The 57671-nt window shown below is 74.8% G+C and carries 9 protein-coding genes and 1 pseudogene (1 of these 10 running past the window's edge); 3 read left to right on the top strand and 7 right to left on the bottom strand.

The window, feature by feature from the left end:
* The 5 genes in view from ACGF0D_RS00050 to ACGF0D_RS00030 are tightly spaced (at most 48 nt apart) and all read right to left on the bottom strand, a layout consistent with a single transcriptional unit that may run on beyond the window.
* Positions 1 to 9659: the 5' portion of a type I polyketide synthase gene (locus ACGF0D_RS00050; RefSeq protein ID WP_392913160.1), read on the bottom strand. The gene continues 24373 nt to the left of window position 1, outside the view; only the first 9659 of its 34032 coding nucleotides appear in the window; the start codon lies at positions 9657 to 9659; its stop codon lies beyond the left edge, outside the window.
* Between the two features lie 29 nt (positions 9660 to 9688).
* A complete protein-coding gene (locus ACGF0D_RS00045; protein WP_392913511.1) occupies positions 9689 to 29719 on the bottom strand; it encodes a type I polyketide synthase in 20031 nt (6676 codons plus the stop codon).
* A 14-nt stretch (positions 29720 to 29733) separates the two neighbouring features.
* The gene (locus ACGF0D_RS00040; protein ID WP_392913158.1) at positions 29734 to 34638 is read right to left on the bottom strand and encodes a type I polyketide synthase; all 4905 of its coding nucleotides are present in this window, start codon (positions 34636 to 34638) and stop codon (positions 29734 to 29736) included.
* A gap of 48 nt (positions 34639 to 34686) precedes the next feature.
* A complete protein-coding gene (locus ACGF0D_RS00035; protein WP_392913156.1) occupies positions 34687 to 44235 on the bottom strand; it encodes a type I polyketide synthase in 9549 nt (3182 codons plus the stop codon).
* 47 nt (positions 44236 to 44282) lie between these two features.
* The gene (locus tag ACGF0D_RS00030; protein ID WP_392913154.1) at positions 44283 to 52841 is read right to left on the bottom strand and encodes a type I polyketide synthase; all 8559 of its coding nucleotides are present in this window, start codon (positions 52839 to 52841) and stop codon (positions 44283 to 44285) included.
* A gap of 709 nt (positions 52842 to 53550) precedes the next feature.
* Here ACGF0D_RS00030 and ACGF0D_RS00025 point away from each other — a divergent pair.
* The 3 genes from ACGF0D_RS00025 to ACGF0D_RS00015 all read left to right on the top strand — a co-directional run bounded on the left by ACGF0D_RS00025 (position 53551) and on the right by ACGF0D_RS00015 (position 56445).
* Positions 53551 to 54474, top strand: a complete 924-nt coding sequence (locus ACGF0D_RS00025; RefSeq protein ID WP_392913152.1) for an MBL fold metallo-hydrolase — start codon at positions 53551 to 53553, stop codon at positions 54472 to 54474.
* A 235-nt stretch (positions 54475 to 54709) separates the two neighbouring features.
* Positions 54710 to 55804, top strand: a complete 1095-nt coding sequence (locus ACGF0D_RS00020; RefSeq protein WP_392913150.1) for a sensor histidine kinase — start codon at positions 54710 to 54712, stop codon at positions 55802 to 55804.
* Positions 55801 to 56445, top strand: coding sequence for a response regulator (locus tag ACGF0D_RS00015; protein WP_392872734.1), 645 nt, complete (start codon positions 55801 to 55803; stop codon positions 56443 to 56445). Before ACGF0D_RS00020 ends, ACGF0D_RS00015 begins: the two co-directional genes overlap by 4 nt.
* 14 nt (positions 56446 to 56459) lie before the next feature.
* Here the strand turns inward: ACGF0D_RS00015 and ACGF0D_RS00010 are convergent, their stop codons facing one another.
* Both ACGF0D_RS00010 and ACGF0D_RS00005 read right to left on the bottom strand, forming a co-directional pair.
* A complete protein-coding gene (locus tag ACGF0D_RS00010; protein WP_392913148.1) occupies positions 56460 to 57362 on the bottom strand; it encodes a UbiA prenyltransferase family protein in 903 nt (300 codons plus the stop codon).
* A 92-nt stretch (positions 57363 to 57454) separates the two neighbouring features.
* Positions 57455 to 57671, bottom strand: a pseudogene (locus ACGF0D_RS00005) (2-oxoacid:ferredoxin oxidoreductase subunit beta); the annotation flags it as partial.

The raw sequence follows: 57671 nt of genomic DNA, 5'->3' as shown, positions 1-57671 counted from the left end.
ACGGCGGTCAGCGAGTCAAAGCCCAGCTCACGGAAGGCCCGGACGGCGTCCACCGCGTCGGCGGACGGGTAGCCCAGCGCCGTGGCGGCGTTGCCGCGGACCAGGTCCAGCAGCGAACGGTGCTGCTCCTCGGTCGACAGGGTGCTCAACTGGCCCACCAGCGTGGCGGCGGAGCCGCTGCTGACGTCCACCTTGCGGCGGCGCGGGGTACGGACGAGTCCGCGCAGCAGCGGCGGGACGTCGCCGGTGCCGACCGCCGTGACGGGGTCGAGGTGCATCGGGACGACCAGGGCGCGCTCCAGGGTGAGCGCGCCGTCGAACAGGGCCAGGCCCTCCTGGGCGCGCAGCGGGGCGACGCCCGCGCGAGCAAGGCGACGGACGTCGGCCTCGCTCAGGGCGGCGGACATGCCGCCGTCCTCGGCCCACAGGCCCCACGCGAGCGAGGTGGCGGGCAGGCCGTCGGCCCGGCGCTGCTCGGCGAGCGCGTCCAGGAACGCGTTCGCGGCGGCATAGTTGCCCTGGCCGGCGGCACCGAAAACGCCGGAGGCGGAGGAGAACAGGACGAACGCCGACAGGTCCATCCCTGCCGTCAGCTCGTGCAGGATCACCGCCGCGTCGACCTTCGGACGCAGCACCGCCGACAGCCGCTCCGGCGTCAGCGACGACACCAGGCCGTCATCCAGGACACCGGCGGTGTGGACCACCGCCGACAGTTCCCGGCCTTCCAGCAGCGCCGCGACAGCGTCGCGGTCGGACACGTCGCACGCGACGACATCCACCTCGACGCCCAACCCGGCCAGCTCATCACGCAGTTCGGAAGCGCCAGGCGCGCCCAGGCCGCGACGGCTGGTCAGCACCAGACTCCGCACACCGTGCGCCGTGACCAGGTGCCGGGCCACCAACGAGCCCAGACCACCCGTACCACCGGTCACCAGGACCGAGCCCTCACCCAGCGACAGGCTGCTCTCCGAGGAGGCGGAAACGCGCACCAGGCGAGGCGCGAACGCCACACCCCCACGCACCGCCACCTGCGGCTCACCGGACTCCACAACGCCCGACGGCAGTTCGGCGCCCACCTCCAGGTCCACCAGCACCAGCCGGTCCGGGTTCTCCGACTGCGCCGAGCGCACCAGACCCCAGACCACCGACTCCGCCAGACCCGCAACACCCGACGCCGCATCCACAGCAACGGCACCACGCGTCACCACGACCAGCTTCGAAGCGGCGAACCGCTCCTCCGCCAGCCAGCCCCGCACCAGCTCCAGGGCCCACACACCGGCGGCGTGCGTGGCCTCGGCCACGTCACCGCCGCCCGCCTGCGGTGCCTCGACGACCACGACCTCCGGGACCTCGTCCGCGGCCAGCTCGGCCGGCGACGAAACCATCCGAACGTCCGCACCCGACCCGGCCCCGAGCGCGATCTGCGCCCAGTCCATGCCGAACAGCGACTCGCCGCCACGGCTGCCCGCCGCCGTCAGCTGCCCGGCGACCACCGGCCGCAGCACCAGCGACTCCACCGAACCGACCGGACGGCCCTCGGCGTCCGCGAGCGTCAGCGACACCGCGTCCGTACCGGCGGACACCAGCCGCACCCGCAGCGCACCCGCGCCCGAGGCGACCAGCGACACACCCGACCACGCGAACGGCAACCGGCCCGCTCCCGCGTCCTCCACCAGGCCACCGAGCCCGACCGCGTGCAACGCCGCGTCCAGCAGCGCCGGGTGCAGACCGAAACCGGCCGCCTCCCCCGCCACCGCCTCCGGCAGCGCCACCTCGGCGAACACCTCGCCGTCGCGACGCCACGCCGAGCGCAGACCCTGGAACACCGGGCCGTAACCGAACCCGACGCCCTCCATCGCCCCGTAGAAGCCGTCCAGCTCCACCGCCTCGGCACCCGCCGGCGGCCACTCCACCAGACCCGCACCCTCAGCAGCCGACGCACCCTCCGCCAGCACACCCGAGACATGACGGGTCCAGAGGCCGTCCTCACCGGCGCCCTCGACCCGCGAGTGGACCGTCACCGAGCGACGACCCCCGCCGTCGGGCGCACCGACCCAGACCTGGACCTGCACACCGCCCGACTCCGGAAGCACCAGCGGCGCCTCCAGCGTCAACTCCTCCACCAGCGAGCAACCCACCTGGTCACCCGCCCGCACGGCAAGCTCCACGTACGCCGTGCCCGGAACGATCACCGAACCCAGCACCGCATGGTCGGCCAGCCACGGGTGCGACTCCACCGACAGACGACCCGTGAACAGGAAGCCCTCCGCATCGGCCAGCGACACGCCGGCCCCCAGCAGCGGGTGATCGGCCGCACCCAGGCCCAGCGAGGCGACCTCGCCCAGCCAGCCCGAAGCCACCGCCGGCCAGTAGCGCTCACGCTGGAACGCGTACGTCGGCAGCTCGACCCGGTGGTTGCCGGAGTCGAAGTAGGAGGTCAGGTCGAGCTCGGCGCCGTTGACGTGCGCCACGGCGAGGGCGGTGACGACGGTCTGCGTCTCCGCGCGGTCGCGGCGCAGGGCGGAGGCGAACTCGCCGCCGCTGACGCACTCCTGGGCCATCGCGGTGAGGACACCGTCCGGGCCCAGCTCCAGGTACGTGGTCACGCCCTCGGCTTCGAGGGCGCTCATGCCGTCGGCGAAGCGAACCGCCTGGCGGACGTGCCGCACCCAGTACTCGGGCGAGCACAGCTCCTCAGCAATGGCCAGGGCACCGGTCACGTTGGAGACCACGGCGATCTGCGGCGCCGCGTAGGTCAGACCCTCTGCGACGGCCCGGAACTCCGCCAGCATGCCGTCCATCAGCGGGGAGTGGAACGCGTGCGAAACGCTCAGCCGCTTGGTCTTCTCGAACTGCCCGGCGATCGCCAGCACTTCGGACTCGTCCCCGGAAATCACCACGGAGGAAGGCCCGTTGATGGCGGCGATGCTGACGTTGCCCGTGAGCAGCGGCAGGATCTCGGCCTCGGTGGCCTTGACCGCCACCATCGCGCCACCCTCGGGCAGCGCCTGCATCAGCCGGCCACGAGCCGCGACCAGCGTGACGGCGTCGTCCAGCGACAGGACGCCCGCGACGTGCGCAGCCGCCAGCTCGCCCACCGAGTGCCCGACCAGGACGTCCGGACGGACACCCCAGCTCTCGAAGAGACGGAACAGCGAAACCTCGACGGCGAACAGCGCCACCTGGGTGAACTCCGTGCGGGCGAGAACGTCAGCGTCCTCGCCGAACACGGCGTCGCGCAGCGGCAGTTCCACCCGGGCGCAGACGGCGTCGAAGGCGTCGGCGAACACCGGGAAGGCGTCGTACAGCTCACGCCCCATGCCCGGACGCTGGCTGCCCTGTCCCGTGAACAGGAACGCCAGCTTGCCGCCCGAGGCGACGCCCCGGACGAGTCCGGTCCGGTCAGCGTGCTCGGCGAGCGCGCCGAGGCCGTCGAGCAGGGCCGTCCGGCTGTCGCCGAGCAGGACGGCGCGGTGCTCGTGGTGGGTACGGGTGGCCGCGAGCGAGTACCCGAGGTCGGTGGCCGGGGCGTCCGGCCGGGTCTCCAGGTGGGCGCGGAGGCGTCCGGCCTGGGCGGCGAGGGCGTCCGGGGTGCGGCCCGACAGGGCCCAGAGCACCGGCGCGTCGCCGTGCGTCGCCGGCGCGGCCTGCGGGTCGGTGTCCGCCGGCTCGTCGGCGGCCTGTTCGAGGATGACGTGGGCGTTGGTGCCGCTCATGCCGAAGGAGGAGACGCCGGCCCGGCGCGGGTGCGCCGTCTCGGGCCAGTTCCGCGTCTCCGTCAGCAGCTCGACGGCGCCCGCCGACCAGTCCACGTGGGGGGTGGGCTCGTCGACGTGCAGGGTGCGCGGCAGCACACCGTGCCGCATCGCCATCACCATCTTGATGACGCCGCCGACACCCGAAGCCGACTGGGTGTGGCCGATGTTGGACTTGAGGGAGCCGAGCCACAGCGGCTCGCCGCTGCGCTCCTGACCGTAGGTGGCGAGCAGGGCCTGGGCCTCGATCGGGTCGCCCAGTCGGGTGCCGGTGCCGTGCGCCTCGACGGCGTCGACCTCGTCGGCCGTCAGTCCGGCGCCGGCCAGCGCGGCGCGGATGACCCGCTGCTGGGCGGGGCCGTTGGGGGCGGTGAGGCCGTTGCTGGCACCGTCCTGGTTGATCGCCGAACCGCGCACGACCGCCAGCACCTGGTGGCCGTTGCGGCGGGCGTCGGAGAGGCGCTCCAGCAGGAGCATGCCCGCGCCCTCGCCCCAGCCGGTGCCGTCGGCCGAGGCCGCGAAGGCCTTGCAGCGGCCGTCGGCGGCCAGGCCGCGCTGCTTGCTGAACTCGACGAAGGTGCCGGGGGTGGCCATCACGACGACGCCGCCGGCCAGCGCCATGGTGCACTCGCCGTTGCGCAGGGCCTGGGCGGCCAGGTGCAGGGCGACCAGCGAGGAGGAGCAGGCCGTGTCGACGGTGACCGCCGGGCCCTCAAGACCGAAGGTGTAGGCCAGGCGGCCGGAGACCACGCTGGCGGCGGTGCCGGTGGCGAGGTGTCCCTCGCTGGACTCCTGGCCGGCCAGCAGGGCGGCGTAGTCCTGGCTGTTGGTGCCGGCGAAGACGCCGGTGGCCGTGCCGCGCACCGAGCCGGGGGTGATGCCGGCGCGCTCGAAGGCCTCCCAGGAGGTCTCCAGCAGCAGGCGCTGCTGCGGGTCCATGGCGAGCGCCTCGCGCGGCGAGATGCCGAAGAACGCCGGGTCGAACTCGCTCGCGCCGTGCAGGAAGCCGCCGCAGCGCGCGTAGGAGGTCTCCCGCTCTCCGCCGAGGGCGCTGCCCACGGCGCCGAGGTCCCAGCCGCGGTCGGTCGGGAAGTCCCCGACGGCGTCGGAGCCGTCGAGCACGAGCTGCCACAGGCCCTCGGGCGAGGTGACGCCGCCGGGGTAGCGGCAGGCCATGCCGATGATGGCGATGGGCTCGTCGTCGGCCGCCTGCGGCACGGCGGGGGCCTGTGCCCCGGTGTCGGTGCCGAGCAGTTCGGCGCCGAGGTGGGCGCCGAGGGCGGCGGCGGTCGGGTGGTCGAAGACCAGGGTGGCCGGCAGGGTCAGTCCGGTGGCCGTGTTGAGGCGGTTGCGCAGCTCGACGGCGGTCAGCGAGTCGAAGCCGAGGTCCTTGAACGCCCGGCCGGGGTCGATGGCCTCCGCGCCGCTGTGTCCGAGGACGGCGGCGACGGCGTCGCGCACCAGCTCCTCCAGGACGCGCCCGCGGTCCAGCGGGGAGAGGCCGGCGACCCGTGCGGCCCAGGGGGAGGCGGCTTCGGCCGGGCCCTCCTGCGGGGCGGCCGTGGTGGCCAGGCCGCGGACCTCGGGGAGGTCGGCGATCAGCGGGCGGTTGCGGCCGGCGGTGAAGACCGGGGCGAAGCGCGCCCAGTCGACGTCGGCGACGGTCAGCGCGGTCTCGTCGTGGTCGAGCGCCTGCGCCAGGGCGGCGATCGCCAGTTCGGGGGCCATCACGGGCAGGCCGCGGCGGCGCAGCTGCTCCTCCGCGTCGTCCTCGGCGGCCATGCCGCCGTCGGCCCAGGGGCCCCAGGCGACGGCGGTGGCGGCCAGGCCGCGGGCACGGCGCTGCTCGGCGAGCGCGTCGAGGTAGGCGTTGGCGGCCGCGTAGGCGGCCTGCCCGCCGCTGCCCCAGATGCCGGAGATCGAGGAGAAGAGGACGAAGGCGTCCAGCTCGGTGTCGCCGAGCAGCTCGTCCAGGTGGGCGGCGCCGCCCGCCTTGGCGGCGAGGACGTCGGCGAACTCCTCCGGCCGCGCGTCCGGGAGCAGCGCGAGGTGGTTGACGCCCGCGGTGTGGACGACGGCGGTGAACTCGTGCTCGGCGAGCAGCGCTTCGACGGCCGTACGGTCGGCGACGTCACACGCGGCGACGGTCACCTCGACACCCGACGCGACCAGCTCCTCGCGCAGTTCGGCCGCACCCGGGGCCTCCAGACCCCGACGGCTGGTCAGCACCAGGTGCCCGGCACCGTTGTCCGCCAACCAGCGCGCCACCCGCGCACCCAGCGCACCCGTACCGCCCGTGACCAGCACCGTGCCACGCGGCGACCACGAACCCGCCGCCTCACCCGAGCGACCGGCCCGCACCAGACGACGCACGAACACGCCCGAGGCGCGCACCGCGACCTGATCCTCACCGTCCACACCCGCCAGCACCGACACCAACCGGGCCTGCGCCCGGGCATCGAGCACCTCGGGCAGGTCGACCAGACCACCCCAACGCTCCGGCGCCTCCAGCGCCACCACCCGGCCCAGACCCCAGACCTGCGCCTGCACCGCACTGCTCACCCGGTCGGCACGACCGACCGACACCGCACCCCGCGACGCCAACCACAACGGCGCCCCCACACCCGCGTCACCCAGCGCCTGCACCAGCGCGAGGCTGTCGGCCAGGCCGGCGGTCAGCACGGGGTGCTCGGGGTGCGAGCCGGTCCCGAGGGCCAGCAGCGACAGGACGCCGGTCAGTGCGGCCGGGTCCTCGACGGCAGCGCGCAGCCGCTCGGCCAGCGCGGCCCGGTCGAGCGCGCCGGACGGTACGGGCAGCCTCAGGACGTGGGTGCCGTATCTCTCCAGGGCCTCCGCGACGGCGGTGGTCCAGCCGTCCTCGCCGCCGCCCTCCGGGTGGACGAGCAGCCAGGTGCCGGAGAGTTCGGCGGTCGGCAGGTCGGTGAGCGGGTTCCACGCGGCGCGGTAGCGCCAGCCGTCCACGGTGGAGCGGGCGCGGCGCTGCCGGTGCCAGTGCGACAGGACGGGCAGGGCGGGCGCGAGCGCGTCGGCGGAGGCGTCCAGCTCCGCTTGGTCCAGGTCCAGGGCGGTGGCGAGCGAGCGCAGGTCCTGCTGCTCGACGGCCTCCCAGAACCGGGCGTCGAGCTGCTCGGCGTCGTTGTCGCGGGCCGCCGCGTCGGCGGTCGGGACGGCGGTGCGGCCGGTCTCCAGCCAGAACCACTCGTGCTGGAAGGCGTAGGTCGGCAGGTCGACCCGCCGGGTGTCCGGTCCGGTGAGCAGGGCCTGCCAGTCGACGGGGACACCGTGCGCGTAGGCGGTGGCGAGCGCGGTCAGCGCGGTCCGGGCCTCGGGCCGGCCGGCCCGCAGCGCGGGAACGCGGACGCCGTGCTCGCCCAGCGCGGACAGCACGCCGTCGGGGCCGAGCTCGACGAAGACGCTGACGCCCTGGGCCTCCAGGGCCCGCATGCCGTCGGCGAAGCGGACGGCCTCGCGGACGTGGCGCACCCAGTACTCGGGTGAGCACAGCTCCTCGGCGGTGGCGAGGGCGCCGGTGACGTTGGAGACCACCGGGATGCGCGGGGCGCTGTACGTCAGGCCCTCCGCGATCCGCCGGAAGTCCGCCAACATCCCGTCCATCAAGGGCGAGTGGAAGGCGTGCGAGACGTTGAGACGCTTGGTCTTCTCGAACTGCCCGGCGATCGCCAGCACTTCGGACTCGTCGCCCGAAATCACCACGGAGGAAGGACCGTTGACGGCCGCGATGCTCACCTGAGCGGTCAGCAGCGGCAGCACCTCGGCCTCGGTGGCCTTCACCGCCACCATCGCGCCGCCCTCGGGCAGGGCCTGCATCAGCCGGCCACGAGCGGCCACCAGGGCCACCGCATCGTCCAGCGACAGCACCCCGGCGACGTGCGCGGCGACCAGCTCGCCGATCGAGTGGCCGACCAGGAAGTCCGGACGGACCCCCCAGCTCTCGTACAGCCGGAACAGCGCGGTCTCCACCGCGAACAGCGCCGGCTGCGTGAACTCGGTCCGGGCCAGGACCGCAGCGTCCTCCCCGAACACCGCTTCCTTCAGCGGCAGTTCGACCCGCGCACACACCGCGTCGAAGGCCTCGGCGAACACCGGGAAGGCGTCGTACAGCTCGCGCCCCATGCCGAGTCGCTGGCTGCCCTGGCCGGTGAACAGGAAGGCCGTCCGGGCCTCGTCCGCCGTGCCGCGCGCCGCGGCCGGCTCGTCCGCGCCCTCGGCGAAGGCCGCCAGTGCGCGCTCGGCCGCCTCCGGCCCGTCGACCAGCAGCACCGCGCGGTGCTCCAGGGAGGCCCGGGAGGCGGCCAACGAGGCGGCCACGGAGGCCGGGTGGGCGTCGGGGTGGGCGCCGACCCAGTCGCGCAGGCGCCCGGCCTGGGCGCGCAGCGCCTTCTCGGTGCGGGCGGACAGGACCCACGGGACGGGCACGCCGGCGGGAAGCGCGCCGGGGCCCGCGACGGGGGCCGGCTCGTCGCCGTCGGCGACCGGCGCGGCCTGCTCGATGATGGCGTGCGCGTTGGTGCCGCTGACGCCGAAGGCGGAGACGCCGGCCCGGCGCGGGTGGCCGGTCTCCGGCCAGTCCCTGGCCTCGGTGAGCAGTTCGACGGAGCCCGCGGCCCAGTCGACCTTCGGCGAGGGTTCGTCCACGTGCAGGGTCTGCGGGAGCACCCCGGCGCGGATCGCCATGACCATCTTCATGACGCCGGCGACACCGGCGGCGGCCTGGGTGTGGCCGAGGTTGGACTTCAGCGAGCCCAGCCACAGCGGCTGCCCCTCCGGCCGGTCCTGGCCGTAGGTGGCGAGCAGCGCCTGGGCCTCGATCGGGTCGCCGAGCACCGTGCCGGTGCCGTGCGCCTCGACAGCGTCGACCTGGTCGCCGGAGAGGCGGGCGTTGGCGAGGGCCTGGCGGATGACGCGCTGCTGGGCGGGGCCGTTGGGGGCGGTGAGGCCGTTGCTGGCACCGTCCTGGTTGACGGCGGTGCCGCGGACGACGGCCAGCACCGGGTGCCCGAGACGGCGGGCGTCGGAGAGGCGCTCCAGCAGGATCATGCCGACGCCCTCGGACCAGCCGGTACCGTCCGCCGCCGCGGCGAAGGACTTGCAGCGGCCGTCGGCGGACAGGCCCCGCTGGCGGCTGAACTCGATGAAGGTGTCCGGGGTGGCCATCACCGTGACGCCGCCGGCCAGGGCGAGCGTGCACTCGCCGCCGCGCAGGGCCTGGACCGCCAGGTGCAGGGCGACCAGCGAGGAGGAGCAGGCGGTGTCCACGGTGACCGCCGGTCCCTCGAGCCCGAAGGAGTAGGCCAGCCGGCCGGAGACCACACTGCCCGCGTTGCCGGTCAGCAGGTGGCCCTCCAGCCCCTCCGGCACGGCGCGCAGCGAGGACGCGTAGCCCGAGGAGGCCGCGCCGACGAACACGCCGGCCTGGCTGCCCTTCAGCCCGGCCGGGTCGATGCCGGCCCGCTCGAAGGCCTCCCAGGACGTCTCCAGCAGCAGCCGCTGCTGCGGGTCCATGGCGAGGGCCTCGCGCGGCGAGATGCCGAAGAAGTCCGCGTCGAAGCGCCCCGCGTCGGCGAGGAAGCCGCCCTCGCGGGAGTAGGTCGTCCCGTAGTTCGCCGGGTCCGGGTGGTACACGCCCTCGGTGTCCCAGCCGCGGTCCTCGGGGAAGACGGAGATCGCGTCGCCGCCGTCGGCGACCAGCTGCCACAGCTCCTCGGGGGTGCGCACCCCGCCGGGGAAGCGGCAGCTCATCGCGACGATCGCGATCGGCTCCCGGGACGCGGCCTGGAGTTGCCGGTTCTGCTGCCGGAGTCGCTCGGTCTCCTTCAGCGACGCACGAAGCGCCTCAAGCATCTTGTCGTTGGACGAGGCCATCATGTGCTCCACACTTCTCGCAAAAATCGTCAGGAATCGGAATCGGTGTTCTCGAACGCCATCTGGATCAGGCTGTCGACGTCCATCTCGTCGATGGATGCCGCGCTCTCCTCTCCGTCCGAGCCGTCCGATTCCTGGACGTCGTCGTGCAAACCGGCGATATCCAGCAGGATGTCCAGCACTCCGGCCTCCCGGAGTCGGGACAGCGGGACCGTGGCCAGCGCCTGGCGGATCCGCGCCTCCCCGCCTTCGGGGCCGGCCGCGTCACCGCCCGCCGGGAACAGTTCCGCGGTGAGGTGGTCCGCGAGCGCCCTCGGTGTGGGGTGGTCGAAGACCAGGGTGGCCGGCAGTCGCCGACCGGTGGCCGCGGTGAGCCGGTTGCGCAGCTCGACCGCGGTGAGGGAGTCGAACCCGAGGTCCTTGAACGAGCGGTCGGCCCTGACCTCGGCCGCCGAGGCGTGCCCGAGGGCCTCCGCCACGGTGCCGCGGACCAGGTCGAGCAGCGCCTGCCGCCGCTCCCCGTCGGTCGACCCGGCCAGCCGGGCCCGCAGTTCGGCCGCCGCGTCGGTGCCCTCGGACGCCCCGCCGTCGGCCTCGCCGGCCGCGAGGGCCAGCCGGACCTCCGGCAGGTCGCCGATCAGCGGGCTGCGGCGCAGCGCCGTGTAGCCGGGGGCGAAGCGCTCCCAGTCGACGTCGGCCACGGTGACCGACGGCTCGCCGCCGATCGCGCGGGCCAGCGCCTCGGTCGCCAACTCCTGGGTCATGCCGTTCAGTCCGCGGCGGCGCAGCTGCTCCTCCGCGTCGGCCTCGGTGGCCATCCCGGAGCCCGCCCAGGGGCCCCAGGCGATCGCCGTGGCGGCCAGGCCGCGCGAGCGGCGCCGCTCGGCCAGGGCGTCCAGGTAGGCGTTGGCGGCCGAGTAGCCGGCCTGCCCGCCGCTGCCCCAGACGCCGGCGATGGAGGAGAAGAGGACGAAGGCGTCCAGTTCGGTGTCGCCCAGCAGTTCGTCCAGGTGCGCCGCACCGGACACCTTGGCGGCCACCACCGCGGCGAAGTCCGCCGGCGCCGTCTCGGCGAGCGGCGCGGACGCGGTGGCGCCGGCGGCGTGGACGACGGCGGTGAAGGCGTGTTCGGCGAGCAGTGCCTCGACGGCCGTACGGTCGCTCACGTCGCAGGCGGCGACGGTGGCCCGGGCGCCGAGCGCGGTCAGTTCGTCGCGCAGTTCCACCGCGCCCGGGGCGTCCAGGCCGCGGCGGCTGGTGAGCACCACGTGCTCGGCGCCGTTGGCGACCAGCCAGCGGGCGACGTGCGCGCCCAGCGCGCCCGTGCCGCCGGTGACCAGGACGGTGCCGCGCGGTGCCCAGCCCGGGCCCTCGGCCCGGTCGGCCCGGACGAGTCGGCGCACGAACACGCCGTTCGCGCGTACCGCGAGCTGGTCCTCGTCGTCGAGGCCGGCCAGCACCGACAGCAGTCGGCCCTGGGCCCGCTCGTCCAGCACCTCGGGCAGGTCGACCAGACCACCCCAACGCTCCGGGTGCTCCAGCGCGACGACCCGGCCCAGACCCCACACCTGCGCCTGCGCCACGTCACGCAGCGCATCCGCACGACCAGTCGACACCGCACCGTTGGTCGCCAGCCACAACGGCGCACCGACACCGGCGTCACCGAGAGCCTGCACCAGCGTCAGCGCGACACCCGCGTCCGACACCACACCCAGCACACCCGCCACCGGGGCGCCGGCAGCCGCAGTCACCGCAGCCGCCAGCTCCGCACGCGACAGCCCGGCCGAACCCACCAACCGCACCGACACACCACGACCCGACAACGCCCCCGCACACGCCACCACCGACGCGGCCGAAACGTCCTCCGCCACCACCAGCCACGCACCGGACGGAACAGTCGCGGTGGCCTCCGGCAGGGGCTTCCACTCGACCCGGTAGCGCCAGCCGTCGACGGTGGACTCCGCCGTCCGGCGACGACGCCACTCGGACAGCACCGGCAGCACCGTGCCGAGCGAGGAGCGCAGGTCGTCGTCCCCGGAGTCCAGGGCGTCGGCCAGGGAGTGCACGTCCTCCTGCTCGACGGCGTCCCAGAACCAGCCGTCGGCCTGCTGGGTCGCACCGCCCGTACCGCCCGTACCGGCCGGCCCGGCCTCCGGCGCCGAAGAGCTCTGCAGCCAGTAGCTCTGCCGGTCGAACGCGTACGTGGGCAGCTCCACCCGCCGAGCACCGGTGTCCCGGCCCCGGACGGCCGTCCAGTCGACGGCGGCACCCCTCACATGCGCCAGGGCCGCCGCACCGACCACCGTCCGGGCCTCCGCGCGCCCGGCGCGCAGAGCCGGGGTGAACACGCCCTGCTCGACGCACTCCTGGCCCATCGCCGAGAGCACACCGTCCGGGCCCAGCTCCAGGTACGTGGTCACGCCCTGGGTCTCCAGGGTCCGCATGCCGTCGGCGAAGCGGACCGCCTGGCGCACGTGGCGCACCCAGTACTCGGGCGAGCACAGCTCCTCGGCGCTCGCCGGGGCACCCGTCACGTTCGACACGACCGGGATGCGCGGCGCCGCATAGGACAGGCCCTCCGCCACGCGACGGAAGTCGTCCAACATCCCGTCCATCAGCGGCGAGTGGAACGCGTGCGAGACGCTCAGCCGCTTGGTCTTCTCGAACTGCCCGGCGATCGCGAGGACTTCATCCTCGCCACCCGAAACCACCACGGACGTCGGGCCGTTGATCGCCGCGATGCTCACGTTCTCGGTGAGCAGCGGCAGGACGTCCGCCTCGGCGGCCTTCACCGCCACCATCGCGCCACCCTCCGGCAGCGCCTGCATCAGCCGACCGCGGGCCGCGACCAGCGCCACCGCGTCGTCCAGCGACAGCACCCCGGCGACGTGCGCGGCCGCCAGCTCGCCGATCGAGTGGCCCACCAGGAAGTCCGGACGGACCCCCCAGCTCTCGAACAGACGGAACAGCGCGGTCTCCACCGCGAACAGCGCCACCTGCGTGAACTCCGTACGGGCGAGAACCGCAGCGTCCTCCCCGAACACCGCCTCCTTCAGCGACAGTTCGACCCGGTCGCAGACCGCGTCGAACGCCTCGGCGAACACCGGGTAGGCCTCGTACAGCTCCCGGCCCATGCCAGGCCGCTGGCTGCCCTGACCGGTGAACAGGAAGGCCAGCTTCCCGCCCTCGGACATGCCCTCCACCACGCGGGCGGAACTCCGCCCGGCGGCCAGGGCGGTCAGACCGTCCAGGAACTCCGTACGGTCCCGGCCGATCACGACGGCCCGGTGCTCGAAGGTGCTGCGCCCGGCCGTCAGGGAGTGGGCGATGTCGGCGGCCCGCAGGTCGTCGTGCTCCTCCCAGTGGGCCAGCAGTCGCTGCGCCTGGTCGGCCAGGGCCTGCTCGCTGCGCGCCGACAGCACCCACGGCAGGACTGCGTCCGCCGCCTGCACGGGCTCCACCGGCTCGGCCGGGGTGCGGCCGGGCACGTCGGCCTGCTCGATGATCGTGTGGGCGTTGGTCCCGCTGATGCCGAAGGAGGAGACGGCCGCGCGACGCGGACGCCCGGTCTCCGGCCAGTCCCGGGCCTCGGTCAGCAGTTCCACCGCGCCCGCCGACCAGTCGACCTTCGGCGAACGTTCGGTCACGTGCAGGGTCTTGGGCAGCACGCCGGCCCGGAGGGCCATCACCGTCTTGATGACGCCCGCCACGCCGGCCGCCGCCTGGGCGTGGCCGATGTTGGACTTCAGCGAGCCCAGCCAGAGCGGGCGGTCGCCGCCGCGCTCCTGGCCGTAGGTGGCGAGCAGGGCCTGGGCCTCGATCGGGTCGCCCAGCGCGGTCCCGGTGCCGTGCGCCTCGACCGCGTCGATCTCGGCGGCCGACAGCCCGGCGTTGGCCAGGGCCTGGCGGATGACCCGCTGCTGCGCGGGGCCGTTGGGGGCGGTGAGCCCGTTGCTGGCGCCGTCCTGGTTGATCGCGCTGCCACGCACCACCGCGAGCACCGGGTGCCCGTTGCGCTCGGCGTCCGACAGCCGTTCCAGCAGCAGCACGCCCGCGCCCTCGGCCCAGCCGGTGCCGTCGGCGTCCGCCGAGAAGGCCTTGCAGCGGCCGTCCGAGGCGAGACCGCCCTGGCGGCCCATCTCCAGGAACATGCTCGGGCCGGCCATCACCGTCACGCCGCCCGCGAGGGCCATCGTGCACTCGCCGCTGCGCAGCGCCTGGGCGGCCCAGTGCAGCGCGACCAGCGAGGAGGAGCAGGCCGTGTCGACGGTGACCGCCGGGCCTTCAAGACCGAAGGTGTAGGCGAGTCGGCCGGAGGCCACCGAGGTGGCGTTGCCGGTCAGCAGGTGGCCCTGGAGGCCCGCCTGGTCGACGCCCTGCCCGGTCGCGTAGCCGTGCGAGGAGGCGCCGACGAAGACGCCCGTCGGGCTGCCCTTCATCGAGGACGGGTCGATGCCCGCGCGCTCGAAGGCCTCCCAGGAGGTCTCCAGCAGCAGACGCTGCTGCGGGTCCATCGCGAGGGCCTCACGCGGCGAGATCCCGAAGAACGCGGCGTCGAAGCGGTCAGCGTCGTACAGGAACCCGCCCTCGCGGGCCTGCTGGGTGCCGCTCTCGACGGCGGCCAGGGCGCTCAGGTCCCAGCCGCGGTCGGTCGGCAGCGCGCCGACCGCGTCGGTGCCGGTGGCGACCAGCTGCCACAGCTCCTCGGGGGTGCGGACACCGCCCGGGAACCGGCAGGCCATGGCGACGATCGCGATCGGGTCCTCGTCCGCGCCCGCCGTCCGGACGGCCACCGCGACGGGCTTCGCCGCCGGCCGGGCGCCGAGGAGCTCGCCCAGCAGGTGGTCCGCGAGCGCGGCGGGGTTCGGGTGGTCGAAGACCAGGGTGGCGGGCAGCCGCAGGCCGGTGGCCGTGTTGAGGCGGTTGCGCAGCTCGACCGAGGTCAGCGAGTCGAAGCCGAGGTCCTTGAACGCGCGGTCGGCGACGACGGCCTCCGCCGTGCCGTGTCCGAGGACGGCCGCCACCTGCGTCCGGACCAGGTCCAGCAGCAGGGCCTGCCGCTCGGCGCCGTCCAGGCCGTCCAGGCGCACCGCGAGCGACGAGCCCGCGGCGGCCGTGCCGCCGGCCACGGCCCGCCGGACCGTGGCCCGGACCAGGCCGCGCAGGTACGCGGGAGGCGGAGTCGTCCTCGCCTGGGCCCGCAGCGCGGGCAGGTCGAGGCGGACCGGCAGCACGGCCGGTTCGACACCGGCGCGGGCCGCGTCGAAGAGCGCCAGGCCCTCCTCCGCGCCCAGCGGCGGCACCCCGCCCCTGCTCATCCGGCGCACCTCGGCGTCGTCGAGCCGGCCGAGCATGCCGCCCTCGTGGGCCCAGGGGCCCCAGGCCATCGAGGTCGCGGGCAGGCCCAGCGCCGCGCGGTGCTGCGCCAGCGCGTCCAGGAAGACGTTCGCCGCGGCGTAGTTGCCCTGGCCGCCCGTGCCGAACAGCGCGGAGACGGAGGAGAAGAGGACGAAGTCGGTGAGGTCCTGACCGAGGGTGAGCTCGTGCAGGTGCCAGGCCGCGTCCACCTTCGGACGCAGGACCGCGTCCAGCCGCTCCGGGGTCAGCGAGGACACCAGACCGTCATCCAGGACGCCCGCCGTGTGGACCACCGCCGACAGCGACCGGCCCTCCAGCAGCGCCGCGACAGCGCCGCGGTCGGTCACGTCGCACGCGACGATCTCCGCCTCGGCACCCAACCCGGCCAGCTCGTCCCGCAGTTCGGCCGCACCCGGCGCGCCCAGACCGCGACGGCTGGTCAGCACCAGACTCCGCACCCCGTGCACCGTGACCAGGTGCCGGGCCACCAGCGAGCCCAGACCACCCGTACCACCCGTGACCAGCACCGTGCCCGTGGCGGGCGAGGGCACCGTCAGGACGACCTTGCCGACATGCCGCGCCTGACCCAGGAAGCGGAACGCCTCCGGCGCCCGGCGCACATCCCACGCAACCGTGGGCAGCGGCACCAACGCCCCCTGCCCGAACAGCTCCACCAGATGCGCCAGCATCACACCGATCTGCTCCGGACCGGCCTCGATCAGATCGAACGCCTGGTAGCGCACGCCCTCGTGGTCGGCCGCGACCACCTGCGGGTCCCGCTTGTCGGTCTTGCCCATCTCCAGGAAGCGCCCGCCGCGCGGCAGCAGCCGCAGCGAGGCGTCGACGAACTCGCCCGACAGGGAGTCCAGCACGACATCCATGCCGGCGCCGTCGGTGGCCGCCAGGAACGCGCCCTCGAAGTCCATGGTCCGGGAGTTGGCGATGTGCGCGTCGTCCAGACCCGAGGCCCGCAGGGTCTCCCACTTGCCCGGGCTCGCCGTACCGAACACCTCGGCACCCAGGTGCCGCGCCAGCTGCACCGCCGCCATCCCGACACCACCGGCGGCGGCATGCACCAGCACCCGCTCACCCGCCCGCAGACCACCCAGATCCACCAACGCGTAGTACGCCGTCAGGAACACCATCGGGACGGAGGCGGCCTGGACGTACGACCAGCCCTCGGGGATGTGGGTGAGCATGCGGTGGTCCGTCACGGCCACCGGTCCGAAGCAGCCGGTCAGCAGGCCCATCACCCGGTCGCCCGGGGCCAGGCCGGTCACGTCGGCACCGACCTCCAGGACGACGCCCGCACCCTCGCTGCCCATCCGGGCCGCGCTGTCGGGGTACATGCCCAGCGGGATCAGGACGTCGCGGAAGTTGAGGCCGGCCGCGCGGACCGCGACCCGGACCTCGTGGGCGGCCAGCGGCGCCGTGGCGTCGTCGGCCGGCCGGAGCACCAGGTGCTCCAGGGTGCCGCGCTCGATCGCGTCCAGCCGCCAGGCCGGGGCGCCCGCGGGCACCGCCAGCGCGTCACCGGTGGCCCCGCGGGCGAGCCTCGGAGCCAGCACCGCGCCTTCGCGCAGGACGAGTTGGGGCTCGCCGGCGGCCAGGGCGGCGCCCAGAGTCGCGAGCGACTCCGCCGCACCGTCCACGTCCACCAGCACCAGCCGGCCCGGGTTCTCCGTCTGCGCCGAACGCACCAGACCCCACACCGCCGCCACCGCCAGGTCCGGGCTCTCCCCCGCACCCACCGCCACCGCACCACGCGTCACCACCACCAGCCGCGAAGCGGCGAACCGCTCCTCCGCCAGCCAGCCACGCACCAGCTCCAGCACCCGCGCCACCACCGACCGGGCCGCCACCGCGCCCCCGCCGTCAACGCCACCATCGGCAGCGCCGTCCACGACCGCGACCACGACCTCGGGCACCACGGCACCCTCGTCCACCGCCGCCGCCAGCGCGGCCACATCCGCCACCTGCCGCACGCCGTCCAGCACCGGCAGATCGGTCGCGCCGAGCACGGCCCAACCACTCGTCTCCGGCGTACCGGTGACGGTGACCGGGGTCCACTCCAGGCGGAACAGCGAGTCCCGGAAGGCGTCGTTCGCCTCGGCGATGGCGTCGGCCGAGACCGGCCGCGCCACCAGCGACTCCACCGTGGCGACCGGCCGCCCGGCGGCGTCCGCCACCGTGATGGCCGTACCGTCCGCACCGGCCGGGGCCAGGTGCACCCGGACGCTCGACGCACCGGTCGCGTGGAGCGAGACGCCGGTCCACGAGAACGGCAGCCGCCCCTCGGTGTCGTCCGCGTGCCGCAGGAAGGATCCGTGCAGCGCGGCGTCCAGCACCGCCGGGTGCAGGCCGAAGGCCGACCCGTCCCCAGCCGGCTCGCCGGGCAGCGACACCTCCGCGAACACCTCCTCGCCGCGCACCCAGGCGGACCGCAGGCCCTGGAAGACCGCACCGTAGGCGAAGCCGCGCGCGGCGAACCGCTCGTAGAGGTCGCCCAGTTCGGCCCGCTCGGCACCCTGCGGCGGCCACTCCGTCAGCTCGACGCCGGCGGTCGGCTCCTGCGCCGACAGCGTGCCGGTCGCGTTCCTGGTCCACGGCTGCTCGTCGGAGGCGTCCCCGGCACGCGAGTGCACGGCCAACTGCCGCCGCCCGGAATCGTCCTGGGCCTCCACCGTGAGCTGGAGGACGACACCGCCCCGGGCGGGAAGCACCAGCGGCGCCTCCAGCGTCAGCTCGTCCAGCCGGCCGCAGCCGAGCTGGTCACCGGCGTGCAGGGCGAGCTCGACGAACGCCGTGCCCGGCAGCAGGACCGTGCCCATGATGGCGTGGTCCGCCAGCCACGGGTGGGTCGCCAGCGAGAGACGGCTGGTGAACAGGTAGCCGTCGGAGTCGGCCAGGGCGACGGCGGCACCGAGCAGCGGGTGCCCGGCCGAGACCAGCCCGGCCGAGGTGACGTCCGCCCGGGCGCCGGTCGGCGCCTGCGGCCAGTAGCGCTGGCGTTGGAAGGCGTACGTCGGCAGCTCGACCCGGTGGGCACCCGCGTCGGCGAGCACACCGTGCCAGTCCACGGCGACACCGTGGACGTGAGCGGTCGCGAGGGCCGTCAGCGCGGTCTGCGCCTCCGGGCGCTCGGCACGCAGCGCCGGGGTGAACACGCCCTGCTCGACGCACTCCTGGCCCATGGCCGAGAGCACACCGTCGGGGCCCAGCTCCAGGTACGTGGTCACGCCCTCGGCTTCGAGGGCGCGCATACCGTCGGCGAAGCGGACCGCCTGGCGCACGTGCTGGACCCAGTACTCGGGCGAGCACAGCTCGGCGGTGGCGAGCGCGCCGGTCACGTTGGAGACCACGGCGATCTGCGGCGCCGCGTAGGTCAGACCCTTCGCCACCCGGCGGAAGTCGTCCAGCATGCCGTCCATCAGCGGCGAGTGGAAGGCGTGCGAGACGTTGAGACGCTTGGTCTTCTCGAACTGCCCGGCGATCGCCAGCACTTCGGTCTCGTCACCGGAAATCACCACCGAGGAAGGACCGTTGACGGCGGCGATGCTGACGTTGTCCGTGAGCAGCGGCAGGATCTCGGCCTCGGTGGCCTTGACCGCGACCATCGCGCCACCCTCCGGCAGCGCCTGCATCAGCCGGCCGCGCGCCGCGACCAGGGTGACGGCGTCGTCCAGCGACAGCACACCGGCCACGTGGGCGGCCGCGATCTCACCGATCGAGTGGCCCACCAGGAAGTCCGGACGAACCCCCCAGCTCTCCACCAGCCGGAACAGCGCGGTCTCGATCGCGAAGAGCGCGACCTGGGTGAACTCGGTACGGGCGAGAACGGATGCGTCCTCCCCGAACACCGCTTCCTTCAGCGGCAGTTCGACCCGAGCGCAGACGGCGTCGAAGGCGTCCGCGAACACCGGGAAGGCCTCGTACAGCTCCCGGCCCATGCCCGGCCGCTGGCTCCCCTGTCCCGTGAACAGGAACGCCGTCCGCCCGGCACCCGCCGTGCCCGTGATCAGCCCGGCGGCCGTTCCGCCCTCGGCCAGCGCCGCCAGACCGCCCCGGAACGAGGCGAGGTCCTCCGCGACCACCACGGCCCGGTGGGCCAGGCCGGCCCGCGTCGTACCGAGCGCGTGGGCGAGGTCGCCGAGGTCCGACTCCTGGTCCAGGTGGGCGTCGGCGTGCTCCAGCAGCCGGGACGCCTGGTCGCGCAGGGCCCGCTCCGTGGCACCGGACAGCAGCAGCGGTCGCACGGCCGGTCCGGCCGGCCGCTCGACCTCGGTCCCGGCCACGACCGGCTCGACCGCCGGGGCCTGCTCGATGACCGTGTGGGCGTTGGTCCCGCTGATGCCGAAGGACGACACCGCCGCCCGGCGCGGGCGACCGGTCTCCGGCCACGGCCGGGCCTCGGTCAGCAGCCGGACCTCACCGGAGGCCCAGTCGATGTGCGGGGACGGCTCGTCCACGTGCAGGGTCTGCGGCAGCACACCCTCCCGCATCGCCATCACCATCTTGATGAGGCCTGCCACACCGGCGGCGGCCTGGGTGTGGCCCAGGTTGGACTTCACCGAGCCCAGCCACAGCGGGTCCCCGCTGCGCTCCTGCCCGTACGTCGCCAGCAGGGCCTGGGCCTCGATCGGGTCGCCGAGGGTGGTTCCGGTGCCGTGCGCCTCGACGGCGTCGACCTCGGCGGCCGACAGTCGGGCATCGGCCAGCGCCTCGCGGATCACCCGCTGCTGCGACGGCCCGTTCGGGGCGGTCAGCCCGTTGCTGGCACCGTCCTGGTTGACGGCGCTGCCGCGCACGACGGCCAGCACCTGGTGGCCGTTGCGCTGGGCGTCGGAGAGGCGCTCCAGCACCAGCATGCCGACGCCCTCGCCCCAGCCGGTGCCGTCGGCCGAGGCCGCGAAGGCCTTGCACAGGCCGTCGGCGGCCAGGCCGCGCTGGCGGCTGAACTCGATGAAGGCGGTCGGGGTGGCCATCACGGTGGCACCGCCGGCCAGGGCGAGCGAGCACTCGCCGCTGCGCAGCGACTGCGCGGCCAGGTGGAGCGCGACCAGTGAGGCCGAGCAGGCGGTATCCACCGTCACCGCCGGGCCCTCAAGACCGAAGGTGTAGGCGATGCGGCCCGACACGACGCTACCGGCGTTGCCGGTGCCGATGTACCCCTCGACGCTCTGCGGGTCCTGGAGCAGCAGCGCCGCGTAGTCCTGGCCGTTGGAGCCGATGAAGACGCCGGTCCGGCTGCCGCGCACCGAGGCCGGGTCGAGGCCGGCCCGCTCGAAGGCCTCCCAGGAGGTCTCCAGCAGGACGCGCTGCTGCGGGTCCATCGCCAGCGCCTCGCGCGGGCTGATGCCGAAGAAGTCGGCGTCGAACTCGGTAGCGCCGGAGAGGAATCCGGCCCGCAGGGCGTAGTGGGTGCCGGGCTGCTCGGGGTCCGGGTCGTAGAGCGCGTCGAGGTCCCAGCCGCGGTCGGTCGGGAAGGCGGTCATGCCGTCCCTGCCGTCCGTCACCAACTGCCAGAGGTCCTCCGGGGATTCGACCCCGCCGGGGAAGCGGCAGGCCATGGCGACGATCGCGATGGGCTCGTCCGCGGCGCCGGTACGGACCGCCGGCAGCGGCGCCGCGGCGCCGGTGCCGAGCAGTTCGTCGCCGAGGTGACGGGCGAGGGCCTGCGGGGTCGGGTGGTCGAAGACCAGGGTCGCGGGCAGCTTCAGGCCGGTCGCCGCGGCGAGCCGGTTGCGCAGCTCCACCGAGGTGAGCGAGCCGAAGCCGAGGTCGCGGAAGGCGCGGTCCGCACCGACCGCGTCCGGGCCGTCGTGGCCGAGGACGGTGGCGGCCTCGGCGCGGACCAGGTCGATCAGCACCCGGGCCCGCTCCGCCTCGCCGAGGCCCGCCAGACGGGCGGCGAAGGAGGAGTCGTCCGCCGGGGCGGTCGCCGTGGACAGCGCCCGGCGCACCTCGGGCAGGCCGGACAGCAGGGCGCCGGTCGGGGCGGCCGCGGCGTAGCGCTCCCAGTCGACGTCGAGCACGACCCGGACGGCGGCCGGCCGGGCGACCGCCCGGGCCAGCGCCTCGACGGCGCGCTCGGGGGCCAGCGGCGCGATACCGGCGGTACGCAGGCGCTGCTCGACGGCACCGCCGTCGGCGGCCATGCCGGAGCCCGCCCAGGGGCCCCAGGCGATGGAGGTGGCGGGCAGGCCGGCGGCCCGGCGCTGCTCGGCGAGCGCGTCCAGGTAGGCGTTGGCCGCCGCGTAGTTGCCCTGACCGGCGGACCCGAGGGCGCCGGCGACGGAGGAGAAGAGGACGAAGGCGTCCAGGTCCAGCCCGGCCGTCAGCTCGTGCAGAAGGCAAGCCGACTCGGCCTTGGCCCGCAGCACCGCCGCGAACCGCTCCGGCGTCAGCGACTCCACCACACCGTCGTCCAGCACACCGGCCGTGTGCACCACGGCCGACACCGGGAACTCCGCCAACAGCTCCGAGACCGCCGCACGGTCGCTGACGTCACAGGCCACCACGCTCGCCTGTACGCCCAACCCGGCCAGCTCGTCCCGCAGTTCGACGGCCCCGGGGGCCTCCAGCCCGCGCCGGCTCGTCAGCACCACATGACCGGCACCGTTCACCGCCAGCCAGCGGGCCACGTGCCCACCCAGCGCACCGGTACCACCGGTGACCAGCACGGTGCCCGACGGACGCCAGGCCTCACCCGCCACACCCGCAGCCGACACCCGCGCCAGACGACGCACGAACACACCACTCGCCCGCACCGCGACCTGGTCCTCGCCGCCGACACCCGCCAGCACCGACACCAGCCGCTCAGCGCCACGCCGGTCCAACACCTCCGGCAGGTCCACCAGACCGCCCCAGCGACCCGGCAGCTCCAGGCCCGCACTGCGCCCCAGACCCCAGACCATCGCCTGGGCGGCCGAACGCAGCCGGTCACCCGTCCCGTCGACCGTGACCGCCCCGGAGGTCGCCGCCCACAGCGGCGCTTCGAGGCCGGCGTCGCCCAGGGCCTGGAGCAGGCCGAGGGTGCCACCGAGTCCACGGGTCGCCCCGGGAACGGCCTCGTCCTCGTCGGCGAGCGCCAGCAGCGAGAACACGCCGTCGAGACCGCTGTCGGCCTCGGTGCGCAGAAGCTCCGCCAGCGCCTGCCGGTCAGTGTCCTCGCCGGACAGCGTGACGTGCCGTACGTCGAGACCGTGCTCCGTCAGCGCCGCGACCGAGTCCGCGACCAGGCTCCCGTTCACGCAGTCGGCCGGGGAAACGACGAGCCAGCGGCCGGACACCGCACCGGCGGACCGGTCGGCGGTGCGCTCCCAGCCGATGCCGTAGCTCAGCCGGTCGTCGACCAGGGGCTCGGGCAGCCGGGGCCAGTACAGCTCGCGCTGGAAGGCGTAGGTCGGGAGCGCGGCCGCCACCGACGGCGCCGGGTCGAGCAGCGCCGTCCAGTCGGGCGTCCGGCCGGCGACGTACAGCTCGGTGAGCGCGGCCAGGGCGGTCGCGGTCTCCGGGCGCTCGGCGCGCAGAGCGGGTGCGAACACGCCCTGCTCGACGCACTCCTGGCCCATGGCCGAGAGCACACCGTCGGGGCCCAGCTCGACAAAGGTGGTGACACCCTCGGACTCGAGGACCCGCATGCCGTCGGCGAAGCGGACGGCCTCGCGGACGTGCCGCACCCAGTACTCGGGCGAGCACAGCTCCTCGGCCGTCGCGACGGAGCCGGTGACGTTGGAGACCACCGGAATCGTCGGCTCGACGTAGCTCAGGCCCTCCGCGATCCGCCGGAAGTCGTCCAGCATGCCGTCCATCAGCGGGGAGTGGAAGGCGTGCGAGACGTTGAGACGCTTGGTCTTCTCGAACTGCCCGGCGATCGCCAGCACTTCGGACTCGTCGCCCGAAATCACCACGGAGGAAGGCCCGTTGACGGCCGCGATGCTCACCTGGGCGGTCAGCAGCGGCAGGATCTCGGCCTCGGTGGCCTTGACCGCGACCATCGCGCCGCCCTCGGGCAGCGCCTGCATCAGCCGGCCACGCGCCGCGACCAGCGCCACCGCGTCGTCCAGCGACAGCACACCCGCGACGTGCGCGGCCGCGATCTCTCCGATCGAGTGGCCCACCAGGAAGTCCGGACGCACACCCCAGCTCTCCACCAGCCGGAACAGCGCGGTCTCCACCGCGAACAGCGCCAGCTGGGTGAACTCCGTACGGGCCAGGACGTCCGCGTCCTCGCCGAACACGGCCTCCCGCAGCGGAAGTTCGACCCGCGCGCACACGGCGTCGAAGGCGTCCGCGAACACCGGGTACGCCTCGTACAGCTCACGTCCCATCCCCGGACGCTGGCTCCCCTGCCCAGTGAACAGGAACGCCGTCCGCCCGGCACCCGCCGTGCCCGTGACCAGCCCGGCGGCCGTACCGCCCTCGGCCAGCGCCCGCAGGGCGGATCCGAGCGCGTCGCGGCTGTCCGCCACCACGGCGGCGCGGTGCTCGAAGGCGGTCCGCCCGGTGGACAGCGCCCGCGCGGTGTCGGTCAGGCTCAGCCCGGGGTCGGCGTCCAGGTGGTCGAGCAGTCGGCGGGCCTGGGCGCGCAGCGCGGCACCGGTCCGGGCGGACAGCACGACGGGCACCGTCCGGCCGTCCTCGCCGGAGTCCTCGTGCACCGCCTGTCCGGCGTCCGGCAGGCCGGCCGGGGCCTGTTCGACGATCACGTGCGCGTTGGTCCCGCTGACGCCGAAGGCGGACACGCCGAACCGTCGGGGCCGGCCGGGCTCCGGCCAGGGCCGCGCCTCGGTCAGCAGCTCGACGGCGCCGGAGGTCCAGTCGACCTCGGGGGTCGGTTCGTCGACGTGCAGGGTGCGCGGCAGCACGCCCTCCCGCATCGCCATGACCATCTTGATGAGGCCCGCGACACCGGCGGCGGCCTGGGTGTGGCCCAGGTTGGACTTCACCGAGCCCAGCCACAGCGGCTCCCCGGTGCGCTCCTGCCCGTACGTCGCCAGCAGGGCCTGCGCCTCGATCGGGTCGCCCAGCACCGTGCCCGTGCCGTGTGCCTCGACGGCGTCGACCTCGGCGGCCGACAGCCCGGCGCCGGCCAGCGCCGCGCGGATCACCCGCTGCTGCGACGGCCCGTTGGGGGCGGTCAGCCCGTTGCTGGCACCGTCCTGGTTGACGGCACTGCCGCGCACGACGGCCAGCACCTGGTGGCCGTTGCGCTGGGCGTCGGAGAGGCGCTCCAGCACCAGCATGCCGACGCCCTCGCCCCAGCCCGTCCCGTCGGCCGAGGCCGCGAAGGCCTTGCAGCGGCCGTCCTCGGCGAGGCCGCGCTGGCGGCTGAACTCCACGAAGGCGGCCGGCGTCGACATGACGGCCACGCCGCCGGCCAGGGCGAGCGAGCACTCGCCGTTGCGCAGCGACTGCGCGGCCAGGTGGAGCGCGACCAGTGAGGAGGAGCAGGCGGTGTCCACCGTCACCGCCGGGCCCTCGAGACCGAAGGAGTAGGAGAGCCGGCCGGACAGCACGCTTCCGGCGTTGCCGGTCATCAGGTAGCCCTCCAGGTCCTCGTCGGACTGCTGGAGGAGGGTCACGTAGTCGTTGCTGTTGGTGCCGACGAAGACGCCGGTCCGGCTGCCGCGCAGGGACTGCGGGTCGAGGCCGGCCCGCTCGAAGGCCTCCCAGGAGGTCTCCAGCAGCAGCCGCTGCTGCGGGTCCATGGCGAGCGCCTCGCGCGGCGGGATGCCGAAGAACGCGGCGTCGAACTCGCCCGCCTCGTGCAGGAATCCGCCCTCGCGGGCGTAGAAGGTGCCCTTGCGGTCCGGGTCCGGGTGGTAGAGCGCGTCGAGGTCCCAGCCACGGCCGGTGGGCAGGCCGGTGACGACGTCGCCCTCGGCGGCGATCAGCCGCCACAGGGCCTCGGGGCTGTCCACGCCGCCGGGGAAGCGGCAGGACATGGCCACGATCGCGATCGGGTCCTCGTCCGCCGCCGTCGCGGGGAGCTGCCCGGCCGTGCCGGACTCGGCGGTGTCGGACTCGGCGGTGTCGGGGAGGAGTTCGTCGGTGAGCCGGTCGGCGAGCGCCGCCGGGGTCGGGTGGTCGTAGACCAGGCTGGCGGGCAGCTTGAGGCCGGTGGCGGCGCTCAGGCGGTTGCGCAGCTCGACGGCGGTCAGCGAGTCGAAGCCCAGCTCCTTGAAGGCCCTGGTCTCGCCGACGGCGTCGGCGCCCGCGTGGCCGAGCACGGCCGCGACGTGTTCCCGGACCAGTTCCAGGGTCGCCGTCCGGGCCTCGGGCCGGGAGAGCCCGCGCATCCGGTGCGGGGCCGAGGCGTCCTCGCCCCCGGCGGCGGTCGCGGTGCCCCGGGCCGGGGTGGCCGGGGCGGCCTCCGGAAGGTCCGCGAGCAGCGGGCTGGGCCGGGTCGCGGTGAAGCCGGGGACGAAGCGCTCCCAGTCGACGTCGACCACCGAGACCGCGCCGTGGCCCTGCGCCAGGCAGCGCTCCAGCGCGGCGAGTGCCTGCGCCGGCGGCATAGCCGGGACTCCGGTGCGGGCCAGCCGGGCCCGCACGGCCGCGTCGTCGGTGGCCATGCCGCCGCCGTCCCAGGCGCCCCAGGCGATGGAGGTGGCGGGCAGGCCGGCGGCCCGGCGCTGCTCGGCGAGCGCGTCCAGGTAGGCGTTGGCCGCCGCGTAGTTGCCCTGACCGGGGGCGCCGAAGGTCCCGGCGGTGGAGGAGAAGAGGACGAAGGCGTCCAGGTCCAGCCCGGCCGTCAACTCGTGCAGAAGGCGCGCCGACTCGGCCTTGGCCCGCAGCACCGCCGCGAACCGCTCCGGCGTCAGCGACTCCACCACACCGTCGTCCAGCACACCCGCCGTGTGCACCACGGCCGACACCGGGAACTCCGCCAACAGCTCCGAGACCGCCGCACGGTCGCTCACATCACAGGCCACCACGCTCACCTGAGCGCACAACCCGGCCAGCTCGTCCCGCAGTTCAACAGCCCCGGGGGCGTCCAGCCCGCGCCGGCTCGTCAACACCAGGTGCTGAGCACCGTTCACCGCCAGCCAACGAGCCACATGCCCACCCAGCGCACCGGTACCACCGGTGACCAGCACGGTGCCCGACGGACGCCAGGCCTCACCCGCCACACCCGCAGCCGACACCCGCGCCAGACGACGCACGAACACACCACTCGCCCGGACCGCGACCTGGTCCTCGCCGCCGACACCCGCCAGCACCGACACCAGCCGCTCACCGGCACGCCGATCCACCACCTCGGGCAGGTCCACCAGACCGCCCCAGCGACCCGGCAGCTCCAGGCCCGCACTGCGCCCCAGACCCCAGACCATCGCCTGGGCCGGGTCGGCCGGCCGGTCGCCGTGCCCGGCGCAGACCGCACCCCGGGTAACCGTCCAGAGCCGGGCGGCGGTCAGCTCGGCGTCGGCCGTCGCCTGCAGCAGCGTCGCGGTCGCGGCGGTCCCCAGCGGCACCACCGTCTGCTCGGGGTGGGTGCCCTCGGCGAGGGCGAGCAGCGACAGGACCAGCTCCGCCGCCGGAGCGTCCGCCGAGGCGGCGCGCAGCAGTTCGGCCAGGTCGGCGCGGCTCGCGGCCGGGTCGGCCACCAGGGTGCGGACGTCCGTGCCGTGGTCGGCGAGCGCCCGGAGCACCCCGGTGACGACCGGGTCCTGCTCGTGCCCGGCCGGAACGACGGCCAGGCAGCCCGCTACCGGGGCGGCCGGGGCGAGCTGGTCGAGAGGGCGCCAGGTGGCGCGGTAGAACCAGCCGTCGAGCAGGGACTGCTTCCGGCGCTCCGAGCGCCAGTTCGACAGCGCGGGCAGGACGGAGTCCAGAGAAGCGCCGGCGTCGACGGCGAGCGTCCGCGCCACGGCTGCCACGTCCCCGGCCTCGACGCTCTGCCAGAAGTCGGTGTCCGCCGGGTCCGCCGCCGGCGCTGCGGGGGCGACGGTGCGGCGGCGCGGCCAGAAGCGCTGCCGGTCGAACGGGTAGGTCGGCAGCTCGACGGTCCGGCCGCCGGTCAGCGCCGTCCAGTCGAGGCCGTGACCGGCGACGAACGCGGTGGCCGGCGCGGCCAGGGCGGTCGCGGTCTCCGGGCGCTCGGCGCGCAGAGCGGGCGCGAACACGCCCTGCTCGACGCACTCCTGGCCCATGGCCGACAGCACACCGTCGGGGCCCAGCTCGACAAAGGTGGTGACACCCTCGGACTCGAGGGCCCGCATGCCGTCGAGGAAGCGGACGGCCTCGCGGACGTGCCGCACCCAGTACTCGGGCGAGCACAGCTCCTCGGCCGTCGCGACGGAGCCGGTGACGTTGGAGACCACCGGAATCGTCGGCTCGGCGTAGCTCAGGCCCTCGGCGACGGCCCGGAACTCCGCCAGCATGCCGTCCATCAGCGGGGAGTGGAACGCGTGGCTGACGTGCAGCCGCTTGGTCTTCTCGAACTGCCCGGCGATGGCGAGGACTTCATCCTCGTCGCCGGAAATCACCACGGAGGCAGGTCCGTTGACGGCCGCGATGCTCACCTGAGCGGTCAGCAGCGGCAACACCTCGGCCTCGGAGGCCTTGACCGCGACCATCGCGCCACCCTCGGGCAGCGCCTGCATCAGCCGACCACGCGCCGCGACCAGCGCCACCGCGTCGTCCAGCGACAGCACACCCGCGACGTGCGCGGCCGCGATCTCTCCGATCGAGTGGCCCACCAGGAAGTCCGGACGCACACCCCAGCTCTCGAAGAGCCGGAACAGCGAAACCTCGACGGCGAACAGCGCGAGCTGCGTGAACTCCGTACGGGCGAGAACCGCAGCGTCTTCCCCGAACACCGCCTCCTTCAGGGGCAGTTCGACCCGCTCGCAGACCGCGTCGAAGGCGTCCGCGAACACCGGGTACGCCTCGTACAGCTCACGCCCCATCCCAGGACGCTGGCTCCCCTGCCCCGTGAACAGGAACGCCAGCTTCCCGCCGCGCACCGCGCCCTGGACGAGGTTCGGCGCGGACCCCCCGCGGGCCAGCGCCTCCAGCCCCGCGTCCAGAGCGGCCCGGTCGTCCGCCAGCACCACCGCACGCTGCTCGAAGGCCGTCCGAGCGGCCAACGAGCTTGCCACGTCCGGGAGTTCTACCTCCAGGCCGCGGGCGAGGAAGGTCCGGAGCCGGCCCGCCTGCTCGCGCAGGCCGCGGGCGTCCTTCGCGGTGAGCACGAACGGCCGCACGCCGCCGTCCGTCCGGGGCTCCTGCCCGGTCTCCTCGGTGTCCGCGGCGTCCTCGGCCGGGGCCTGCTCGATGATGACGTGCGCGTTGGTCCCGCTGATGCCGAAGGACGACACCGCCGCCCGGCGCGGACGACCGGTCTGCGGCCACGGTCGGCTCTCGGTCAGCAGCTCGACGGCGCCGGAGGCCCAGTCGACGTGCGGCGACGGCTCGTCCACGTGCAGGGTCTTCGGCAGGACGCCGGCCCGGATCGCGTGGACCATCTTGATGATGCTCGCGGCGCCGGCGGCGGCCTGGGTGTGGCCGATGTTGGACTTCACCGAGCCGAGCCAGAGCGGCTCGCCGCCCTCCCCGCGCTCCTGCCCGTAGGTGGCGAGCAGCGCCTGGGCCTCGATCGGGTCGCCCAGCGCCGTGCCGGTGCCGTGGGCGTCGACCGCGTCGATCTGGTGGGCCGCGAGGTTGGCCACGGCCAGGGCCTGGCGGATCACCCGTCGCTGGGACGGGCCGTTCGGGGCGGTCAGGCCGTTGCTGGCACCGTCCTGGTTGACGGCGGAGCCGCGCACCACCGCGAGCACCGGGTGTCCGTTGCGGCGGGCGTCCGACAGCTTCTCCAGCAGCAGCACGCCGACGCCCTCGCCGGCGCCGAAGCCGTCGGCGGCGGCCGCGAAGGCCTTGCAGCGGCCGTCCGCCGCCAGCCCGCGCTGGCGGCTGAACTCGACCAGCATCTGCGCGGTGGACATCACCGCGACGCCGCCGGCCAGGGCCATGGTGCACTCGCCGCCGCGCAGGGCCTGGGCGGCGAGGTGCAGGGCGACCAGCGAGGAGGAGCAGGCGGTGTCGACGGTGACGGCCGGGCCCTCAAGCCCGAAGGCGTACGAGAGCCGGCCGGAGGCGACGCTCGCGGTGTTGCCGGTGCCGACGTAGCCCTCGACGTCCTCGCCGGACTCCTGCAGCACGGTGGCGTAGTCGTGGAAGGTCATGCCGACGAAGACGCCGGTCCGGCTGCCGCGCAGCGACCGCGGGTCGATGCCGGCCCGCTCGAAGGCCTCCCAGGAGGTCTCCAGCAGCAGGCGCTGCTGCGGGTCCATGGCGAGCGCCTCACGCGGGTTGATCCCGAAGAACGCCGGGTCGAACTCGCCCGCGCCGTCGAGGAATCCGCCGTCCACCACGTAGCTGGTGCCGGGGTGATCCGGGTCGGGGTGGTGGAGGGCGTCGAGGTCCCAGCCGCGGTCGGCGGGGATCCGGGCGACGGCGTCCCGCCCGTCGCGGACCAGCTCCCACAGGTCGTCGGGGCCGCGGACGTCGCCGGGGTAGCGGCAGCCCAGGGCGACGATCGCGATCGGCTCGTCGGCCGCGGACTCCAGCTCGTGCAGGCGGCGGCGCGTCGACTGGAGGTCGGCGGTCGCCTTCCTGAGGTAGCCGAGCAGCTTGTCCTGAGCGTCCATCGTGGGCGTACCCTCCGGGTTGTGCGGTCCTGCGGCGCGGTTCACGGCGTCTTCGGTCGTCACGACATCCCCAGCTCGTTGTCGAGGAGCGCGAAGAGTTCGTCGGCCGTGGCGGTGGCCGTGTCCAGCACGTTCGTTTCGGCGTCCGCCTCGGTCTCGGCGAAGCGGGCGGTCCAGCGGGAGAGCATCCGCTGGAGTCGGGCGGTCACCGCGTCGGCGGTCTCCCGGTCGGCGGCGAGGTCGCCGAGTTCGGCGTCCAGGCGTTCGAGGTCGGCGAGCGCCGCGGTCTCCCGGTCCGGCTGGGTGCCGAGGAGTTCGGTCAGCAGGTGGTCGGCCAGCACGGCCGGCGTCGGGTGGTCGAAGACCAGGGTGGCGGGGAGCTTGACGCCGATCGCGGCGGTCAGGCGGTTGCGCATCTCGACGGCGGTGAGGGAGTCGAAGCCGAGGTCCCGGAAGGCCCGGGTCGGGTCGACGGCCTCGGCGGAGGCGTGCCCCAGGACGCCGGCGGTGCGGGTGCGGACCAGGTCGAGCAGCGCCCCGGACCGGTCGGCGGCGGGCAGCGCCGCCAGCCGCGCGGCGAAGGAGGCCGGGTCGGCGCCGTCGGTGTTCGCCGACTCGGCCGGACGCCGGTCGAGCATCCGGGCGACCTCGGGCACCTCGCTGATCAGCGGCCGGACGTGGCCGGCTCCGAACGCCGGGACGAAGCGGTCCCAGGCGATGTCGGCGACGGCGAGGAACACCTCCCGGGCGTCCAGGGCCTGCTGGAGCACGGTGACCGCCAGTTCGGGGACCAGCTCGCCGCTGCCGCGCCGGCGCAGCGAAGACTCGACCGCGCCCTCGGCCATGCCGCCGCCGGCCCAGTGGCCCCAGGCCAGCGAGGTGGCGGGCAGCCCGTCGGCCCGGCGCTGCTCGGCGAGCGCGTCCAGGAAGGCGTTGCCGGGGGCGTAGTTGCCCTGGCCGGCGAGGCCGAAGGTGCCGGCGAACGAGGAGAACAGGACGAAGGCCGAGAGGTCCAGCCCGCGGGTCAGCTCGTCCAGGTTGCGGGCGGCGGTGACCTTGACGGCGAGCGCGCGGGCGACCTGGTCGACGGTGAGCGCGTCGAGCAGGTTGTCGTCGACGATCGCGGCCGTGTGGACCACCGCCGTGAGCGGGGCGCGCTCCGGGATCCCGGCGAGCAGCCGGGCCAGGTCGTCGCGGTCCGCGACGTCGCAGGCCACCGCCTCGGCGCGGGTGCCGAGGGCGGCGAGCTCCTCGACCAGCTCGGCCGCGCCCGGGGCCTCGGCGCCCCGGCGGCTGACCAGCAGCAGGTCCCGGGCGCCGTTGGCGGCCAGCCAGCGGGCGACGTGCCCGCCGAGCGCGCCGGTGCCGCCGGTGACCAGCACGGTGCCCTCGGGGCGCCAGGCCTCGGTGACCGCCGACGGGTCGAACGGCGCGGGCAGCAGCCGGCGGCCGAAGACGCCCTCCGGGCGGACCGCCAGCTGGTCCTCGGCGCCGGCGCCGGTGAGCGCCCCTGCCAGCCGGGCCGCCAGGGCGGCGTCACCCTCGGGGTCGGCCGGGACGTCGACCAGACCGCCCCAGCGCTGCGGGTGCTCCTGGGCCACCACCCGGCCGAAGCCCCAGACCAGGGCCTGCGCGGGGTTCGCCAGCCGCTCCTGCGGGCCGGTGGCGACGGCGCCCGCGGTGAGCAGCCGCAGCGGCGCGTCCACGTCCGCGTCACCGAGTGCCTGGACCAGGGCGAGGTTGCCCGCCAGGCCCGCCGGGACCACCGGGTGGTCCGGCAGCGGCCGCTCGTCCAGGGCGAGCAGCGACAGTACGCCGGAGACCTCCGGCGCACCGGCGAGCGCCGCGCGCAGCCGCTCCGCGACGGCCGCCCGGTCCGCACCGGCCGGCAGGGCGCAGCGGAGCAGGGCGGCACCCGATCCGGTCAGCGCGGCGAGCACCGACTCGGCCCGCGGACCGGCCGGCTCGGGGACGGCCACCAGCCAGGTGCCGGACAGGCGCCCGTCGGGAACGCCGTCCAGCTGCCGCCAGGCGGCCCGGTAGCGCCAGGAGTCGACCACCGAGCGCTCCTGCTCGGCGCGGTGCCAGGAGGTCAGCAGCGGCAGCAGCGTCCGGAGGGACTCCTCGGCCTCGTCCCCGGTGAGCCCCAGGGCGCCGGCCAGCCCGGCGGCGTCCGCGTCGTCGACGGCCGTCCAGAAGCGCTGCTCGCCGGGGGTGCCCGCGCGGAACGGTTCGTCCTCCTGGTCCGGGACGAGCCAGTAGCGGTCGCGCTGGAAGGGGTAGGTGGGCAGGTCGACGCGGCGGGCGCCCTGGAACCGGGCGGTCCAGTCGACGGTGGCGCCGTTGGACCAGGCCTCGGCGAGCGCGGTCAGGAAGCGCTCCCGGCCGCCGTGGTCGCGGCGCAGGGTGCCCTGGACCGTGGCCTCGGCATTGGCGGCGTCGATGGACTCCTGGATGCCGACGGTCAGCACCGGGTGGGCGCTCACCTCGACGAACTGCGAGTGGCCCGAGGCCAGCAGGGCCTCGATGATGTTGCCGAACTCCACCGTCTGGCGCAGGTTGCGGTACCAGTAACCGCCGTCCAGCGCCGCCGAGTCGATCAACTCACCTGTCACGGTGGAGTGGAACGGAACCTCCGGAACGCGCGGGGCGACCGGGGCCAGCAGCTCCGCGAGACGGGCCTCGATGCGCTCGACGTGCGCCGAGTGCGAGGCGTAGTCCACCGCGATCCGACGCGCCCGGACCTCCTGCCCGGTGCAGTGCTCCATCAGCTCGTCCAGGGCACCGGCGTCACCGGAAACCACCACCGAGCTCGGGCCGTTGACCGCAGCGATCGAGATTCCCTCACGGCCCTCCAGGAGTTCACGCACCTGCTCGGCGGACAGCGGGACGGACACCATCCCGCCCAGGCCCGACAGCTCGATGATCGCCTGGCTGCGCAGCGCCACCACCAGCGCCGCGTCCTCCAGGGAGAGGGCACCCGACACCGCAGCGGCGGCGATCTCGCCCTGCGAGTGCCCCACCACCGCCGACGGCTCCACACCGTACGAACGCCACAGCTCGGCGAGCGAGACCATCACGGCGAACAGCACCGGCTGGACCACGTCCACCCGCTCCATCCAGCCGCCGTCCTCACCCGCGACGACCTCCAGCAGCTCCCAATCCACGTACAGGGACAGCGCCTTGGCACACTCCTCCATCCGGGAACGGAACACCGGCTCATCCGCCAGCAACCCCTGCGCCATGCCCAGCCACTGCGAACCCTGCCCCGGGAACACGAACACCGGCCCACCGGTCGCCCGGGCCGTGCCCTGGACCAGCTGAGCCACCTGCTCACCGTCGGCGAGTGCGGCGAGACCGGCGAACAGGTCCGCCTTCCCCGCGCCGACGACCACCGCGCGGTGCTCGAACACCGAACGGGCCGTCGCCAGGGTGTAGCCGACATCCGCCGGCCGCTCGCCCCCGGCCACCGCCAGCAGCAGTCGGGCCTGCTCCCGCAGCGCCGCCTCGCTGCGGGCCGAGAGCGGCCACGGCACCACACCGCCGGCCCCCGCCGCCTCGTCGGCCTCCGCGGGTTCCGCCGCGGGCTCCTCCTCCAGCACCACGTGGGCGTTGGTCCCGCTGACCCCGAAGGACGAGACGGCGGCCCGACGCGGGCGCTCGCCCGCCGGCCAGTCCCGGGCCTCGGTCAGCAGCTCGACCGCGCCGGAGGCCCAGTCCACGTGCGGCGACGGCTGGTCGACGTGCAGGGTGCGCGGCAGCACGCCGTGCCGCATCGCCATCACCATCTTGATGACGCCCGCCACACCGGCGGCGGCCTGGGTGTGGCCGATGTTGGACTTCACCGAGCCCAGCCAGAGCGGGTCCCCGGTGCGCTCCTGGCCGTAGGTGGCGAGCAGCGCCTGGGCCTCGATCGGGTCGCCGAGGACCGTGCCGGTGCCGTGCGCCTCGACCACGTCCACCTGGTCCGCCGTCAGGCGGGCGGCGGCCAGCGCGGCGCGGATGACGCGCTGCTGGGCGGGGCCGTTGGGGGCGGTGAGGCCGTTGCTGGCACCGTCCTGGTTGATCGCCGAGCCGCGCACGACCGCCAGCACCTGGTGGCCGTTGCGGCGGGCGTCCGACAGCTTCTCCAGCAGCAGCACGCCCGCGCCCTCGCCCCAGCCGGTGCCGTCGGCCGCGGCGGCGAACGGCTTGCAGCGGCCGTTCTCGGCCAGCGCCCGCTGGCGGCTGAACTCGACGAAGGGCAGCGGGGTGGCCATCACGGTGACGCCGCCCGCGAGCGCCATGGTGCACTCGCCGGCCCGCAGCGCGCGCACGGCAAGGTGCAGGGCGACCAGGGAGGCGGAGCAGGCGGTGTCGACGGACACGGCCGGGCCCTCAAGTCCGAGGGTGTAGGAGATGCGGCCGGAGACGACGCTGGCGGCGTTGCCGGTGGCGAGGTAGCCCTCGACGTCCTCGGGCAGCTTGCGCGCGCCCTTGGCGTACTCCTGGCCGTTGGTGCCGACGTAGACGCCGACCCGGGTGCCGCGCACCGAGGACGGGGCGATGCCCGCGCGCTCGAAGGCCTCCCAGGAGGTCTCCAGCAGCAGCCGCTGCTGCGGGTCCATGGCGAGGGCCTCGCGCGGGGAGATGCCGAAGAAGCCCGCGTCGAACCCGCCCGCGGCGTCCAGGAACGCGCCCTCGCGGACGTGGCTGGTGCCGGGGTGGTCCGGGTCCGGGTGGTAGAGCGCGTCGAGGTCCCAGCCGCGGTCGGCCGGGAAGCCGGCGATGGCGTCCCGTTCGTCCGCGACCAGACCCCACAGCTGCTCGGGGGTGTCGATCCCGCCCGCGTAGCGGCAGCTCATGGCGACGATCGCGATGGGCTCGGACTCCCGCTCGTCCGCCTCGCGCAGGCGCTCGTGGGCCTCGCTCAGCTCGACCGTGACCCGCTTGAGGTACTCGCGGAGCTTGTCTTCATTCGCCATCGGGAAGTCCACCTGCCGGAGTCGTCTGGAGTGCGCGTGCGTTGCTGGTCATGAGGCCCCGAACTTCCGGTCGATGAAGTCGAAGATCTCGTCGTCGGAGGCGGCGTCGAGCTGGTCGGCGACCGTCTCCGGCTCGTCGGCCCCCAGGGCGCCGGTCCAGGTGGAGAGCAGTGTCCTGAGCCGGTTCCCGACGGCGTCCCGGTCGGCTTCGTCGGGCAGGACGGCGAGCAGTCCGCCCTCCGTCGCCGCCGCCAACGCGGCTTCCAGCCGGTCGAGTTCGGCGAGGACGGCCGGGGCTTGCGGGGCCGCGTCCGGGACCAGCCGGACGCGCAGGTACTCCGCCAGGGCGGCGGGAGTGGGGTGGTCGAAGACCAGGGAGGCGGGCAGCCGCAGCCCGGTCGCGACGTCCAGCCGGTTGCGCAGCTCGACGGCGGCGAGCGAGGTGAAGCCCAGCTCCTTGAAGGCCCGGTCGGGGTGGACGGCGGCGGTGCCGCGGTGGCCCAGGACCTCGGCCACCGACTCGCGGGCCAGGGCCAGCAGCAGGCGTTCCCGCTCGGCCGCGGGCGCGGCGGCGATCCGTTCGGCCAGGCCGGCGGTGGGCTCGGCCCCGGCGGCCTGGGCCCCGGTGTGCCCGGCGCCCTCGCCCCGGACGGCCGGCAGCTCGTCGAAGAGCCGGCTCGGCCGCTGCGCGGTGCGCCGGCCGACGAACCGCGGCCAGTCGACGTCGGCGACGGCGAGCACCGCCTGGCCGGGCGGGAGGGCCCGGTCGACGGCGCCGGCCGCCGACTCGGGGGCCATCACCCGCAGCCCGGCCCGCTCCAGCTGCTCCGTGACGTCGCCCTCGGCGGCCATGCCGCAGCCCCAGACGCCCCACACCAGCGAGGTGGCGGGCAGGCCGTCGGCGCGGCGCTGTTCGGCGAGCGCGTCCAGGTAGGCGTTGGCGGCCGCGTAGTTGCTCTGCCCGGGGTTGCCGACGGCGCCGGCGAAGGCGGAGAACAGGACGAAGGCGTCCAGCTCGCGCGAGCGGGTGAGCTCGTCGAGGTGCCGGGCGGCGACCGCCTTGGGGCGCAGCACGGTGGCGAAGCGCTCCGGGGACTGCAGCTCGACGGTGCCGTCGTCGACGACACCGGCGGCGTGCACGACCGCGGTGACGGCGTGCCGGTCCAGCAGGTCGGCCACGGCCGTGCGGTCGGCGAGGTCGCAGGCGGCGAGGGTGACCTGGGCGCCGAGGGCGACGAGGTCGTCCCGCAGCTGCGGGGCGCCCGGGGCGTCGGCGCCCCGGCGGCCGGCCAGCACGAGGTGGGCGGCGCCGCCGCGCGCCAGGTGGCGGGCCACCTCGGCGCCGACGGCGCCGGTGCCGCCGGTGATCAGTACGGTGGCGCCGGCGACCCAGCCGGTGCCGCGCGAACCGGTGGGTTCGGCCGGGCCGGTGGGCGCGGCCGGGGTCAGGCGGCGTCCGTAGAGCCCGCCGGGGCGCACCGCCAGCTGGTCCTCGCCCGAGCCGCCGGTGAGGACGCCGAGCAGGCGGGAGCGGGTGCGGCGGTCCGCCAGGGTGGCGGGCAGGTCGACCAGTCCGCCCCAGCGCAGCGGGTGCTCCAGGGCGGCGACCCGTCCGAAGCCCCAGACCTGGGCCTGCCCGGGGTGGTCCGGTCGGTCGGTCGCGGCGACGGTGACGGCGCCACTGGTGACCGCCCACAGCGGTGCGTGGAGCTGGGCGTCGCCGAGTGCCTGGGTCAGGGCCAGGGTGAGGGCCAGGCCGGTGGAGAGTTCCTCCTGATCCGGGTGGGGCCGCTCGTCGAGGGCGGCGAGCGACAGCACGCCGGTCACCTCGGTCCCGTCGGCGAGGAGTTCGGCCAGGCGCTTGGCCAGGACGGTGCGGTCCGCGTCGCCGGTGTCGAGTTCGAGGGTGAACACGTCGGCGCCGGCCTCGGTGAGGGCGTCGACGGCCCCGGTGACGAGCGCGTGGCCGGCCTGCGGCTCGGGGACGACGAGCAGCCAGCCGCCGGCGGCACCGGCCGGGGCGGGCTCGGGCAGCTGCTGCCAGGTGAAGCGGTGGCACCAGGCGTCGACGGCGGACAGCTCCCGGGTGCGGCGCCGCCAGGAGGAGAGCTCCGGGAGGATCGCGCCGAGCGGCGCCGGGTCGGGCAGCCGCAGGGTCTCCGCGAGGGCGGTCAGGTCCTGGTCCTCGACGGCGGCCCAGAAGCCGGCCTCCCGGGCGGTCCCGGCCGGGTGCCGGTCGTCGGCGGCCGGGGCGGCGGGGGCGGTCGCCGGGTCGGTGTCGAGCCAGTACCAGTCGTGCTGGAAGGCGTAGGTGGGCAGGTCTAGGCGGCGGACGGGCGGGGCGCCGAGCACGGCCGGCCAGTGCGGCGCGTGCCCGTGCACGTGGAGTTCGGCGAGGGCGGACAGCACCGCGCCGGCCTCGTCGCGGTCCCGGCGCAGCGCCGGCACCAGCAGGGCGTCGGTCCGCTCGTCGAGGCAGTCGCGGCCCAGGGCGGTGAGCACGGCGTCGGGGCCGAGTTCGACGAAGGTGGTGACGCCGTCGGCTTCCAGGGTGCGCATGCCGTCGAGGAAGCGGACGGCCTCGCGGACGTGGCGCACCCAGTAGTCGGGCGAGCACAGCTCCTCGGCGGTGGCGACCGCACCGGTGACGTCGGAGACCAGTGTGATCCGCGGCGCCGCGTAGGTCAGACCCTCCGCGACCCGGCGGAAGTCGTCCAGCATGCCGTCCATCAGCGGGGAGTGGAACGCGTGGCTGACGTTCAGCCGCTTGGTCCGGCGGCCCTGCCCGGCGAACCGGCCGGCGACCGCGAGGACGTCGGCTTCGTCGCCGGAGACGACCACGGAGGTCGGGCCGTTGATCGCCGCGATGCTCACGTTCTCGGTGAGCAGCGGCAGGACCTCCTCCTCGGTGGCCTCCACCGCGACCATCGCGCCGCCCTCGGGCAGCGCCTGCATCAGCCGGCCGCGGGCCGCGACCAGGGTGACGGCGTCGTCCAGCGACAGGACGCCCGCGACGTGGGCGGCGGCGAGCTCGCCGATCGAGTGGCCGACCAGGACGTCCGGGCGCAGCCCCCAGCTCTCGAACAGGCGGAACAGCGCCACCTCGACGGCGAACAGCGCCGGCTGGGCGTACTCGGTGCGGTCCAGCAGCTCCGCGTCATCGCCGAACACGGCGTCGCGCAGCGGCAGTTCGACCCGGGCGCAGACCGCGTCGAAGGCGTCCGCGAACACCGGGTGGGCCTCGTACAACTCGCGGCCCATGCCCGGCCGTTGGCTGCCCTGTCCGGTGAACAGGAAGGCGGTGCGGCCGGGTTCGCGCACGGTGCCGATGGCCAGGCCGGCCGCGCCCTCCCGGTCGGCGAGGGCCTCCAGCCCGGCCGCCAGCTCCGTCACGTCGGAGGCCGTCAGCACGGCGCGGTGGCCCAGGGCCGCGCGCTCGCCGGCCAGCGCGGTGGCCAGCGCGGTGAGGTCCGGGTCGGACTCGCGGGAGAGCCAGATCCGCAGGCGGCGGGCCTGGTCGCGCAGGGCCGGTCCCGAGTGGCCGGACAGCACCAGCGGCACCGGCCCGGTCACCGGTGCGACCGGCTGTTCCTCGACGGGCGGCGCGGCCTCCAGGATGACGTGGGCGTTGGTGCCGCCGATGCCGAAGGAGGAGACGCCCGAGCGGCGCGGGCGCCCGGTCTCGGGCCAGGCGCGGGCCTCGGTGACCAGTTCGACGGCGCCGGAGGTCCAGTCGACGTGCGGGGTCGGCTCGTCCACGTGCAGGGTCTTGGGCAGGACGCCCTCCCGCATCGCCATGACCATCTTGATGACGCCCGCGATGCCGGCGGCGGCCTGGGTGTGGCCGAGGTTGGACTTCACCGAACCGAGCCAGAGCGGCTCGCCGGTGCGCTCCTGGCCGTAGGTGGCCAGCAGGGCCTGGGCCTCGATCGGGTCGCCGAGGGTGGTGCCGGTGCCGTGCGCCTCGACGGCGTCGACCTCGTCGGCGGTCAGCCGGGCGGCCGCCAGGGCCTGGCGGATGACGCGCTGCTGGGAAGGACCGTTGGGGGCGGTCAGGCCGTTGCTGGCGCCGTCCTGGTTGACGGCGCTGCCGCGCACGACGGCCAGGACCCGGTGGCCGTTGCGCTCGGCGTCGGAGAGGCGCTCCAGCAGCACCAGGCCGACGCCCTCGCCCCAGCCCGTCCCGTCGGCCGCCGCGGCGAAGGCCTTGCAGCGGCCGTCGGCGGCCAGGCCGCGCTGGCGGCTGAACTCGATGAAGGAACCCGGCTGGGACATCACGGTGGCACCGCCGGCCAGCGCCATCGTGCACTCGCCGTTGCGCAGGGCCTGGGCGGCCAGGTGCAGGGCGACCAGGGAGGCCGAGCAGGCCGTGTCGACGGTGACGGCCGGGCCCTCCAGGCCGAAGGTGTAGGCGATCCGCCCGCAGACCACGGCGGCGGCGCTGCCGGTCAGCAGGTAGCCCTCGACGCCCTGCGGGCCCTCGTGCAGGCGCGGCACGTAGTCCTGGCCGTTGGTGCCGACGAACACGCCCGCCTGGCTGCCCCTGAGTGCGGCCGGGTCGATGCCGGCGCGCTCGAACAGCTCCCAGGAGGTCTCCAGCAGCAGGCGCTGCTGCGGGTCCATCGCGAGCGCCTCACGCGGGGAGACCCCGAAGAAGCCGGCGTCGAACTCGCCCGCCTCGTGCAGGAATCCGCCCTCGCGGGCGTAGCAGGTGCCCTTGCGGTCCGGGTCCGGGTGGTAGAGCGCGTCGAGGTCCCAGCCGCGGTTGGCCGGGAAGCCCGTCATCGCGTCCCGTCCGCCGGCGAGCAGCTCCCACAGCTCCTCGGGGCTGCTGACCCCGCCGGGGAAGCGGCAGCTCATCGCGACGATCGCGATCGGCTCCTCGTCGGCGGCCCGGGTGCTCGCACCCGCCCGTACGGCCACCGGGGCCGCACCGGCCTCCCGGTCGCCGACCAGCAGGCCGAGCAGCAGGGAGGTCAGCGCGGACGGCGTCGGGTGGTCGAACACCAGGGTGGCGGGCAGCGTGAGGCCGGTGACGGCGGCGAGCCGGTTGCGCAGCTCGACGGCGGTCAGCGAGTCGAAGCCCAGCTCGCGGAAGGCGCGCACCGGGTCGACGGCCTCCGGCGAGGCGTGGCCGAGCACCCCGGCGACCTGGCCGCGCACCAGCGTCAGCAGGTGGCGCTCCCGGTCGGCGGCCGGCAGGGCGGCCAACCGCTCGGCCAGGCCCGTCCGGTCCGCGCCGTCCGCCGGCCGGTCGGCGGGGGCCACCGCCCGCTGGACCTCGGGCAGTTCGGCCAGCAGCGGGCTCGGGCGGGTGGCGCAGAAGTTGCGGGCGAAGCGCTCCCACTCCACGTCGGCGATCACGGTGAGCGCGTCCGGCCGTCCCACCGCGGCGGCCATCGCGGCGACGGCGGCCTCCGGCGCCATCGCGACCAGCCCGTCCCGGCGCAGCCGGGCGTCCCGGGCGGCCGAGTCGGCCAGCCCACCGCCGGCCCAGTGGCCCCAGGCGACGGCGGTGGCCGGCAGGCCGGCGGCCCGGCGCTGCTCGGCGAGCGCGTCCAGGTAGGCGTTGGCGGCGGCGTAGTTGGCCTGACCGGGGTTGCCGACGGTGCCGGCGAAGGAGGAGAAGAGGACGAAGGCGTCCAGGTCGAGGTGGGCGGTCAGCTCGTGCAGCCGGCGCGCGGCGGTGAGCTTGGGCCGCAGCACGGCCGCGAACCGCTCGGGCGTCAGCGCGTCCGCCACCCCGTCCTCCAGCACGCCGGCGGTGTGCACGACGGCGGTGAGCGGCTGGTCGGCCGGGACGGTGTCCAGCAGGGCGGCGAGCGCCTCGGCGTCGGCCACGTCGCAGGCCGCGAGGTCGACCGCCACGCCCGACTCGGCGAGCTCGGCGGCCAGTTCGGCCGCTCCGGGCGCCTCCAGGCCCCGACGGCCGGCCAGCACCAGACGCTCGGCACCGTTCGCGGCCAGCCAGCGGGCGACGTGCCCGCCGAGAGCACCGGTGCCGCCGGTGACCAGAACCGTTCCACGCGGCTGCCAGGGCTCGGCGGAGGCCGCGTCGGGGCGCGGACGCACCAGCCGGCGGGCGAACACACCCTCCGGACGCAGCGCCACCTGGTCCTCCCCGGGCGCACCGGCCAGCACACCGGCCAGTCGGGCCGGCGCCCGCCCGTCCGGCGCGGCGGGCAGGTCCACCAGACCGCCCCAGCGGTCCGGGTGCTCCAGGGCGACCACCCGTCCCAGCCCCCAGAGCAGCGCCTGCTCCGGGGCCTCGACGGCATCCGCCCGGCCGACGGTGACGGCGCCCCGGGTGGCCAGCCACAGCGGGGCGGCCAGCTCGGCGTCGCCCAGCGCCTGGACCAGGACGGTGGCCGCGACCACGGCCGCCGGGACGTCCTCCGCGTCCACTGCCGCAGCGGAGGCGAAGGGCAGCGCCAACACGCCTGCCACGTCGGTGCGTTCGGCGACGGCACGCAGCCGCGACGCCAGCGAACCCCGGTCCTCGGCCGCCTGCCACGGCAGGGCGACCACCTCGGCGCCGCACGCGGTGAGCGCCTCCTCGACAGCCCGGGCCAGAACCTCGTCGGCCGTCTCCGGGACGGCGACCAGCCAGGTACCCGCGAGCGTCGCGGCGGCGGGACCGGCCGGAAAGTGGCCGACCGGGCGCCAGGTGATCCGGTAGCGCCAGGCATCCAGCGCCGAACGCTCGCGCTGACGGCGCCGCCACGAGGCCAGTGCGGGCAGCACGGTGCTCAGCGGGGCGTGCGCGTCCAGGGCGAGCGTGGCGGTCAGCTCGTCGAGGCTCTCGCGCTCGACGCTCTCCCAGAAGCCGGCCTCGACGGCGTCGACCACGGCGGCCGGCGCGTCGGCGGCAGCCTCGGGCTCCAGCCAGTAGCGGTCGCGCTGGAAGGCGTAGGTCGGCAGGTCGACGCGGCGGGCGGTGTCCTGGAACCGGGCGGCCCAGTCGACGGTGGCGCCGTTGCTCCAGGCCTCGGCGAGGGCGGTCAGGAACCGCTCCCGGCCGCCGTGGTCACGGCGCAGGGTGCCCTGAACGCTCGCCTCGGCACCGGAGGCGTCGATGGCCTCCTGGATGCCGACGGTCAGCACCGGGTGGGCACTCACCTCGACGAACTGCGAGTGACCCGAGGCCAGAAGGGACTCGACGGTCGCCGCGAACTCCACCGTCTGACGCAGGTTGCGGTACCAGTAGGCGGCGTCCAGCGAAGCGCTGTCGATCAACTCACCGGTGACGGTGGAGTGGAACGGAACCTCCGGAACGCGCGGGGCGACCGGGGCCAGCAGCTCCGCGAGACGGGCCTCGATGCGCTCGACGTGCGCCGAGTGCGAGGCGTAGTCCACCGCGATCCGACGCGCCCGGATCTCCTGCCCGCCGCAGTACTCCATCAGCTCGTCCAGGGCACCGGCGTCACCGGAAACCACGACGGAGCTGGGGCCGTTGACGGCCGCGATCGAGATTCCCTCGCGGCCCTCCAGGAGTTCACGCACCTGCTCGGCGGGCAGCGGGACGGACACCATGCCGCCCAGGCCCGAGAGTTCGATGATCGCCTGGCTGCGCAGCGCCACCACCAGCGCGGCGTCCTCCAGGGAGAGGGCACCGGAGACGGCAGCGGCGGCGATCTCGCCCTGCGAGTGCCCCACCACCGCCGACGGCTCCACACCGTACGAACGCCAGAGCTCGGCCAGCGAGACCATCACGGCGAACAGCACCGGCTGGACCACGTCCACCCGCTCCATCCACCCGCCGTCCTCACCCGAGACGACCTCCAGAAGATCCCAATCCACGTACAGGGACAGCGCCTTGGCGCACTCCTCCATCCGGGAACGGAACACCGGCTCATCCGCCAGCAGCCCCTGGGCCATGCCCAGCCACTGCGAACCCTGCCCCGGGAACACGAACACCGGACGCCCCGAACGCACCCGTCCGGAGACCACGCCCGCGCCCGGCAGGCCGTCCGCCAGCGCGCCCAGGCCCGCCAGCAGCGCCTCCCGGCCCTCACCGACCACCACGGCCCGGTGCTCGAACACCGCCCGCGAGGACACCAGCGAGAAACCGACGTCCGCCGGCCGCTCCTCCGCGACCGCCGCCAGCAGCCGCCGCGCCTGCTCCCGCAGCGCCACCTCACTGCGACCCGACAGCACCCACGGCACCACACCACCGACAGCCGGCGACACCTCATCGGCTGTCGCGGACTCCTCCGCCGGCGCCTGCTCCAGCACCACATGGGCGTTGGTCCCGCTGACCCCGAAGGACGAGACGGCGGCCCGACGCGGGCGCTCGCCCGCCGTCCACTCCCGTGCCTCGGTGAGCAGCTCGACCGCGCCCGCCGACCAGTCCACGAACGGCGAGGGCTCGTCCACGTGCAGGGTCTTGGGCAGGACGCCCGCCCGCATCGCCATGACCATCTTGATCACGCCACCGACACCGGCCGCCGCCTGGGTGTGCCCGATGTTCGACTTCAACGAACCGAGCCACAGCGGGTCCCCGCCACGCTCCTGCCCGTACGTCGCCAGCAGCGCCTGCGCCTCGATCGGGTCACCCAACCGGGTACCCGTCCCGTGCGCCTCCACGACGTCGACCTCACCGGCCGACAGTCGGGCGTTCTCCAGGGCCTGGCGGATGACGCGCTGCTGCGCGGGGCCGTTGGGGGCGGTCAGGCCGTTGCTGGCACCGTCCTGGTTGATCGCGCTGCCGCGCACCACCGCGAGCACCGGGTGCCCGTTGCGCCGGGCGTCCGACAGCTTCTCCACCAGCAGCACGCCCGCGCCCTCGGCCCAGCCGGTGCCGTCGGCGGCGGCCGCGAAGGACTTGCAGCGGCCGTCCGCCGAGAGCCCGCGCTGGCGGCTGAACTCGATGAACGTCGCCGGGGTCGACATGACGGCCACGCCGCCGGCGAGGGCCAGCGAGCACTCGCCCTGCCGCAGTGACTGCACCGCGAGGTGCAGGGCGACCAGGGAGGAGGAGCAGGCGGTGTCGACGGACACGGCCGGTCCCTCAAGGCCGAGGGAGAAGGCGACGCGGCCGGACGCCACGCTGCCGGCACTGCCGTTGCCCAGGTAGCCCTCGACGTCGGCGGGCACCTGCGGCAGGCGCGAGCCGTAGTCGTGGTACATGACGCCGGTGAACACGCCCACCTTGGTGCCGCGCACCGTCGCCGGGTCGATGCCCGCCCGCTCGAAGGCCTCCCAGGAGGTCTCCAGCAGCAGCCGCTGCTGCGGGTCCGTCGCCGACGCCTCGCGCGGGGAGATGCCGAAGAAGCCCGCGTCGAACTCGGTGGCGTCGCGCAGGAATCCGGCTTCCCGCGCGTAGAAGGTGCCGGGGTGGTCCGGGTCCGGGTCGTAGAGCGCGTCGAGGTCCCAGCCGCGGTCGGTGGGGAAGGCGCCGACGGCGTCCGCGCCGTCGGCCACCAGGCGCCACAGGTCCTCGGGCGAGGCGACCCCGCCCGGGTAGCGGCAGGCCATGCCGACGATCGCCACGGGCTCGTTGTCCCGTTCCTCCACCTCGCGCAGCCGCTGCTTGGCCTTCATCAGGTCGTTCGTGGCGCGCTTGAGATAGTCGCGAAGCCGATCCTCAGTGGACATGGCCCATCACCTCCGCCGTATCAGGCCGGGAACTGGTCGTGATCACTTCAGGAAAGCCCGAGCTCGTTGTCGAGGAGGGCGAACATCTCGTCGTCGCTGGCCGCCCCGAGGTCGACCTCGTCGGAACCGCCGCGCTCGTCTCGCCCGCCGCCGGTCCACTCGGCCAGCAGCGACTCCAACCGCGCGGTCACCCGGTCCCGTTCGAGCTCGTCCGGTTCGGCCGTGGACATCGCGAACCGCAGCCGGTCGAGTTCGGCGAGCAGCGAGCGGTCCTCCTCCGGCTCGTCCCGGGGGGCGAGTTCGCGCCGGACGAAGCCGGCCAGGGCCGTGGGTGTCGGGTAGTCGAAGATCAGGGTGGCCGGCATCCGCAGCCCGGTCGCGGCGTTGAGCCGGTTGCGCAGCTCGACCGCGGTCAGCGAGTCGAAGCCGAGCTCCTTGAACGCGCTGCCCCCGTCGACGGCCTCGCGGGAGGCGTGGCCGAGGACGGCGGCGGTCTGCGCCCGGACCAGGTCCAGCACCAGCCCGGCCCGCTCCTCGGCCGGGGCCGCCGCCAGGCGGTCGGCGAAGGACCGGACGTCGGCTGCGCCGTCGGCGGCGGCCGCGGCACGGCGCTCCGGCACCCGGACCAGGCCCCGGAACATCGTCGGCACCTCACCGAGCGCGCGGGCCCTGCCGCGGATCGGGGCGAGTTCCAGCCGGGCCGGGACGTACGCCGCCGCCCCGCCGGCGAGCGCGGCGTCGAACAGGGCGAGCCCGGCCTCCGAGGGCAGGGCCCCCAGGCCGAACCGCTCCATCCGGGCCACGTCGACGCCTTCGAGGTGGCCGGTCATGCCGCTGCGGAGCGCCCAGAATCCCCAGGCCAGCGAGGTGGCGGCCAGACCGTCCGCCTGCCGCCGGTGGGCCAGGGCGTCCAGCAGGGCGTTGGCCGCGGCGTAGCTGCCCTGGCCGCCGTTGCCGAGGGTGGCGGCGACGGAGGAGAAGAGGACGAAGGCGTCCAGGTCGAGGTGGGCGGTCAGCTCGTGCAGGGCCAGCGCCGCGTCGACCTTGGGCCGCAGGACGGCCGCGACCCGCTGCGGCGTGAGCGCGGGGATCACGCCGTCGTCGAGCACACCGGCGGTGTGGACGACGGCGGTGAGCGGGTGGTCGGCCGGGACGGTGTCCAGCAGGGCGGCGAGCGCGGCGCGGTCGGCCGCGTCGCAGGCCACCAGCTCCACCTCGGCGCCCAGCTCCCGGAGCCCGGCCTCCAGCTCGGCCGCGCCCGCCGCCGCCCGGCCGCTGCGGCTGAGCAGCAGCAGGTGGCGGGCGCCGTGCACGGTGACCAGGTGGCGGGCGAGCAGCCCGCCGAGGGCGCCGGTCGCGCCGGTGATCAGGACGGTGCCGTTCGGGTCGAGGCGCGGGACGGCCGCGGCGTGCGCCTCGGCGTCGCCGGCGGGCAGCGCGCGGGCGAGCCGGGGCACGCGGATCTCCCCGGACCGCAGGGCGAGTTGGGCCTCACCGGTGGCCACCGCGGCGGCCAGCAGCAGCCGCGAGCGGTCGGCGTCGTCGAGGTCCACCAGGACGAAGCGGCCGGGGCTCTCCGACTGCGCGGTGCGCAGCAGGCCCCAGACCGGTGCGCGCGAGAGGTCCGACACCGTCTCGCCGGCGCCCGCCGCGATCGCGCCGCGGGTCACCACGACGACGGTGGTCCGCTCGAACTCCCCGTTCGCCAGTACGTGTTGGAGAACGTCCAGCGCCCGCAGCGTGGCACGGTGGGTCTCGTCGGCCAGGTCGTCCCCGCCCTCGCTGCCGGCCGTCATCGGCACGTACAGCGTGGCGGGCACGGCGCGGCCGGCCCCCACCTCGGCGGCGAGCGCCGAAAGATCCGGATAGTGCGCCACGGACAGGCCCGCGGCCTCCAGTGCGCTGCGGACGCCGAGCCCGTCGGCGCCGAGCACGGCACAGCCGGCGGAGGCGGGCTCGGCCGGGGAGCCGGAGGGGAGGACTGACCACTCCACCCGATACAGACTTCCGGCCTCGCCCTCCCCTGCCAGGGGCCTCATCTGACGGAGCATCAGCGACCGGGCGTCGAGCACCGGGGCCCCGGCCGCGTCGGCGACGGCCAGCGACAGTTCCTCGGGCCCGGCCAGGGTCAGCCGCACCCGCAGCACGGACGCGCCGACCGAGTGCAGCCGGACACCGCGCCAGGAGAACGGCAGCCGGCCCGGGCCGTCGTCCTGGATCAGCACCGCGAACCCGGCGGCGTGCAGGGCCGCGTCGAGCAGCGCGGGGTGCAGCCCGAACCCGCCCGCCTCGGACTGCTGTTCCGACGCGAGGGCGACCTCGGCGAAGACCTCGTCCCCGCGCTGCCAGGCGGCCCGCAGGCCCCGGAACGCCGGACCGTAGGTGAACCCGGCGGCGTCCAGCCGCTGGTAGAGGGCGTCCACGTCGATCGCGACGCCGTCGCGGGGCGGCCACTCGGCCTCCGCGAAGCCGGCCGCGGCCTCGCGGGCCCGACCGAGAGTGCCGGTCGCGTGGCGGGTCCACGGCTCGTCCGTGCCCTGCGCGTCGTCGGGGCGGGAGTAGACCTCCACCTCGCGGCGGCCGTCGGCGTCGGGCGAACCGACCACCACCTGCACCGCCACGCCACCCTGGACGGGCAGCACCAGCGGCGCCTCCAGGGTCAGCTCCTCCAGCACGTCACAACCGGCCTGGTCACCCGCGCGAACGGCCAGCTCGACGAAGGCGGTGCCGGGCAGGATCACCGTGCCGGCCACCGCGTGGTCGGCCAGCCACGGGTGCGTCTGCACCGACAGGCGACCGGTGAAGACGTGCCCATCCCGGTCGGCCAGCGCCACCGCCGCACCCAGCAGCGGATGGTCGGCGGCGGCCAGGCCCGCTTCGCTCACGGCTCCGGCGCCCGGCTTGGCGGGGGCGAGCCAGTAGCGGTCGCGCTGGAAGGCGTAGGTGGGCAGGTCGATGCGGCTTGCGGCCTGGAACAGCGGGGCCCAGTCGACGGTGGCGCCGTTGGACCAAGCCTCGGCGAGGGCGGCCAGGAAACGCTCCCGGCCGCCGTGGTCACGGCGCAGGGTGCCCTGGACGGCGGCCTCGGCGTTGGCGGCGTCGATGGACTCCTGGATGCCGACGGTCAGCACCGGGTGGGCACTGACCTCGACGAACTGCGAGTGGCCGGAGGCGAGGAGGGACTCCACCGTGTTGGCGAACTCGACCGTCTGGCGGAGGTTGCGGTACCAGTACGCGCCGTCCAGCGAAGCACTGTCGATCAGTTCACCGGTCACGGTGGAGTGGAACGGGACCTCCGGCACGCGCGGGGCGACCGGGGCCAGCAGCTCCGCGAGACGGGCCTCGATGCGCTCGACGTGCGCCGAGTGCGAGGCGTAGTCCACCGCGATCCGACGAGCCCGGATCTCCTGCCCGGTGCAGTACTCCATCAGCTCGTCCAGGGCGTCCGCATCGCCGGAAACGACCACCGAGCTGGGGCCGTTGACCGCCGCGATCGAGATTCCCTCCCGACCGGACAGCAGCTCGCGGACACTCTCCACGGGCAGCGGGACGGACACCATGCCACCCAGGCCCGACAGCTCGATGATCGCCTGGCTGCGCAGCGCCACCACCAGGGCGGCGTCTTCCAGCGACAGGGCACCGGAGACGGCAGCGGCGGCAATCTCGCCCTGCGAGTGCCCCACCACCGCCGACGGCTCCACACCGTTCGCACGCCAGAGAGCAGCCAGGGAGACCATCACGGCGAACAGCACCGGCTGGACCACGTCCACCCGCTCCATCCACCCGCCGTCCTCACCCGCGACGACCTCCAGCAGATCCCAATCCACATGCGGAGCAAGCGCCTTGGCGCACTCCTCCATCCGGGAACGGAACACCGGCTCATCCGCCAGCAACCCCTGCGCCATGCCCAGCCACTGCGAACCCTGCCCCGGGAACACGAACACCGGACGCCCCGAACGCACCCGCCCGGACACCGCACCGGCGGCGGCCTCGCCCCGGGCGACGGCGTCGAGCGCCGTCAGCAGCTCGTCCCGCCCGTCGCCGATCACCACGGCCCGGTGCTCGAACGCGGTCCGGGTGGCGGCGAGGGAGTACCCGATGTCGGCCGGGTCGGCCTCCGTCGTGGACATCCGCCCGCGGAGCCGCCGCGCCTGCTCCCGCAGCGCGGCCTCACTCCGGGCCGACAGCATCCACGGCACCACGCCGTCGGCCGTCGGCGCCGCGGAAGCCTCGGACTCCGGCGCCTGCTCCAGCACCACATGGGCGTTGGTCCCGCTGACCCCGAAGGAGGACACGGCGGCCCGACGGGGCCGTCCGCCCGCCGGCCAGCCCCGTACCTCGGTGAGCAGCTCGACCGCGCCCGCCGACCAGTCCACGAACGGCGAGGGCTCGTCCACGTGCAGGGTCTTGGGCAGGACGCCCGCCCGCATCGCCATGACCATCTTGATCACGCCACCGACACCGGCCGCCGCCTGGGTGTGCCCGATGTTCGACTTCAACGAACCGAGCCACAGCGGGTCCCCGCCACGCTCCTGCCCGTACGTCGCCAGCAGCGCCTGCGCCTCGATCGGGTCACCCAACCGGGTACCCGTCCCGTGCGCCTCCACCGCGTCCACGTCGCCCGTCGTCAGCCCGGCGTCGGCCAGCGCCGCGCGGATCACCCGCTGCTGCGACGGCCCGTTGGGGGCGGTCAGCCCGTTGCTGGCACCGTCCTGGTTGACGGCGCTGCCGCGCACCACCGCGAGCACCGGGTGCCCGAGGCGCTCGGCGTCCGACAGACGCTGCAGTACGAGCATGCCCGCGCCCTCGCCCCAGCCCGTGCCGTCCGCCGCGGCCGCGAACGGCTTGCAGCGGCCGTCCTCGGAGAGCCCGCGCTGGCGGCTGAACTCCACGAACATGCCCGGGGTGGACATCACCGCCACGCCGCCGGCCAGCGCCCTGCCGCACTCGCCGCGTTGCAGCGCCCGGACGGCCAGGTGGAGGGCGACGAGCGAGGAGGAGCACGCGGTGTCCACGGTGACCGCGGGGCCCTCAAGCCCGAGGGTGTAGGAGATGCGGCCCGACATCACGCTCGCCGTGGTGCCGGTCAGCAGGTATCCGTCGAGGCCGTCGGCGCCCTCGTGCAGCCGCGGCCCGTAGTCGTGCGACATCGCGCCGACGTAGACGCCGGTCCGGCTGCCCCGGAGCGTCGCCGGGTCGATGCCGGCGCGCTCGCAGGCCTCCCAGGAGGTCTCCAGCAGCAGCCGCTGCTGCGGGTCCATCGCGAGGGCCTCACGCGGCGAGATCCCGAAGAACCCGGCGTCGAACTCGCCGACGCCGTCCAGGAATCCGCCCTGGCGGGTGTAGGAGGTGCCGGGGTTGGCCGGATCGGGGTCGTAGAGCGAGGCGAGGTCCCAGCCGCGGTCGGCCGGGAAGCCGCCGACGGCGTCCGCGCCGTCCGTCACCAGGCGCCACAGGTCCTCGGGCGAGGCGACCCCGCCCGGGTAGCGGCAGGCCATGCCGACGATCGCGATCGGCTCCGGTCCGCCGGCCGGGGTCTCCTCGGCCGCCGTCCCCTCCGTGGTGCCGAGGAGCCGGTCCACCAGCTCACGCGCCAGGACGGCGGGCCGCGGGTAGTCGAAGAGCAGGCTGGCGGGCAGGTCGAGTCCGGTGGCGGCGGCCAGCCGGGTGCGCAGCTCCACGGCGGTCAGCGAGTCGAAGCCGAGCTGCTTGAAGGACGCGGTGACGTCGACCGACCCGGCGCCCGGGTAGTCGAGCACCACGGCCACCTGGCGCTGCACCAACTCGGCCAGCAGCCGCTCGCGTTCGGACTCGGAGGCGCCCGCAACACGGTCCCGCCAGATGCTCAGGCGGTCCTCCGCGCCCGCCGTCTCCTGCCGGTCCTCCGCCGGCCCGGCGGGACCGGGCGCCCCCGGAACGGCCTGGCCGAGCGCGCCCGGAGCGGCCTGCGCCCCGGACAGCCAGTAGCTCTCCCGCTGGAAGGCGTACGTCGGCAGCGGCACCCGGCGGCCGCCGCCGAGGGCCGCCCAGTCCACCGGAGCCCCGTTGACGTACGCGGTCGCCGCGGCGCCCATCGCCGTGCGGAGCTCGTCCCGCCCCTCCCGCAGAGAGGGCGCGAACACGCCGCCCGCGCCGGTCAGGCAGTCCGGGCCGGCGGCGGACAGCACGCCATCGGGGCCCAACTCCAGGTAGGCGGTGGCGCCCTGGGCCTCCAGGGTGCGCATCGCGTCGAGGAAGCGCACGGACTGGCGGACGTTCCGCACCCAGTACTCGGGCGAGCACAGCTCCTCGGCCGCCACGACCGTTCCCGTCACGGTGGACACCACCGGGATCCGCGGCGCGGTGTACGTCAGCCCCTGGGCGACCCGGCGGTACTCCTCCAACATCCCGTCCACCAGCGGCGAGTGGGACGAGAACGGGATGTTGAGCCGCTTCCACTTCTCGAACTTCCCGGCGACGGCCAGGGCTTCGGACTCGTCGCCGGAAATCACCACCGACGTCGGGCCGTTGATCACGGCGACGCTGACGTTGTCGGTCAGCAGCGGCAGGACGTCCGCCTCGGCGGCCTTGACCGCCACCATCGCGCCGCCCGCCGCCAGCTCCTCGGTCAGCCGTCCGCGCGCCGCCGCCAGGGTGGTGGCGTCGTCCAGCGACAGCACACCCGCGACGTGCGCGGCCGCCAGCTCGCCGAGCGAGTGCCCGGCCAGGAAGTCCGGCCGCACGCCCCAGCTCTCGTACAGCCGGAACAGCGCCACCTGGAGCGCGAACAGCGCGGGCTGCCCGTACTCGGTCCGCCCCAGCAGCTCCGCGTCCGACCCGAACACCGCTTCGCGCAGCGGCAGTTCGACCCGCGCGCAGACCGCGTCGAAGGCGTCCGCGAACACCGGGAAGGCCTCGTACAGCTCCCGGCCCATGCCGAGCCGCTGGTCTCCCTGTCCGGTGAACAGGAACGCCAGCTTCCCGGCCTCGGCCGCGCCCCGGACGACCCCGCCGGCCTCCTCGCCGGCGGCCACCGCCGCCAGTCCGGCCAGCAGCCCGGTCCGGTCGGCGCCCACCACGACGGCGCGGTGGCGCAGCGCCGCCCGCCCGACCGCGAGGGTGTGCGCGACGTCGGCCGGGTCGAGGTCCGGGTGCTCCGCCAGGTGGGTGTGCAGGCGTCGCGCCTGGGCCCGAAGGCCCGGTTCGCCGTGTCCGTGCACCGGCCAGGCGAGCTGCCGCCCGGCCGGCGCGGGGTGCTCGCCGCCCGGGGTGGTCGGCCGGGGCGCCTCGGACAGTGCCAGGTGGCAGTTGGTGCCACCCACGCCGAAGGAGCTCACGCCGGCCAGCAGCGGGCGGTCGGCCTCGGGCCACGGGCCGGTGTGCCGCCGCACGCTCAGGCCGAGGGCGGCCAGGTCGAGGGTCGGGTTGGGGGTGTCGTGGTTGAGGCCGGCGGCCAGTTCCCGGTGGTGGATGCCGAGGACGGCCTTGAGCAGGCCGACGGCTCCGGCGGCGCCCTCCAGGTGTCCGACGTTGGTCTTGGCCGAGCCGACCTGCAGCGGCCGGTCGACGCGCCCGGCGGCCAGGGCCGCGCCGAGCGCGGTGGCCTCGACGGGGTCGCCGACGCTGGTGCCGGTGCCGTGGAGTTCGACGTACTGGACGCCGTCGGTGGGGATCCCCGCCCGCCGCCAGGCCAGTTCGACGACCTCGCGCTGCGAGGCCGGGTCGGGCGTGGTCAGCCCGGGCGTGGCGCCGTCGTTGTTGACGGCGCCGCCGCGGATGACGGCGTAGACGCGGTCGCCGTCGGCCAGCGCGCGGTCGAGCGGCTTGAGCACGACCAGGGCGCCGCCCTCGCCGCGGACGTAGCCGTTGGCGCGGGCGTCGAGGGTGAAGCAGCGGCCGTCCGGGGAGAGCCCGCCGAAGCCCTCGGCCACCAGGGCCGTCTCGGGCACCAGGTTGAGCTGTACGCCGCCGGCCAGCGCGAGTTCGCTCTCGCCCCGGCGCAGGCTCTCCGCGGCCAGGTGTACGGCCACCAGCGAGGAGGACTGGCCGGTGTCGACGCACAGGCTGGGGCCCCGCAGGCCGAGGGTGTAGGACAGCCGGTTGGCCATGATGGAGCGCTGCGAGCCGGTCAGGGTGTGCCGGCCGATGGCGTCCGGGCCGAGGCGGTCGGCGAGCAGCGCGTAGTCGGCGTTCATGGTGCCGAGGAAGACGCCGGTGGCCGTGCCGGACAGCCGGTCGGGGGCGGTCCCGGCGTCCTCCAGGGCCTCCCAGCCGAGTTCCAGGGCGAGCCGCTGCTGCGGGTCCATGGCGGCGGCCTCGCGCGGCGAGACGCCGAACAGGCCGGCGTCGAAGAGGTCGACCCGGTCCAGGAACGCTCCGTGCCGGGCGGCGTGCTCGCCGAGGTCGCGGCCCCAGCGCTCGACCGTCGCCTCGGCGACGGCGCTGCGGCCCTCCCTCAGCAGCGCCCAGAACGCGTCGGGTCCGTCCGCCCCGGGGAGCCGGCAGGCCACCCCGACGACGGCGACGGCATCCTCCACCGGCGCACCCGTTTCACCGGTCGCCGGACCGCCGGCCGGGCGAGCCCCGCGGCCGGGTACCACGCGACTCACACCTGCTGCGGTTGTCATCGCGCCGGACCTCCTGGTTCGGTGAAGGATTGCGGCGCCCGCGGGCCACCGGTTCGACCGCCGGCCGGCCCCGAGCCCCGGCACACGCGATCACCGGCACGCTACGGCCGCCCCGAATCCGCACCAACCCCTAGCAGTCCCCCTACGTCCCCCACCCCGACCGCGACCCCGACCGCCCGCGCCCCCAGCCGCGGCCCCGCCCCCGGGGGCCCTCGCCCGGCGCGGCGCGGGCCGCTCCGCGAACCCGGCGGGGACCGGTGCGGCCCGCCGTCGACCCCTGCTCGCCCCGCCCACCCCGCGGATCGGCCTGCGGCGCCGCACCGTCCCCGGTAAGGTCCGGCGGGGCGCCGGTAAAGTCCGGGCGTCGTCTCCCGGCGCTCCACGGCCTCGGGTCAATCGCTGGTCAAGCCCGTCGCCGGTCCTGCCGACGAGTGCCACCGGGCAATCCGTCTCGATCCGACCGTCCATCAACTAATGTCAGGTGAACGCTTTTTGTGTAAACCCGGGAGCCGCCTCGACGCCATCCCCACCGCGCGCGGCCGGGATTGAACACCCGTCGAATCAGCCGAACGAAGCAACCGAAGCCGCCCACTTCTCCCACCGAATGGCCAAAAACCATCGGACGGTCGACAGTTCACGTCGGCATGTGACCGTCGCCGCAGTCGGCGAACGTTGAAAGATGGGGGGCAATCCGTCTACCGTGATCCACGTGGTCGAAGACGCGCCGTACCCGCAGCAGCCCGCCCAATCCCCGACGGCAGCGGAGAGGGGCGAGCGGCTCCGCCGAATCTCCCCCACCCGTACGCTGGAATTCGGCGATCACCGGCTGACGTACCTTCCGGACGGATTCGTCCAGTTGATTCCGCGCGCCTGGTTCCCCGAGACCGGCGGCGGCGACTGGCAACGACACTCCGACCACCTCGACCAGGGCGGCTACCTGGTCGCGTCCGTCGGCAGCCTGCTGGTCGAGCACCGGGGCCGGGCACTGCTGATCGACACCGGCTACGGGCCGCGCCGCACGTCACCGGCCGACAGCTACCCCTTCCTCGGTGCGGAGGAGGGCGGGCGGCTGCCGGCGGGCCTGGCCGCACACGGCCTGGCACCCGAGGCCGTCGACACCGTGGCCTTCACCCATCTCCACGAGGACCACGTGGGCTGGGCCTTCGCCCCGAACTCCAACGGATCGGGGCTGCTCTTCGGCTCCGCCCGGTTCGTCACCTCGTTGACGGAGTGGCGCGGCTGGCACGGCGCGCCGTCCGCCGCCGCCGCGCGGCACCTCCAGGAGAACGCGGTCGGCGCGACGGACGGCCAGGAGATCTTCCCGGGCGTCACGGCCTGGAACACCCCCGGCCACACGCTCGGCCACACCTCGTACATCATCTCGTCCGGCGGGCGGCGGCTCGTCGTCATCGGTGACGCCCTGCACAGTGCCGTGCAGGTGGAGCGGCCGGAGTGGCGGGTGCTGGTGGACTCCGCCCGGGACGTCTCGGTGGACTCCCGGCTGCGGATCCTCCGGGAGCTGTCCACCCCGGACACGCTGGGCTTCGGCGGTCACTTCGCCGACGTCCTGTTCGGCCGGGTGGTCACGGACGGTTCGCGCCGACACTGGGAGGCGCTCGACCTCGAGGGGTGACGGCTACGGAATGCCATCACGACACCACTCTCTGGAAGCACCCATCCCCCCAGATGTGGTTCGCCCACGATCCAGCCGGACGCCCCCGGTTCGCCGTTGCCCTTATCCGTAACATCCAGTTGACAGACAGCGACGTCATTGTGCATATGATCGACGCTGCATGGACGGTCGTGACCGGGCCACTGGGAACGTCGGCCATGGATGAATGGGGGGAAACAGAGTGGTTGCCAAAGTATTGACACCCGATCCCTGCGGGCTGGAGAAGGTCGTCGATTCGGCCATCGCGGCCTACGCGGAGGCGCTGCGCTCCGCGGGCAGTCTCCTGGTCCTCGAGGAGACGGTGTGGCCGGAGTGCGAGCAGCAGGCCCGCGAGATCATGGCCGACTGCATCAGAGCCATCCACGGCCCCCGTGCCGAACTCCCCGAGCAATTCGACGCGGAGTTCTCCTCGTTGGAGCTCGGCGCCCGTCGGGCGCTCCAGCACATCCCCGCCATGGAGTCACTCCGGGCCGCCCAGATCCTCACCGACATCGTCCTCGACGCACTACCGGACATGATGGCCTGCCTGCCGGACGACGTGGCACTCGTCCGGATGCGGCGTGCGGTGAGAGCCCTGCACCAGAGCGTCCACAGCCGGGTGCAGGCGGCGCTGATCGGCTACGACGCCTTCCTGATGCGCGGGGTCAACCGGATCAACTCCGCCGAACGGGCCCGGCTCGCCCGCGAGATCCACGACCGGATCGGCAGCAGCCTCGGCCTGGCCATGCGCCTGCTCGAACTCCACGAGGCCGAGGCCGAGGCCGGCGATCCCGGACCGGGTTCCGCCCGGATCGAGGAGGCCAAGACCGCGCTCCAGGACACCTTCGGGTTCGTCCGGGAGCTGGTGAACGGCCTGCGCGCACCGCGCAGCCGCACCAGCTTCCACAAGCGGCTGCTCGACTACGTCGAACTGTCCTGCCCGGCCGACACCGTGGTGGACATCCACGTCGAGGGCGGCACCACGGAGATGACCGCGCTCCAACACGACGAGGTCTTCCTGATCATCCGGGAGTGCCTGCGCAACGCCTACCAGCACTCGGGTGCCACCAGCATCCAGGTCGAGGTGAACCTCGGCGACGGCGTGCTCGAGACCCGGGTCACCGACAACGGCAAGGGCATCGACCTCTCCGCGTCCAAGTTCCAGAGCGGCAACGGCATGGTCTCCATGCGCGAGCGGACCACCGCCATGGGCGGCACCCTGTCGGTCGCCAACATCAACGGAAGGGGCACCCGGATCCAGTTCCGAATACCGTTGGCGGCAGTCGACTGCTCCGGTGAATACGTCTCATGAGCGACTCCCAGGTCCGCGTCCTCGCGGCCGACGACCACGTCCTGCTCCGCACCGCCCTGTGCAACCTGCTGACCAGGGAGCCCGACATCACCGTGGTCGGCGAGGCGGGCGACGGCCCGATGGCCGTCCACCAGGCGGTCCAACTGCAGCCGGACGTCATCCTGCTCGACCTGGAGATGCCCGGGCCGGGCCCGATCGAGACCGTACGGCAGCTCAAGACCGCCGTCCCGGACTCCCGCATCGTCGTCCTGACCATGCACGACGACGACGAGCTCGTCCACTCCCTGCTCTCCGAGGGAGCCTTCGGCTACCTCCACAAGTCGGCCACCCGGGAGGTGCTGCTCGCCGCGGTGCGCAGCGCCGTCGCCGGGGGCACCATCCTGTTCACCCCGCAGCGGCCCACCGCCCGACCGCCGCGCCCGGCCGACCGGCCCGAGCCGCAGAACGTCCTCACCTCGCGCGAGCTGGAGGTGCTCACCTGCGTGGCCGAGGCCATGAGCAACCGGCAGATCGGGCGCCGGCTCGGCATCACCGAGGGCACGGTCAAGCGGCACCTGCGGAACATCTTCACCAAGCTGGAAGCGACCACCCGGCTCGACGCCGTCAACAAGGCCCAGTCCGCGCGACTGATCGGTCGGTGAGCAGCGGATCGCGATCACTTCCCGACGAGCAGACCGAGGGCCAGGCCCGCGTTCGCCACGTACTGGGTGACCATGAACGCCCGGTACGGGCCGCGGGCCTGCGCCTTGTCCGGCCACAGGCAGCGCACCGCGACCCAGCCGGCCCCGGAGGCCAGCGGCACCGCGCCCGCCAGCAGCAGTTCGGTGCGGAGTCCGAGCAGCAGCCCGGCCGTCCCCAGGACGATGGCCGAGACCGCGGCGAACAGCCTGGCCGTCCGCTCGCCGTACACCACCGCGATGGTGCGGCGGCCCGCCTCCCGGTCGCCGGCGATGTCGCCGAGGTCCTTGGTGACGGCGCCCACGAAGCCCATCCACAGGGCCAGCAGCCCGCAGAACAGCAGGGCCCCCTCCGAGATCCCGCCGCCGCCGGCGGAGACCGCGCCGGCCAGGTAGCTGGAGGCCCCCATCGCGATCACCGCGGCGGCACTGGTCGCGGTGCGCCGCTTGGCGGCCAGTGGCGGCACCGAGTAGGCGTAGCCCAGGAAGAGGGAGAGCACGATGAACCAGAACTCTCCCGGCACGAACACCGACAGCACCAGGGCGGCGCCGGACAGGAACCGCACCCCGGCGGCCGCCGTCCGCAGGCGCAGGGCGCCGCGGGCGATCGGGCGCCGCGAGCCGTTCGCCCGGTCCTCGGCGATGTCCATCACGCCGTTCAGCAGGTAGGCCGCCATGACCGCGCAGGTCATGGCCAGCCCGCCGAGCAGCACCCCGCCGACCGACCAGTCGTCGCCGACGACCGCCCCGCAGACGGCGCCCACCAGGAACCGCATCAGGAAGACGATCTGCACCACCGGTCGGGACTCGACCAGGCAGTACCGGGCCGCCGACAGGGGTGATCGAGTGGGGGGAGCCGCCGTGAGCGGTCCCTCGGTCATGACACCAACCCCGGCGTCGTGGGGGTGAGGGCTCGGGGCCGAGACCTCACCCGTGCCGGTCACCGGCTCGCACGTCCTGGTCGCTTGTCTCATCAGGAAGCCTGCACCGTCCAGGTGTCGTTGCCGGCGAGGAGTGTGGCCAGGTCGCCGGGGCCGCGTTGGGTGGTGGCGGTGGCCAGCTGCTCGGCCATCAACTCGTCGTAGACCGGCCGCCGGACACTGCGCAGGACACCGATCGGGGTGTGGTGGAGGGTGTCCGCGTCCGCGATCCTGGAGAGCGCGAACGCGCCGGCCGGGTTCGCGGCGTGC

The organism is Kitasatospora sp. NPDC048298 (assembly GCF_043201465.1).
Taxonomy (GTDB): domain Bacteria; phylum Actinomycetota; class Actinomycetes; order Streptomycetales; family Streptomycetaceae; genus Kitasatospora.
This window is presented reverse-complemented; position numbering and strand designations above follow the sequence as displayed.

What these genes read in the sequence shown, in the direction of transcription:
- ACGF0D_RS00040 (WP_392913158.1), bottom strand. Translation starts at nt 34,638, where the DNA reads ATGGCGAATGAAGACAAGCTCCGCGAGTACCTCAAGCGGGTCACGGTC.
- ACGF0D_RS00035 (WP_392913156.1), bottom strand. Translation starts at nt 44,235, where the DNA reads ATGTCCACTGAGGATCGGCTTCGCGACTATCTCAAGCGCGCCACGAAC.
- ACGF0D_RS00030 (WP_392913154.1), bottom strand. Translation starts at nt 52,841, where the DNA reads ATGACAACCGCAGCAGGTGTGAGTCGCGTGGTACCCGGCCGCGGGGCT.
- ACGF0D_RS00015 (WP_392872734.1), top strand. Translation starts at nt 55,801, where the DNA reads ATGAGCGACTCCCAGGTCCGCGTCCTCGCGGCCGACGACCACGTCCTG.
- ACGF0D_RS00010 (WP_392913148.1), bottom strand. Translation starts at nt 57,362, where the DNA reads ATGACCGAGGGACCGCTCACGGCGGCTCCCCCCACTCGATCACCCCTG.